The organism is Streptomyces yerevanensis (assembly GCF_000716805.1).
Lineage (GTDB): Bacteria > Actinomycetota > Actinomycetes > Streptomycetales > Streptomycetaceae > Streptomyces > Streptomyces flaveus.
This window is the reverse complement of the sequence record NZ_JNWJ01000042.1, coordinates 1-57,671: the sequence shown is the minus strand read 5'-3', so window position 1 is coordinate 57,671 and position 57,671 is coordinate 1. Positions and strand designations below refer to the sequence as shown.

At 69.6% G+C, this 57,671-nt stretch carries 47 protein-coding genes and 4 pseudogenes (1 of these 51 running past the window's edge); 30 read left to right on the top strand and 21 right to left on the bottom strand.

Annotated elements, in window-relative coordinates:
• The 6 genes from OP79_RS34230 to OP79_RS55485 form a co-directional block, all read left to right on the top strand.
• Positions 1 to 174: the 3' portion of a hypothetical protein gene (locus tag OP79_RS34230; RefSeq protein ID WP_033325763.1), read on the top strand. The gene continues 522 nt to the left of window position 1, outside the view; the window shows 174 of its 696 coding nt (coding positions 523-696); its start codon lies beyond the left edge, outside the window; the stop codon is at positions 172 to 174.
• 252 nt (positions 175 to 426) lie between these two features.
• Positions 427 to 690: a hypothetical protein gene (locus OP79_RS34225; RefSeq protein ID WP_033325762.1), complete on the top strand. Its 264-nt coding sequence runs from the start codon at positions 427 to 429 to the stop codon at positions 688 to 690.
• A gap of 35 nt (positions 691 to 725) precedes the next feature.
• Entirely contained in the window at positions 726 to 1,064 is a 339-nt protein-coding gene (locus OP79_RS34220) for a C2 domain-containing protein (RefSeq protein ID WP_033325761.1), read from the top strand.
• Between the two features lie 36 nt (positions 1,065 to 1,100).
• Positions 1,101 to 1,538 carry a hypothetical protein gene (locus tag OP79_RS34215; protein ID WP_033325759.1) on the top strand — a complete coding sequence of 146 codons (438 nt, stop codon included), beginning with the start codon at positions 1,101 to 1,103 and terminating at the stop codon, positions 1,536 to 1,538.
• Positions 1,539 to 1,722: 184 nt separating this feature from the next.
• Entirely contained in the window at positions 1,723 to 2,322 is a 600-nt protein-coding gene (locus tag OP79_RS34210) for a DUF2589 domain-containing protein (RefSeq protein WP_033325758.1), read from the top strand.
• Positions 2,319 to 2,642, top strand: coding sequence for a hypothetical protein (locus OP79_RS55485; protein ID WP_033325756.1), 324 nt, complete (start codon positions 2,319 to 2,321; stop codon positions 2,640 to 2,642). Before OP79_RS34210 ends, OP79_RS55485 begins: the two co-directional genes overlap by 4 nt.
• 141 nt (positions 2,643 to 2,783) lie before the next feature.
• Here the strand turns inward: OP79_RS55485 and OP79_RS52465 are convergent.
• Positions 2,784 to 2,918: pseudogene (locus tag OP79_RS52465) on the bottom strand (metallophosphoesterase family protein); the annotation flags it as partial.
• A gap of 99 nt (positions 2,919 to 3,017) precedes the next feature.
• On the opposite strand from OP79_RS52465, the gene OP79_RS34200 reads away from it, so the two are divergent.
• Both OP79_RS34200 and OP79_RS34195 read left to right on the top strand, forming a co-directional pair.
• Positions 3,018 to 3,650, top strand: a complete 633-nt coding sequence (locus OP79_RS34200) for an RNA polymerase sigma factor (RefSeq protein ID WP_033325755.1) — start codon at positions 3,018 to 3,020, stop codon at positions 3,648 to 3,650.
• On the top strand, positions 3,643 to 4,620 hold the full coding sequence (locus tag OP79_RS34195) for a CU044_5270 family protein (RefSeq protein WP_033325753.1): 978 nt from the start codon (positions 3,643 to 3,645) through the stop codon (positions 4,618 to 4,620). Before OP79_RS34200 ends, OP79_RS34195 begins: the two co-directional genes overlap by 8 nt.
• 4 nt (positions 4,621 to 4,624) lie before the next feature.
• Here OP79_RS34195 and OP79_RS57335 read toward each other — a convergent pair.
• Positions 4,625 to 4,767: pseudogene (locus OP79_RS57335) on the bottom strand (endonuclease/exonuclease/phosphatase family protein); the annotation flags it as partial.
• A 331-nt stretch (positions 4,768 to 5,098) separates the two neighbouring features.
• Between OP79_RS57335 and OP79_RS58105 the strand changes: the two are divergent.
• Positions 5,099 to 5,230, top strand: a complete 132-nt coding sequence (locus tag OP79_RS58105) for a hypothetical protein (RefSeq protein WP_281193286.1) — start codon at positions 5,099 to 5,101, stop codon at positions 5,228 to 5,230.
• A 231-nt stretch (positions 5,231 to 5,461) separates the two neighbouring features.
• Here OP79_RS58105 and OP79_RS52460 read toward each other — a convergent pair.
• Positions 5,462 to 5,626, bottom strand: a pseudogene (locus OP79_RS52460) (C40 family peptidase); the annotation flags it as partial.
• Between the two features lie 201 nt (positions 5,627 to 5,827).
• On the bottom strand, positions 5,828 to 6,514 hold the full coding sequence (locus OP79_RS34190; protein WP_033325751.1) for a hypothetical protein: 687 nt from the start codon (positions 6,512 to 6,514) through the stop codon (positions 5,828 to 5,830).
• Positions 6,515 to 6,802: 288 nt separating this feature from the next.
• On the opposite strand from OP79_RS34190, the gene OP79_RS34185 reads away from it, so the two are divergent.
• The gene (locus OP79_RS34185; RefSeq protein ID WP_033325750.1) at positions 6,803 to 8,659 is read left to right on the top strand and encodes a DUF4357 domain-containing protein; all 1,857 of its coding nucleotides are present in this window, start codon (positions 6,803 to 6,805) and stop codon (positions 8,657 to 8,659) included.
• Positions 8,656 to 9,852, top strand: a complete 1,197-nt coding sequence (locus OP79_RS34180; RefSeq protein WP_033325749.1) for an McrC family protein — start codon at positions 8,656 to 8,658, stop codon at positions 9,850 to 9,852. The genes OP79_RS34185 and OP79_RS34180 overlap by 4 nt, the downstream gene beginning before the upstream one ends.
• Before the next feature lie 487 nt (positions 9,853 to 10,339).
• Here the strand turns inward: OP79_RS34180 and OP79_RS34170 are convergent, their stop codons facing one another.
• Positions 10,340 to 11,635 carry a hypothetical protein gene (locus tag OP79_RS34170; protein ID WP_245685548.1) on the bottom strand — a complete coding sequence of 432 codons (1,296 nt, stop codon included), beginning with the start codon at positions 11,633 to 11,635 and terminating at the stop codon, positions 10,340 to 10,342.
• A gap of 1,426 nt (positions 11,636 to 13,061) precedes the next feature.
• On the opposite strand from OP79_RS34170, the gene OP79_RS55480 reads away from it, so the two are divergent.
• The 5 genes and pseudogenes from OP79_RS55480 to OP79_RS57330 all read left to right on the top strand — a co-directional run.
• Positions 13,062 to 13,199, top strand: coding sequence for a hypothetical protein (locus OP79_RS55480; protein ID WP_157857406.1), 138 nt, complete (start codon positions 13,062 to 13,064; stop codon positions 13,197 to 13,199).
• A gap of 1,008 nt (positions 13,200 to 14,207) precedes the next feature.
• A complete protein-coding gene (locus OP79_RS34165; RefSeq protein ID WP_033325745.1) occupies positions 14,208 to 14,516 on the top strand; it encodes a hypothetical protein in 309 nt (102 codons plus the stop codon).
• Positions 14,517 to 14,601: 85 nt separating this feature from the next.
• A complete protein-coding gene (locus OP79_RS34160; RefSeq protein ID WP_033325744.1) occupies positions 14,602 to 14,937 on the top strand; it encodes a hypothetical protein in 336 nt (111 codons plus the stop codon).
• A 128-nt stretch (positions 14,938 to 15,065) separates the two neighbouring features.
• Entirely contained in the window at positions 15,066 to 15,992 is a 927-nt protein-coding gene (locus tag OP79_RS58640; RefSeq protein WP_425428646.1) for a transposase, read from the top strand.
• A pseudogene (locus OP79_RS57330) lies at positions 15,910 to 16,226 on the top strand (LLM class flavin-dependent oxidoreductase); the annotation flags it as partial. The gene OP79_RS58640 and the pseudogene OP79_RS57330, both read left to right, overlap by 83 nt.
• 67 nt (positions 16,227 to 16,293) lie before the next feature.
• Here OP79_RS57330 and OP79_RS34150 read toward each other — a convergent pair.
• The 5 genes from OP79_RS34150 to OP79_RS56515 form a co-directional block, all read right to left on the bottom strand.
• Positions 16,294 to 19,239, bottom strand: coding sequence for a glycosyl hydrolase 115 family protein (locus tag OP79_RS34150; RefSeq protein WP_078492185.1), 2,946 nt, complete (start codon positions 19,237 to 19,239; stop codon positions 16,294 to 16,296).
• Positions 19,240 to 19,789: 550 nt separating this feature from the next.
• Positions 19,790 to 20,014 (bottom strand): hypothetical protein, encoded by a 225-nt coding sequence (locus tag OP79_RS57325; RefSeq protein WP_051745133.1) that lies wholly within the window; start codon positions 20,012 to 20,014, stop codon positions 19,790 to 19,792.
• A gap of 532 nt (positions 20,015 to 20,546) precedes the next feature.
• Positions 20,547 to 21,341, bottom strand: coding sequence for a class I SAM-dependent methyltransferase (locus tag OP79_RS50675; protein WP_051745132.1), 795 nt, complete (start codon positions 21,339 to 21,341; stop codon positions 20,547 to 20,549).
• 2 nt (positions 21,342 to 21,343) lie between these two features.
• The gene (locus OP79_RS34135; RefSeq protein WP_033325743.1) at positions 21,344 to 22,414 is read right to left on the bottom strand and encodes a hypothetical protein; all 1,071 of its coding nucleotides are present in this window, start codon (positions 22,412 to 22,414) and stop codon (positions 21,344 to 21,346) included.
• Positions 22,415 to 22,630: 216 nt separating this feature from the next.
• Entirely contained in the window at positions 22,631 to 22,762 is a 132-nt protein-coding gene (locus OP79_RS56515) for a BBE domain-containing protein (protein ID WP_211270915.1), read from the bottom strand.
• A 494-nt stretch (positions 22,763 to 23,256) separates the two neighbouring features.
• Between OP79_RS56515 and OP79_RS34130 the strand changes: the two genes are divergently transcribed.
• The gene (locus OP79_RS34130; protein ID WP_211270914.1) at positions 23,257 to 24,351 is read left to right on the top strand and encodes a cytochrome P450; all 1,095 of its coding nucleotides are present in this window, start codon (positions 23,257 to 23,259) and stop codon (positions 24,349 to 24,351) included.
• 518 nt (positions 24,352 to 24,869) lie between these two features.
• Positions 24,870 to 25,253: a helix-turn-helix domain-containing protein gene (locus tag OP79_RS34125; protein ID WP_245685547.1), complete on the top strand. Its 384-nt coding sequence runs from the start codon at positions 24,870 to 24,872 to the stop codon at positions 25,251 to 25,253.
• 130 nt (positions 25,254 to 25,383) lie between these two features.
• Here OP79_RS34125 and OP79_RS34120 read toward each other — a convergent pair whose 3' ends face one another.
• The 7 genes from OP79_RS34120 to OP79_RS55475 form a co-directional block, all read right to left on the bottom strand.
• Positions 25,384 to 26,781, bottom strand: a complete 1,398-nt coding sequence (locus OP79_RS34120) for a trehalose-6-phosphate synthase (protein WP_157857405.1) — start codon at positions 26,779 to 26,781, stop codon at positions 25,384 to 25,386.
• A complete protein-coding gene (locus OP79_RS34115; RefSeq protein WP_157857404.1) occupies positions 26,778 to 28,049 on the bottom strand; it encodes an MFS transporter in 1,272 nt (423 codons plus the stop codon). The genes OP79_RS34120 and OP79_RS34115 overlap by 4 nt, the downstream gene beginning before the upstream one ends.
• Before the next feature lie 26 nt (positions 28,050 to 28,075).
• Complete coding sequence (locus tag OP79_RS34110; RefSeq protein ID WP_033325736.1) at positions 28,076 to 28,849, bottom strand: beta/alpha barrel domain-containing protein; 774 nt, start codon at positions 28,847 to 28,849, stop codon at positions 28,076 to 28,078.
• Between the two features lie 246 nt (positions 28,850 to 29,095).
• Positions 29,096 to 29,590 (bottom strand): hypothetical protein, encoded by a 495-nt coding sequence (locus OP79_RS34105; protein WP_033325735.1) that lies wholly within the window; start codon positions 29,588 to 29,590, stop codon positions 29,096 to 29,098.
• A complete protein-coding gene (locus OP79_RS34100; RefSeq protein WP_051745131.1) occupies positions 29,587 to 30,084 on the bottom strand; it encodes a pyridoxamine 5'-phosphate oxidase family protein in 498 nt (165 codons plus the stop codon). Before OP79_RS34100 ends, OP79_RS34105 begins: the two co-directional genes overlap by 4 nt.
• On the bottom strand, positions 30,081 to 31,550 hold the full coding sequence (locus OP79_RS34095; protein WP_051745130.1) for an MFS transporter: 1,470 nt from the start codon (positions 31,548 to 31,550) through the stop codon (positions 30,081 to 30,083). The genes OP79_RS34100 and OP79_RS34095 overlap by 4 nt, the downstream gene beginning before the upstream one ends.
• A 117-nt stretch (positions 31,551 to 31,667) precedes the next feature.
• Entirely contained in the window at positions 31,668 to 31,841 is a 174-nt protein-coding gene (locus OP79_RS55475; RefSeq protein ID WP_157857403.1) for a hypothetical protein, read from the bottom strand.
• 297 nt (positions 31,842 to 32,138) lie between these two features.
• Between OP79_RS55475 and OP79_RS34090 the strand changes: the two genes are divergently transcribed.
• Together OP79_RS34090 and OP79_RS34085 are read left to right on the top strand one after the other, a co-directional pair.
• Entirely contained in the window at positions 32,139 to 32,777 is a 639-nt protein-coding gene (locus tag OP79_RS34090; protein WP_051745129.1) for a TetR family transcriptional regulator, read from the top strand.
• Positions 32,758 to 33,675: an SDR family oxidoreductase gene (locus tag OP79_RS34085; protein ID WP_033325734.1), complete on the top strand. Its 918-nt coding sequence runs from the start codon at positions 32,758 to 32,760 to the stop codon at positions 33,673 to 33,675. Before OP79_RS34090 ends, OP79_RS34085 begins: the two co-directional genes overlap by 20 nt.
• A 39-nt stretch (positions 33,676 to 33,714) precedes the next feature.
• On the opposite strand, the gene OP79_RS34080 is transcribed toward OP79_RS34085, so the two are convergent.
• Genes OP79_RS34080 through OP79_RS34065 form a run of 4 tightly spaced genes read right to left on the bottom strand, consistent with a single transcriptional unit; the run spans position 33,715 to position 39,389 of the window.
• The gene (locus OP79_RS34080) at positions 33,715 to 34,926 is read right to left on the bottom strand and encodes an acyltransferase family protein (RefSeq protein WP_033325733.1); all 1,212 of its coding nucleotides are present in this window, start codon (positions 34,924 to 34,926) and stop codon (positions 33,715 to 33,717) included.
• Between the two features lie 3 nt (positions 34,927 to 34,929).
• Positions 34,930 to 36,462 carry an FAD-binding oxidoreductase gene (locus OP79_RS34075; RefSeq protein WP_033325732.1) on the bottom strand — a complete coding sequence of 511 codons (1,533 nt, stop codon included), beginning with the start codon at positions 36,460 to 36,462 and terminating at the stop codon, positions 34,930 to 34,932.
• Between the two features lie 36 nt (positions 36,463 to 36,498).
• Positions 36,499 to 38,007 (bottom strand): FAD-dependent monooxygenase, encoded by a 1,509-nt coding sequence (locus tag OP79_RS34070; protein ID WP_157857402.1) that lies wholly within the window; start codon positions 38,005 to 38,007, stop codon positions 36,499 to 36,501.
• A gap of 56 nt (positions 38,008 to 38,063) precedes the next feature.
• Positions 38,064 to 39,389, bottom strand: a complete 1,326-nt coding sequence (locus tag OP79_RS34065; RefSeq protein WP_033325730.1) for a cytochrome P450 — start codon at positions 39,387 to 39,389, stop codon at positions 38,064 to 38,066.
• Between the two features lie 337 nt (positions 39,390 to 39,726).
• Here OP79_RS34065 and OP79_RS34060 point away from each other — a divergent pair, with 337 nt between their 5' ends.
• The 10 genes from OP79_RS34060 to OP79_RS34015 form a co-directional block, all read left to right on the top strand.
• Positions 39,727 to 42,969 (top strand): non-ribosomal peptide synthetase, encoded by a 3,243-nt coding sequence (locus tag OP79_RS34060; RefSeq protein WP_033325729.1) that lies wholly within the window; start codon positions 39,727 to 39,729, stop codon positions 42,967 to 42,969.
• Positions 42,966 to 46,157: a non-ribosomal peptide synthetase gene (locus tag OP79_RS34055; protein WP_033325727.1), complete on the top strand. Its 3,192-nt coding sequence runs from the start codon at positions 42,966 to 42,968 to the stop codon at positions 46,155 to 46,157. The genes OP79_RS34060 and OP79_RS34055 overlap by 4 nt, the downstream gene beginning before the upstream one ends.
• Entirely contained in the window at positions 46,154 to 50,539 is a 4,386-nt protein-coding gene (locus OP79_RS34050; RefSeq protein WP_051745128.1) for a non-ribosomal peptide synthetase, read from the top strand. Before OP79_RS34055 ends, OP79_RS34050 begins: the two co-directional genes overlap by 4 nt.
• Positions 50,539 to 51,615: a hypothetical protein gene (locus OP79_RS34045; protein ID WP_033325725.1), complete on the top strand. Its 1,077-nt coding sequence runs from the start codon at positions 50,539 to 50,541 to the stop codon at positions 51,613 to 51,615. Before OP79_RS34050 ends, OP79_RS34045 begins: the two co-directional genes overlap by 1 nt.
• A complete protein-coding gene (locus OP79_RS57320; RefSeq protein ID WP_033325724.1) occupies positions 51,612 to 53,933 on the top strand; it encodes a M20/M25/M40 family metallo-hydrolase in 2,322 nt (773 codons plus the stop codon). Before OP79_RS34045 ends, OP79_RS57320 begins: the two co-directional genes overlap by 4 nt.
• A gap of 110 nt (positions 53,934 to 54,043) precedes the next feature.
• Positions 54,044 to 54,238, top strand: coding sequence for an MbtH family protein (locus OP79_RS57315; protein ID WP_033325723.1), 195 nt, complete (start codon positions 54,044 to 54,046; stop codon positions 54,236 to 54,238).
• Positions 54,239 to 54,309: 71 nt separating this feature from the next.
• Positions 54,310 to 55,371, top strand: coding sequence for a methyltransferase (locus tag OP79_RS34030; RefSeq protein ID WP_033325721.1), 1,062 nt, complete (start codon positions 54,310 to 54,312; stop codon positions 55,369 to 55,371).
• Positions 55,372 to 55,482: 111 nt separating this feature from the next.
• Entirely contained in the window at positions 55,483 to 56,544 is a 1,062-nt protein-coding gene (locus tag OP79_RS34025; protein ID WP_245685546.1) for an acetylserotonin O-methyltransferase, read from the top strand.
• Between the two features lie 3 nt (positions 56,545 to 56,547).
• Positions 56,548 to 56,742: a ferredoxin gene (locus tag OP79_RS34020; RefSeq protein WP_033325720.1), complete on the top strand. Its 195-nt coding sequence runs from the start codon at positions 56,548 to 56,550 to the stop codon at positions 56,740 to 56,742.
• A gap of 218 nt (positions 56,743 to 56,960) precedes the next feature.
• The coding region (locus OP79_RS34015) for a fused MFS/spermidine synthase (protein WP_169786233.1) at positions 56,961 to 57,671 on the top strand (711 nt) is incomplete at its 3' end.

Here is a 57,671-nt window from a genome sequence, read left to right as displayed (position 1 = left end):
CGCGAACGCACGGTATCGCGCTGGATCGGCGTGCTGAGCCTGCTGCCGGTGGTGGCGGTGACGATCTTCGCGGGGGCGACCGGACTCCCCGGCTTCCAGGGCGTGGTCGGGCCGGTGTGGCTGCTGATCGCGTTCGCCGGCCTTGCGGCGGGACGCAGCACGATCGTCCGCTGACGGTCCGCAGAGCCTGAACCCTGCTTCGACAAACGACGAAAAACTCGGGGGAATAATGAGTACGACTGCCTATATTGGGGTTTTCGGTTTCCTGTTGGTTGCCGTTGTATTGATGCTCCTGATAGGGAAGATTCGAAATCCGTTCATTGGTTGGCTGCTTGGAGCCATCCTCTTCGGCCTGGTTGCCGCTTCTGTTGCGGAGATCAGGAGTGATGTGACCACTCCTGACGTCGTCAGGCCGTCATATCTCCCATGACTCATCCCGCCATCATCCTGCGGAACTCCGATGCGGTGAACGCGGACTTCCTTGATTTCCAGACTGCGGCTCAGGAACTGGCCCGGGTCGAGTCGCTCAGCGAGGACGAGCGACTGCTCCGGGAGGTCGTGCAGCGGTTCGGACGCAAAGCCTTCCTGCACCTGATGCTCCAGGACTCGCCGGATGACACGTCCCTCTCGGACCGAGGCTCTGCCCCGACGAGGGGGCTCGCAAGGACCCACCCACCAGCCAACCGGTGAAGCACCGGCCGGCCACCACACGAAGGGACACCACTATGCCCACCGCACGACTGCAGACTCTCACCTGCAACGCCACCGAGGACTGGACTGGGGACGACGAAGTACTCATCAAGGTCTTCGGCACCCGCTACGGCGAGGCCTACCGACCCATGAACAACGGACAGACCTGGGACATCAACCTCGACGCGCCCTTTGGCACCGACTCGCGGATGCGTATCGAGGTCTGGGACAAGGACCTCGGCTGGTGGCTGGACCCCGACGACCTGCTGGGCGTGCACTTCGTCAACGCCTCCCAGGCTGGTACCGGGCTGAAGTCGGCGGAATTCAACGCCGACGGGGCCAGCTACACCCTCGTCTACGAAGTGGTGGCCTGACCGGTCAACCGACCAACCAAAAAGGAGCACATGAGCATGGCCACTGCAACAGAGCACGACAACTGGCCCGTGGTGTCCCTCGAACTAGCCAAGCGGGTCCCGCTGAACGCCGGCGCGGTAGACGGCGCCCTCCTCACTACCCCGACGCCCCTCTTCGCGGGGGCGAACAGCATCGACATGGCGCTGGTCGGCGCCGGTGCGCCCGGCGTGACGGTGCGGGAATTCTGGTGGGGCTTCCACCTGCAGATTGACCACGCCACACTGCGGCAGATCCTCGACGCATTGGACACGGTCAACGAACTGGTGGTCTCCGTCGGCGGCAGCATTCCCAGCCCCGTACAGCCGTGGATCCTGCTGATCGGCCTGTTCGTCGCTGGTACGCACGAGATGCTGCGCGCCCTCGACCGAGGTGAGGGCATCTACATCAGCATGAGCTGGTTCGCTCCGGGCGTCTTCGTACCCACCTCAGTCTGAACAAACAAGCCACGCCTGCGGGATGAGGCAACGCAGCCCATTCCGCAGGCGTGGGCCAGCCCTCCACGGAACGCCTTCCTGAAGCAACTGACTTGGCAGAGCAGCCTCAGGGGGTACGGCGGCCTGTATTCCGCGCGTCAGCGCACGGGACGCTACGGCCTTTCAACGACAACAAGGAGGAACGATGCCTGATCCGGGTAGCGAGCTGTCCTCGCTGAATTTCGAAAGTCTCATCGGGGGGCCGATGGTGGCCGCCGTACACGCACAGGTGCAGTCCGCTCTGGCGACGGTGAACTTCGTCAAGCAGGTTGGATTCCGCCAATCGCCAGCGGGCGGCGGGGCCCCGGGCGACACGACGACCGGCGAACCCGCGACCGTGACCTTCAGCTACAAGAAGCAGGTGGCCACGGCGGACGGCAACGGTGTGGAGGAGAAACCCGCCTCGCTGACCGTGCCGCTGCTGGCGATCCTGCCCATTCCGTATCTGCGGATCGACGAGGTGAACATCGACTTCCTCGCGAAGATCGACTCCGTGCAGTTCCGGCAGGTGGACGAGCAGATCAAGGTGGGCGTCGACGCCGACGCTCAGGCGTCCTGGGGATGGGGGTCGGCCCGTATCAAGGCGAGCTTCGCCTATCAGCGCGACACCAAGGAAGGAAGCAAGGACACCCGCTCGTATTCCATGGGGGTCAAGGCCCGCGCCGTTCAGGAGGAACTGCCCGGAGGCATGGCGAAAGTGCTCGGCATCCTGGAGTCGATGATCCAGGAGAAGATCACGGAATGACCCGCCTGTCGGAATTCGTCGGAGGGCTCGGAGTCGGCCTGGTGCGCGGAAGGGCTCACAGCGATCTCGCCTCCGTGGAAGTCGCCCGTAAGTACGCGGCTGAACCGCTCCTGCGTGAGGCGCGGGTGCCCCGTATGACACTGCCCGAGGTCACGATCGAGGTGAAGTGCGCGATCATGGACGTCGGCGCGGACGACGTGGAGATCCGCGTGACCCCCAGAGAACTCATGGACGTACCCGCCGCACATCTGTCGACGATCGTCCTGAAGTGGAACGGAGAGGACATCGATCCTGTCCCTCCGAATGAAGGGCCGAGCTGAAGGGCGGTCGACTCGCACTCGCGAGGCGACCAGCACGCCGGAGCTGCCCCGCCCTGCCAGGGCCGAGGACTGATCACCGCCGTTTGCGGCTGGCGACGATCCTGTTGGCTTATTCCGTGCCCGGCGGGGCTGGCGGCTCGTTTCGACGCCCGGGCCCAGCAGGGCCCAGTGCGCTCCGGTCTGTCCGTAGGGCATGCCCATGCTGCCGGGGTTGATCACGAGCCGGCCGTGGGCGAGGCGGACGAACGGCATGTGGGTGTGGCCGCAGACCACGGTGTCGCCGAGGGGGGGGAGGGAACCGCTTCGGCGCGATGGGCGAAGGACAGGTGAAAGCCCAAGTATTCGAGCATCGTCCCTTGGACGAGAGGAGCCCCGATGGCCGTCGGACCAGGCGTCGGCATCGGCACCGCGCGTGCCGATGCGGAGAGCGACGCCTCAGTGATCGCGCGGTCCCGGGATGAGCCCGAGGCGTTCGCCGCGCTCTTCGACCGGCACGCCGACGCCGTGCACCGCTATGCGGCCCGCCGCCTCGGCGGCGAGGTTGCCGATGACCTCGTGGCGGAGACCTTCACCACCGCATTCCAACAGCGGCATCGCTACGACCCGGCCCGCGGCGCGGGCGCCGACGCCCGGCCCTGGCTGTTTGGCATAGCGACCAACTTGGTCGGCCGGCATCGGCGGGCTGAGGCCCGCCGGTTTAAGGCCATGGCCCGGGTCCCGGCCCTCGCCGACCACGACGAGCCGCTGGCCGACCGGGCCGCGGACCGGGTGGTGGCGCGGGCCGTACGCCGCGAGCTGGCGGCGGCACTGGCCGCGCTGCCCGCTCGGCACCGGGACGTGCTGCTGCTGGTGGCCTGGGGGGATCTCAGCTACGGGGAGGCGGCCCAGGCCCTCGATATCCCTGTGGGCACGGTCAGATCACGGCTGCACCGGGCTCGCAGCAAGCTGCGCGAAGCATTGGGCGGATCCAATCCGACGGCACTGCGAGAGGTATCCGACCATGAATGACGAACTCGAACTCTTGAGGGAGTGGGACGCGGACGCGGCCCCGCTCACCGGTCCGGCCCGGGACCGGGCCCGGCACCAGCTGCTCAACGCGATGGCCCACGCGGACCAGCGCACCGGCACCGGCCCCAGTCGCCGCCATGCACTGCGCCTCGCGGCGGCCGCGGTGGTCGCCACGGCGGTTACGGGGACGGCGGTGCTGATCGGCACGGACGGCTCCGGCGAGGGCGGCGCACCGGGCACGAGCACCCCGCGGGTGGAGAACGCCGCCGCGACGGTGCTGATCGGGGCGGCGGCGTGGGAGCGCGAGCAGGAGAAGGAGCCGGTGGCGCCGCGCGACGACCAGTTCATCTACTCGAAGCGGATCATCAAGGAGACGGAGCAGAAGACCGGCAAGGTCAAGACCTACACCGACGAGATGTGGGACTCGGTGGACGTCTCCAAGCCCTCCTTGTCCATGGAACTGGGCCGCGAGATGTGGGAGGAGCCCGCGGGGAAGGGCGGCGGGGTGTGGCCACCCCGGAAGTGGAGCGAGCTGAAGAAGCTGCCCCAAGACCCGGAGAAGCTCATCTCGGCCATCATCTCCCTCGGCTCCCGCGGCGGGTCCGACGACTGGTCGATCAGCGATCTCGACAAGCTCGATCGGTTCGAGGCCTACTGGCTGCTCGGCGAGCTCCTGAAGAACCCGGTGCTTCCCAAGGGATTGCGCCCCGCGGCGTACGAGGCGCTGGCCCTTGTGCCCGGCGTCAAGACGATCCCGGGAGTGAAGGACTCCGCCGGGCGGACCGGAGTGGGGATCGCCCATACCGAGCGCGGGTCCTACGAAGGCAAGTACCTGATCTTCGACCCGGCGTCGTATGAATTCCTGGGCTTCCGCGACGAGCGGATCTCGGCTTCCGGGAAGAAGAAGTACATCCAGCTGTCGCACGTAGTGGACTGGGGGATCGTCGACCGGGTGAAGCAGCGCCCGTAGGCCGCTATCCCGCGGCCGGGAGCCGCAGGGCCGCCGGCACCGGCAGATGGTCGCCGGCGGCCCTGCCTCCGGGAGGTCAGTGGGGATGCCGCAGCCGAGGACCTCGCCGCCCGGCGTCGCGAACGCCACGTCGATACGGCGGTCCGGGGCTGAAACGGCATGTCCCTGACGCAGTCAGGGACAAAGAGCCCCAGCTCAGCACGGCAAAAGAACGCGAGAGGTCCAGATAGCGGCCTGCTCGTCAGTCAGGAATTCCACCGGCACGCGGTGACCGCAGCCACGCCACGAGCCCGTCCAGCGGGCTTGCCTGAACTGCCCCACGACCGCCGATCGCTGTGCTGGCTGACCAAGATCAATCTCGCCGTTAGCCGCTGTACCGCTGCTACTCGCGACCGGACGAGCTGGCGGACGGCCGAGGTGCGGCCCTTCTCGGCCGGGACGCCGAGTTTCCGCAGCGCGTCTTGAGAACGTGATCAAGGTGGTCGCAGCCGTAGACGCGGCGGGCATCGTTGCCGCGAAGGCCACGCCGCACGTCAAGAAGAGGTTCAACGACCTCAAGTCGAAGCTGAACCGCAAGTCGGAGGACACCGTCGAGGCCACTGCGCAATAAGCCAGCAGGATCGGCGACAGCGTTCTTACGGTACCCCTGCGACCCGAGACTCAGGTACGCCGAGCTTGGGATATAGAGGTCAGAGCACCCGCTCAAGCGGTTCCGGCGCAGGCCAATCCCTGGGGCCTATTTTGAAGACCTCCAAGAGATACAGGATTTTCATCAACTGGGGCCGCTACAAGGCGTCTTGGCGGGCCGCTGAACAACGTCACAGCCACCTACAGCGACGTGTCAGGAGGGCCTGGTGGCGCCCGCGTAGTCGTCTCCTCGGTACCGGTACGGCTCGATCCTGATGGGCTTTCCGGGGCGGGGCGCATCGATCATCTGTCCGCCTCCGGTGTAGAGGCCGACGTGGTGGATGCCGCCGTCGGGGTTGCCGTAGAAGACCAGGTCTCCCGTATCGGCCATCGGTTCGGCACTTCCGGACTGGCGAGGCTACCTGGAGCAACAGGTCGCCGAGAACCCGCTGTTCTGGGCTGCATTCAAGATCACCGGAACTGCGTGAGCCACATTGCTCACCGTTGCTCTTTTCCGGCGTGCTATCCGGTTCAGCGTCTGTCCACGCCGGGACGGAAGGTTCTTGATCTGTCGGTACTCCTAGCTCAGGTCCCGTCGGCCCTCGGCCAGGCACCGCTGCCACAACTCGTACGAGCGCCGTGCTTCGCGAAGTGACTCACTGGCGAATCGCTTGTCCGCGAAGCCGACCGCGGCGACCTGTTCCACTACGTTCACCAGGTGTGAGGCCACGCGAGCGATCCGTTCCGCGTGCACCAGTTTCAGCTGGGGCCTCAGTTGCTCTTCGCGGCCGGCCACAGCGAGCAAGTCCGAAAAGTCGTCGGGCTCGGCGTAGGCGGACGGGAGCTTGGGGAGATCGGCAGCGGTGAGGCGGACGACAGCAGCAGGTGTGAACGCATCCCGGTCCTCCCTGCCCAGCACACGGTTCAGCAGCCGACGGGTTTCATCTGTGCTGCGCACCCGGGCAGCGACGGTCTCCAGCTCCTCCAACTCGGCGGGGATGTCCGCCGCGGACTCCGCCGAGAGGAGTACACGCAGGCGGTCCGCAACCTTCCCTCCGGCCTCCGAGGCCTTGTCGATCACGTCGTCGCACGTGTCGAGTTCGGAGAACGCACGCTCGGCTGTCCGTACCGAGGCCCGAACCATCTCGGCCGGGTCACACTCGAAGCCGCCCACCGCATGTACGAGCTCCGATACGGACATGCCCAGTGCCGCGGGCAGCGCCTCCGCGTGTGACTTCTTCGTCGCCGCCGTCGTTCCGCTTCTCACCGTTCCCCCTCATGACCGATCCCCATTTGAACAGATCATGGGCGCAGCATGCTTGGGAGGGCAATCCGGGCTCCGATCGCTGGCCGGAAATGCTCCTACGGCTGTGATCCCGGCACGCACCGCCCGGAGAATGCCCTAAGCCGTGTCCGAGGCTGGGACTTGGCGCTGCCCGGACCAGAGGCCGGCTTGCGCAGTTGCGCCCGAGGACCGTCCGGTTGCTTCCTGAGGGCGGCCAGGACCTCGTCTCGCGTAAGTTCTTGACACCGACCCAAGCAACTGGGGAAACGAATGACCGACGAGTACCCGGAGTTCCTGCTGCGCCTGCCGCACGGCGGGCCGTTGGCGCGTGGGCGGCTGCTCACGGAGAAGGGGACCAACGGCAGCCAGAAGATGGTGGTCCTGGCCGGTTCTCCGGCCCGCCCCGAGGTCGTACCCTCCTTCCCCTTGCGGATGCCGTCGTCCCACCGGCTGCGGGAGCAACTGCGGGAAGACGGCACGATCAAGGAGACGACGACCTGGCCCGGGTGGCTCGAGGTGGTCAGTGACGTCGAGTGCAACTCACCGTCCGCCGCGGCGGAGATCCTCCTCGGCCGTAGCGCCAACGGCTGGCTGGAGTGGAAGACAACCGACGGCCGGCCGCTCGCAGACTTCCTGGAACAGGCATCGGCGGGCCCCAGCCGCGCCTGGCTGGTCCGCGACCCCAACGTCACCGGCTTCGATGCGACCGACCAGGTGTGGCTGACAGAGGGTCGTGTGACGCTCGCCGCGGACCGGCTGAGGCCGGGGGTGACCCCGGGCATCAGCAAGGAACAGTTGCGCGCCATCGTGGACGAGGACTACGAATCGGCCGTCGCCTACAGCCAGAAGGCCCGGTTCGTCGACGAGTTCCACGCGTTCCTCTCCCGGATGAGACCGGGCGACACCGTCTGCGTGTTCCCCGGCGGCAAGCTGTATGTGGGTGAGATCACCGGGAACGCCGAGCAGGTCACGTCAGAAGACGGGCGGAGCGTTCTGCGGCGCCCGGTTGAGTGGGGTGAGGGCTACCCGTACGACAAGCTCCCGGAGGAGCTCCAGCAGAAGCTGAATGCCGGACATGACCTGGTCGACTTGACGGCGGTCAAGGGCATCCTCGACGGGCTCTGGGTCTCCGACGACGAACTGGCGAAGGCGGCCGTGGAACCCGCCGACACCTCCGGCGTCACGATTCAGGCCATTGCCGCCCGCCGAGAACTGGACTTCCCCCAGCCCGACGAGGCGCTGCGCGAGAAGCTCAACGTCCACAGCGTCGAATGGCTGCGCGAGGTACGCGACCTGCTCTGGGACGAACGTCAGCTGATCTTCTACGGGCCGCCCGGAACCGGCAAGACCTACCTCGCGCAGGAGCTCGCCGAATTCCTCGGCGGTGGCCCGGAGCAGGTCAAGCTCATCCAGTTCCACCCCAGTTACGCCTACGAGGACTTTTTCGAAGGGTTCCGGCCCCGAGAAGACCCGGACACACACGAGGTCGCGTTCCGGCTGACCCCCGGCCCGCTGCGTGAACTGGCCGACCTCGCCCACCTGGAGGGCAACCGGCACATCCCGCACTTTCTGATCATCGACGAGATCAACCGCGCCAATCTGGCCAAGGTCTTCGGTGAGTTGTACTTCCTGTTGGAGTACCGCAAGAAGTCGGTCCGGCTTACCTACTCGGGCGAGGACTTCGCCCTGCCCCGGAACCTGTTCGTCATCGGCACGATGAACACCGCCGACCGGTCCATCGCACTGGTGGACGCAGCGATGCGACGGCGGTTCGCCTTCGTGGAACTCTCGCCGAGGACCGAGCCGACCAGCGGACTGCTGCGGCGCTGGCTGGAGGACGAGGGGAAGGACGCCGAACCGGCCCGGCTGCTCGACGCCCTCAACGCCCGTATCGACGACGCCGACTTCCGGATCGGGCCGTCGTATCTGATGAAGCCCGGCGTCTACCGGGAGGGCGGGCTGGAACGCACATGGCGGACGAAGATCCTGCCGCTGCTGGAGGAATACCACTACGGGGAAGGCGTGGACATCGAGAAGCGGTACGGGCTGGCGGCGCTGAGGGAGGCCGTGGCCGCGCGCAGGGCCGCGGAAACGGATGCAGTCGCGGAAGGCACCGGCACGCCGTGACCGTCGTTCACGTCGTCGAACACGCCCCGGCGAGAGCTGTGTCCCTGCCGGACGCAGCAGGGCGGGCCCTGGCCGCCTCGAAGATCGTGGACGCCGCACCGGACCCGTACGAGCCGGGGCTGTGGCGGCTGCGGGCGGGAAGCAAGGTCGGGGCCGTAGCGCTCGACGTCCCAGGAGGCGAGACCGTCAGGCTGCGGATCACGCCCAAAATACCCATAGGGCGCCTGTTCTTCCTCCTTGGCTACAGCCTCGACCCACGCGGGTGGCGGGACGGAGAGGTGGATGTCGCCGAGCACGACGAACTGCTGCCCGCTCTCGCCCACGCCGTTGAGCGGCAGACGGACCGTGCGCTGCGGCAAGGGCTCCTGCAGGGCTACCGGCCCACCGAGCAGACCGCATTCGTCGTACGAGGCCGGATCCGCGAGGCGGAGCAGATCCGGCGCCGATTCGGTGCCCCGCTGCCCGTCGAAGTCGCCTACGACGAGTTCACCACGGACATCGCCGAGAACCGCATTCTGCGCGCCGCGGTGGAACGACTGTTGCGCCTGCCCGGCGTGCCCCGAGCCGTACGCACGCGCCTGATGCACCAGCGGGCCAGGCTCGCGGACGTCACCCCACTCGTGCGGGGGCAGGCGGTCCCCGGATGGCAGCCGAACCGTCTCAACGCCCGGTATCACCACGCCCTCCATCTGGCAGGCCTCGTACTGGACGGGGCGTCGGCCGAGCATCTGCCGGGCGAGCTGCGGATGAACGGCTTCCTCTTCGACATGAACAAGGTCTTCGAGGACTTCGTCTGCGTCGCGCTCCGTGAGGCCCTGACCCTGCACGGCGGGCACGGCACGCTTCAGGCCAGGAACGTCTACCTGGATGAAGACGACGCCATCCGGATGCGACCGGACCTCGTCTGGTACGAGGAATCGGGAGCTCCGCTGGCTGTGGCTGACGCCAAGTACAAGGCGGGCAAGCCGCACGGCTACCCCGACGCCGATCTCTACCAGATGCTGGCGTATTGCACCTCCCTCGGGCTGAATAACGGGCACCTTGTGTACGCGAAGGGCAATGCACCACACCCCGGCCACGTGGTGCGCCGCTCCGGGATTGTGCTGCACCAGCACGCTCTTGATCTCGGCCAGGCCCCGGCGTTACTTCTCAGAGCGGTGAGTGCTTTGGCCGAGCGCATGGTGCGACTGTGACCGCAATGATCCAGGAGGTGTCAGGTACGCAACCGTGTGCCGAGTCCAGGTGGTACAGCTCCGTCGGAGGATCCGTCTTCTTACGCGGTCGACAGAACATGACCTCCCTGTGGCGCTCGTCTGATGAGATGTCGGCCCAGGCGAGCGAGACCGCTCCTTCGCCCAGTGCAGTGAGGACCGCTGTCGCCTCGCGTGATGCGATCAGACGGCCATGACTTTGGAGCTGTACGAGCTCCTCGACTGTGTCGCGGGGCTGTTCTTTCGCTCGGGGACAACGTCTACGAGGACAGGGACCGTGAGTGGCTACGGCGACTGGGTGAACGGCATCGATGAAGACGCCATGGGAGCGGCTCTCGGAGTTGATCCCATGGCGTTGGGGGTCGGGTTCAGTCCGTTCCGTCGAGGGAGGTGCATCCACCCGTCTGCGGCCGACGAGCCCGACGAGGCAGCACGCTGGCGTCAGGCTTGTTGCCTCGCCGACCGGCTCTCAAAGCCGTAGCAAGCGCATCGCCAGGATGGTGCCGTCCTCGTGCACCGAGACGGGACCGCCCCACTTCGGGTCCCAGGTCCGGTCGGGCCACGATCCGCGGAGGGAATGGACGGTGCTGCGGTGCTGCTCGACCTTTCCCGGGGTCCGCCGCCCGTCGTCGTCCCTCGGCGAGAGCAGTTGGAAGAGATCGGCCGCGACGCCGGAGAATGCCTCGACACGCTTGTTGTTGAGCCGGAACACGTGATCTGTGCCGACGAAGGGGATGCCGAGCAGCTCATACTCCGCGTCCTGGACACTGCCGGCGGCCGCGTGCGCGAAGCCGGTCGTGAAGCGCTGGCTTCCTTGGCGCGTGGTCAGGTACTGGGCGGTGGTGTCGCCGTCACCGGCGAAGGCCGTCACTCCGGCTGTCGCGGTCCGCGCCAGGACGTGCTGGAACCACGCCTCGTACTGCGGTCCGACGTGGAAGCCAGGTTCGGGAGAGGGGACTTCGTCTCCTTCGGCGGGAGGCAGGATCCCCGGCATGATGTTCTCGTTCTCGGCGACGCCGTCCAGGTTCCGCAGGGGGTGCTTCGAGGTGCCGAGCAGTACGCCGCCGGTTCCGTCGGCGTGGAGGGCATGGACCGTGACGGGACCTTCCATCGGCAACTCCGTGCCGAAGACGAAGCACGGCGTCTCGTTCCACGTTCCGACGTGCATGGCCTCCACATGAGCCGAGGCCGAGGCGAGCTGGTCATAGGACCGCTTGGCTCCGCTGTGGTTACCCTTGCTCGCTATCAGGAAGACCCGGGACGGCTCGCCCGGCTTCCAGACCTCGGCGAAGAAGTCGGGGCGGTACTGGAAGCCTGACGGTCCTTTGGGCCACCCGGCACGTATGACGCTGTCGGCGCCGACGATCGACACGACATGGTCCGGGTACCGTCGGCCGAGGGTGTGCTTGGCCACGGCCAGGGCGAATCCCTGGCCCAGCTCCCGGGACTGGAGGCGTTTGTAGTCTCGGGCCGTACCCTTACCTTCCTCCGACAACTGCAGGAAGGTGCCCGAGACCGGATCCAGCGCTTGGCTGTACTTGAGGCTTCCCCAGTGTTCCGCCAGGCCGCGGCCCGCTCCTTGGCGAGACAGGGCCATGGCCTGGGCGAGATCGTGCAGCACGTGCCACGGGGTCAGCTGCAGCGACTGCCCGGCCTGCGCGCTCGGCAGGGCCCTCAAGTCGCCCTTCCGGCGCAGCCAGTCGCCCTTCCTCTCCCGCTTCTTGTCGTCCTTCGCCGCTGCCCTCTCTACGCTGCTGGCCAGCATCGAATTGGAGTGAACAGCTACGTTCGACAGCTGCACGAGATCCTGTAAGACCTCTTCGGTCGTCTTCCTTGCCGGTTTCAATGCGCCCCCTGCCGCTCGCGCGATCTGTACACGTCAATTCCGGAAGCTACGTGGCGTGGGCAGGGCGCACACAAGGTCGCACGCATGCCCAATTGGGCATGGGTGGTCGAATCCCGGCGCTGGCTCCATAGGAGTCGCGGTAGATCGAGGATCCCGATAGTCGGGCCGCATCTTGAACGGATGGCGTCCCGCGAACCGATATCCGCCCGCCGAACACGAAGCCGACTACTACGCCCAGCAGCCCTAACTCGGGGCTGGAGCCAAGGCGTAGAGAATCCACCAATCCAGGACCGCTTCACCGCGGAGTGGCGTCGAGGGCACACGGCGCTGGGAGGCCAGGGCGCTCGACGTATATGTTCCTTTCAGCGATTCGCACCGTCAGGTGGGTATCGACGGCACGTGGGCCAGAGTCGCCTCAGAGCGCAAGGACCGCATACATGTTCCGGCTTGCTGGCTCTTGGCCGAAGCGAGACGATGGAAACGTCAGAGTTCGTTGCGGTTCCCCTCGACGAGCGGAAGGCGGTGCGTGAGGCGACGAGGCGGTCCGGCGGAGGCCTGAGTACACAGACTCCTTTACTCGGCCGAGTACGCTGGACACTGACCTCGAAGAACGACCCGTCGCACGCCGCTCACGGACCACCCAACTGGGGGTCAAGGGGTCGCAGGTTCAAATCCTGTCGTCCCGACAGCGGAATTCCGCGTTGTCGCAGTTCAGGGGCCATCTTCGGGTGGCCCCTGTTGTGTGTCCGGGCGCGGATTGGGAGCCCTCGTCCGCTCCCCGTGCTCCCATCGCTCCCAAGCGACGCGGACGGCGTCAATCGGTGGTTGACCGCAGGTCGCCCGATCCGGTTGAGGTCCGGTTGCTCCCACCGCCGGGGCCTGGTGCTCCCGGCTTTTTCTGGTCAAGGGGGCGAGCTGCTCCCATCCGCTCAAGTGGGGTCGTGGGAAGCGTCCTCTTTGCCCTCCAGTAAATGTCCCCTTGGCTGCGAGGGCTCCCGGACCAGGTGGACAACGCATCGAGGTCTTGAACGCTCTCGTTGGTGTCTGTGCAGGTCGGAGGGGTGGTGTCGGGGGTGCGCCCCGTCGTATGTGTCCCCATGACTGAGGGCGAGGAGCGGTAGGCAGCCGTTGTGCGCCGTAGGTGGCTGGTTTTGGGGCGGGGCGAAGAGGCGAGGGGCTATGGTCTGGGGCTGGCTGGCTGGTCAGGCGGGCAACCTCAGTGAGGTGGAGGGCGGAGTCGGCTGGCGCTGCTCATGCGTGGTGCACGCGGGTCGCCGTGCATGGCTCCGTCGGGCGGTGGTTTAGCTCAAGAAGTAGGGCATTGACTGCAGGCTCGGGTCCCGGGATGAGCCGCGACCAAGGCCTGATCGAGCTGTACCCCTGCGAAACCGGAGATTCAGTGCAAGTGACGGTCGCCGTGCGTCTGTCGAAGACCGCTTCGATGGATGGCGATGACGTTGTGGAGTTCCGCTTCAATGTTTGACGGCTGCCTTGGCATCGAATTTTCGATCTGACAAACATGCAGGTCAGGTGGGGTCAGTCCTTTCGAGGGCTGGCCCCGTTGCCGTTCCCTGTGCTGGATCCGTGCTGGATCATCTGATACGTCGTCACCTGTTGTCATCTCTGGTTATCCGTACCGCTGCTGGATCGGTGCTGCATCTGCCTGACGGGTCGTCAGCGGGATGGGGTGCTGTCCGGCCGCGGAATCCGTAGCCGACGGGCCTGCTGCGGGGCGTCCGGGGCCGGTGGTGGGGCGGTGGTGCATCCGCCCCGGACTGTCGGTCCGGGGCGGCGTGCGGTCCGTCGTGGCGCGTGGGTCCGTGGCTCGGGGGCCGAGCGCCGGCCCTCGAGCGGGTGTTGGTCGCAGGTTCGAGCCCTTGGCGGGGGACCAGACAGATGGGAACGGGTGTGAGCTGCGGTTTTCCGGTGGGCGGGTGACCGTGGAGGCCGTGCTTCCCATTCAGGGACGGTGACTTCGATAGCGCGGGTGATGAGTACGCCGAGGCTCTGACGCGGCTCCGGGCCCCCGATTCTGAGCGGACGCTGTCACGTTGGGTGATCTCGGGTGGGTGTAGCTCGTGTTGAGGGAAGCTGTCCCCACGGCGGACGGCCTCAACACAAGATCTTCCGGAACCCCTCCTATGATGTGGGCGTTGGCGAGAGCGCGGGCCTCGTCGGCCCAGGCGGCGAGATGGTGCAGGACGGCGGCTCGTTCGGTGAAGAGGCGGCGGGTGGTGTCGGTGGCCGGGTCCCTGTAGATGCTGGTGTCGGTGACTCGGGCGACCATGTCCGGGACGAGTCAGCCTCCTTTGCTGCGTTCAGCACCATGCCCAATCGCACCAGGCGGCGTTCGACGCGGATGCCGGACTCGCGCAGCCCGGGTACGTATCCGTCGAACGCGGCGGCGTCCAGCCCGGGTAAGTCTGCCGCCGGGCGGAGCAGGTTCAGGGCGAGGTTGCCCATGTCGCTGCCGTAGGGGACGTGCCCGGCCATGGACCAGTCGATCGCGGTGACGGGTGCGGATGTGCCGGTGGTCTCCGGGACGCCGAAGAGGTTGTCGGACCACGCATCGTTGTGGCAGGCGGTATGCGGTGATGCCTCCCACCAGCCGACGAAGCGCGGTGCCGTGGAGTTCGGGCTCCTCGGCGAGCAGGTAGCGGGCTTCGGGGAAGAGCGGGCGGGTGGGGTTGAAGACGGCGCGGGTGACCCAGGCGTCGAAGTCGTCCGGTCCGGCGGGGTGTCGCCCTGGGTGGCCTGTTGCGGAACGACCGGGAGGGGTCCCGGCATGCTCAAGCCGTGATCATGCCGCCGGGACGGGTCCCGAGTCGCGGGGGTTAGCGTTCGGTCCGCATCGATCCTTCTCCACTCAGAAGAGATGTGGTGACATGAAGTTCATGCTCTTCGCCGGGGTGCTGGTCACTGGCGTCGGTGTCTTCATGACGAGATTCCTGGAGGGCGCGACAGCCCACACCAACGGCCTTGCGCTGATGGGGATCGGCGTGATCCTGGTCCTCCGCTACCTGATCGGGCGGAACGCGCCCGCGGCGCTGCTCCTGTGGGCCCTCGGAGGCACCAGCCTCTACTGCATGTTCAGGTACACCGACCTGCCGCACACGCTCACCGACGGTGGTGGGCAGTGGATCGTGGGGAACCTGCTGATCGTGATCGCCGTGGCGGTGTACCTGCGGTCACGCAAGAAGTCACCGCCTCCGCAGAAGTGAACCCGTGTCGGTGGCCAGTTGGTTTTCCCCACCCACGGCCACCTGATGGGGAGTTATTTGGCCGCGAGCATCACTACAGTCAGTGACGAAAATCAGCGCGGCCTCTCGGGCCGTAACCCACACTCGACGTGTGGGACACCCGGGACGCCGAGCCCCTGACCGCCTGGCTGCGCGCGCATCCGGGCATCGAGGTGGTCTGTCGCGATGGCTCCCAGACCTACCGCAACGCCATCACCGCCGGCGCTCCCGACGCCGTCCAGGTCTCCGACCGCTTCCACCCTGTGGCAGGGGCTCGGCCGCAAGGTCTACGAGGTGGTCGCGGCCCACCGCCCCTGCCTGCCCGAACCCGCCACCGGCACACCGGCGACCCCCGTACCGGGCGGGCTGAGCGCCGCCCACGCGCGCCGCCTCCACATCGCGGTGCACGAACTGCTGGAACAGGGGATGGCGCTACGCGCCATCGCCCGCCATCTCGAGCTGGACCGCAACGCGGTGCGACGCTACGCTCGCGCGCCGACCTGGCAGCAGGCCGCGCCGACCTGGCCCAAGCGCACCGGCATTATCGCCCCGTACCAGAGCTTCCTGCATCGCCGCTGGGCCGAGGGGCAGCACAACATCGCCGCCCTGCACCGCGAGATCGCCGGGCAGGGCTTCTCGGGCAGCGAGGGAACGGTCCGCCTCTACGCGACCGATCATCAAGAGGTCCTGGACCTGGGTCTTCCCCTGCCCGCTCTGGAGCGCAGCCCCTTCGAGGTCTCCCGACTGCTGATGACCCGTCCGGAACGTCTCGACGACGATCAACGCGTCTTCCTCAAGAGCCTGCACGGGCGCTGCCCGGAGCTGAAGACTGTGCACGAACGCATCGGCACCTTCGCCGACGTCTTCGCCTCGCAGAACACCAAACGCCTCGACAACTGGATCTCCCAGGTCCGCCGCGACGGCATTCCCCAACTGGTCAGCTACACGAACGGACTGCTCAACGACCTCGACACCGCCCTGGCCGGCCGCGGCATCAGCGCCGCCGACGCACTGTCCGGCAGCATCGCCCTGGCTGAACTCGCCGAGAAGCGCGGCTTCACCCGCTACTGGGTGACCGAGCACCACTCCATGCCCGGCGTCTCCTCCTCCAGCCCCGCCGTCCTGCTGGCCCGGCTGACCGCCCACACCACGCGGCTGCGGCTCGGGGCGGGCGGAGTGATGCTGCCCAACCACCCCCCCCACTGACCGTCGCCGAGCAGTACGGCCTGCTCCAGGCCCTCGCCCCGAACCGGATCCACCTCGGTCTGGGCCCCGACGAGGCCGCCTCCTACCCCTACACCGCCTCCGAGCAACACGGCCGACCTTCCGCCGGAGCGCCTAATCCTGGCCCTGCTTCCCGGGCCCAGGCAGGTGCTGACGACGAAGGGCCGGACCGGAACCAGGATCGGGGTTATGGAAGCGGTGGTAGCTCTCCGGCGGTGCGAGGTAACTGTCGGGCAGGCCACCGGTGTTGACGACGATCTGGTCTACGGTGATCGCGGCGTCGGCCATGAATACGCGCAGGACGTGCTCACCGGGCTCGGTGACGGTCACCGTTGCGGTCAGTTTCTCGATGCCCTCCTCCACGTTGCGGGCCCAGGCGTCGCCCCGGTTGCCGGTGGCGACGGCCTGGCCCGACAGCACGGTCACCGGGCCGTCGTCGAGGCCGACGGCCACCCGGCGGTGTCCTCGCTCGTCAAGGGACGGAAGACGGAAGACGGTCACCGGGAACGTGCCGGTCCCGTCGAACCGCACCCGGTACCGCAACTCCGGTGCCCGCGTGGCGTGATCCGCGGTGACCGGGGCCGCGGTCGACGGCACCGTCTCCACCGCGGCCGAGTGCCGGCCGAGCCCCCGCACGGTCTGCCAGCGCGCGCCGCCGCGCCCCACCCTGCTGTCGAAGTGGGCGGCGACGATCGAGACGTATCCGTGCGACTCGACGTATCCACGAGCCCGCTCGCGCGCCCGCTCCCCGTCGGCCCGCACCCGCAGCGGTACGTCGATGCTCCGGCCGGCACCGGTGAAGGTCACCGTCGCCTCGTGCGAGCCCTCGGGGACCCGCGCCCAGTCGATCTCCACCCACACCCGCGTCTGGTCGGTGACCGTGCCGCCCGACGCGCTCAGCCGAATCCATGGACTGCTCACCGCCGCGCTCCAGTCGAACGGCACGAAACCGGTGTTGAACACGTCGGCGAAGCGCCGGTCCCGGGTGTAGGAGGAGAAGGAGAGCGGCCGGTCGGCCCCGGTGTCGTTTCCCTCGGCCGCCACTCCCAGCCCCGACGTTTCCTGCGCCGCGACCCTGGACACGGTGGGGCGGCCCGGCGCCTTCGGTATCTGCGAGGGATACGGGTTGACGATGCCGTCCCATTTGCCGTCGGCGATCTCGGTGTTGTAGCGCTTGGTGATCGCCTGTTCCTCGGCGTGGGCGGCCTCGGCCAGGTCCGCGAAGCGGTTGGTGCCGGCTCCCCGGCCCTGCCGGACGGCGAGCGCGTTGCGGTCTGCCCAGTAGAACTTCAGGTTCATCAAGTACGCGCCGTGGACGGGGTATTCGACCAGCTCGTAGAAGGCGTCCCGGTAGGCATCGGGCAGCTTGGCGCCGAGCGCCCGGGTCCGCTCCAGCAGGCTCTCGTACGCGGCTGTCCGCCGGCCCGCCTCATCGCCGTGCTGGACCGTCGAGAAGATGCCCCGGTCGATGAACTCCGGACGCCGCTCCGCCGCGAGGCGGTAGTACTCCGTACGGATCGCGGCGATCTCCCTGCCGTGGCGCCGCCCGAACTGCCGCCCGGCCCACTCGACCAGGAACTCCTCGACGTTGTCGGGCCCCCAGCGGTCCACGTCCCAGGCCATGTCCAGGCAGAACGACAGCCCGTTCTCGATCGACTTGATGTCGCCGACGTTGAAGATCCACATCCGGTCGGCCCGATGGTCGTAGACCCGGCGCAGTTCTTGCCACACCTTGCTCAACTGCGTGGTGTCCAGCCAGAGATAGCTCCTGGGGCGGCCCCAGTAGGAGAGGTGGTAGTAGATCCCGTTGCCGCCCGGGCGCCGCCGCTCCGCCTCGTCTGGCAGCTGCCGCATGTTGCCGTGGTTGTCGTCCGGCCAGATCAACGTGACGTCGTCGGGGACCTGGACCCCCGCGTTGTACAGCTCCAGGACCTCCTTGTACGGGATGAAGATCTGCGGCCTGACCTCGGCGCCGACCTCCTCGGCCAGGATCCGGCGCTGGTCCGCGATGATGTCGTTCATCACCACGACCTTCTCCGGAATCGTGGTGGCGTGGCGGGTCTCCAGCGCACTGTCGTGCAGACCGCGCATGCCGAGCGTCCAACTGCTCTCGTACGCGGCGTTCTGCCGTGCCCGGGCCCGCCAGTAGTCGGAGATGACGCCGGGGTTCACCGTGTAGTCGTACACCGGCAGGCTCCCGTCGGCGCCCCGGTGCTCCTCCGCCCAGGATTCCCACTCGTGTACGCCGTTGCGCAGCACGGCCTCCGGGTGGCTGGAGCCGACCACGATGCCGTAGCGGTCGGCCAGCTCGGGGTTCTCGCGGTGCTTGTTGAAGAAGTCGGAGTAGGGGTGCATGGCCGGCCACAGATAGTTGGCCTTGAGGCGGAGGAGTAACTCGAAGACGCGCTTGTACGTCTCGGGGCCGATGTTCTTGTCCGGCTCCTGCGTGCGGTGGGACCAAGTGGTCAGGTTCTGCTCGTCGTTGATGAAGATGCCCCGGTAACGGACGGACGGCTCGTACCGCTTGAGAGGGCCTGCCGGGACCGTCACGGTGTCGCGGTGCTCGACGGGCACGTCGGCCCACCAGTACCAGGGCGAGACGCCGATCCGTTCCGAGGTGTCGTAGATGCCGTAGACGGTGCCGCGCCGGTCGCTCCCCGCGATCACCAGGGCGCGTTTCACCCCCGGCAGCGGGCGTTCCACGACCTGGGTCACCGACGCCTCCCAGCGGCCCTTCACTCGGGAGATGTCCAGGCGTCTCTCCTTGATGAGCCGGTCGATGACCGGGCTCGCACCGATGGTGCCCATGAGGACCACGTGCTCGGCCTTCTTCGGCACGGTGTGCAGCAGCCGTGGCTTCGCCCCGCTGACCCGTTCCACGTCCGTCTGCAGGTCACCGGCCGTGCGGACGACGGCGGGGTCGTCCGCCGGGTCCACGAACAGATCGACGGCGACACCGCCGCGCACCAGGGGGAAGCCGGACCGGTCCGAGGAGGGTGCGGCATGGGCGGCCGCGGGAAGCACGCCGGGGAGCAAGGGGGCCACTCCGGCGGCCGCCATGCCCCGGAGGAACGACTTGCGGGTCCACGACTGCGGCTGTCCGTGCTGTGGCTGGCTGTGCGGCTCGTTGTGGGACGGTCTGTGCGGCTCGTTGTGCGAGTCGTTGTGCGGCACGCGGCACTACCTTTCCGATGCGCTGGCATGGTCAGGACAGAAAGCGCTTACCTGCCGCACTCTAAAGTCAGGCCCGACCGGGCGTCCAGGTACCGGCGTCCTCCTCCGGTGCGTGTGCGGTCTCTCGTAGGGCTTGGCCCGGTTGGTATGTGGGTTGGTATGTCGCGGTGGCAGGTGGGGCAGGCGCCGGCCCAGGTGGCGAGGAGGGTCTGCAGTTCGCGGACCACTTCGGTCGCATGACGTCGGAATATCTGCTGCCCTCTGCGCCGTCTCGGCGGCGCAGCAGTCCACGCCGTTCCGTGCGGCTGAGGTGGTGGGACAAGCGGCTCTTCTCCCAGCCGGTTTCCCTGGTGAGGGCGGCCGAGCCGGCGCGTCCCCTTGGTGCTTTGGAGAGCGGGCAGCTCCAGCGAGACGGGCTCGCCCCCGGCAGTTCGGCTCAGGTGCGGCGGGCGGCTGTGTAGGCGCGCTCCAGCTCTGCCGCCGCGGTCATGAAGCCTTCCTGCCCGGTCTTCTGGATCGCTTCCACGGCGATCTGCTCAAGGGTCATCCACACATCGGTGGCTGGCTGGCGCATCGCTTCTCCCTTCTCGGAGAGGGAGACGATCATGGCCCTGCGGTCGTTGGAGGACGGCTCACGGGTGAGCAGGCCGGCATCCTCCATCCGCCTGATCGACCGGGACACCGTCGAGTGCTCCAGAGCTTCGCGTCCGGATGGGCAGTGCATCAAGACGTTGAACGCCGTGCACAGGCGCTGTGCACGCCGGAGGGGGTGCGGGCGGGCGCTGCCGGGTCCGGGCTCCCCCTTGTCGGCGCGATACATGGGAACGCGGAGAGCCGCTGGCCCATGGGGGTGAGCTGGTCATCGAGGCGGTGATTCAGCTCAAGGGGTAAGGCCGCTGGCCGCAGGTTCGAGTCCTAGGCAGGAGCCGCAATCATGGGCCGGCCGTGCTACACCCGCTTGACGTGCGGGAATTCGCTCGTCGTGACGATGTCGGCACATCTGCCGAAGACACGTGTCGGCTGACGCGGTGATCGAACGTCTGTGACGCGCAGATTGGAACCCTCTGTGGGGAACATGGAGCGTGGAAACAAGAGAAGCCACTGGTCAGGTCGCGTCCCGACAGAGTCCTATGGCATCGCCGACCCGTGTCCAGCCGGGGTCCGCAGATCATCGGCCGATCACTCCGCGCGGCCTACGACGCCTCTCCCGCCGGAACCGACGCGGTAACCGCGAACGCGACGCTGTAAGTGAGGGTGTCCGGACGGTCCAGGTGCTCCATGAACAGGGCGAAAAACTCCTCGGCCGCCTCGCTGCTGCCCAGGGCGGCGGTGGCTGTGGGCTTCGCAATGTCGAATTTCAGCTGCCACTGGCTGCGCTGCCGCGGGTCGATGGCGCCCGCGATCAGGTGGTAGGGCTCGACCGCGACGTCGATGTCGCGCAGCCCGCAGCGGACGGCAGCTGTATAGAGCTTGCGTCCTACCTGCCAGTCGAAGCCCTGCTCGCCGGTGCCTGCGAGGACCTTGGACAGCAGGGTCTGGAGCCGGTCGTCGATCGGATGGTTCCAGTTGAGCTGACCATCGAGTTCGTACAGAACGATCTTGCCGCCTGGTCGTGTGACCCGGGCGAGCTCGTGGATCGCCGCCGCCAGATCCGGCACGAACTGCAGCATCAGGCGGCAGTAGCTGAAATCGAAGGAGTCGTCGGGGAACGGCAGATGCCGGACGTCGGCCTCGACGGCAGTGCCTTTGTCGCCGAGGTTGCGCCGGGCTTCGGCGACCCGGTGGCTGCCGATGTCCGCGCCGGTGACGGTGATGCCCATGCCACGGTCGGCGACGGTGCGGGCGATGGTGCCCGGTCCGCAGCCGGCGTCGAGGACGTCCATCCCGGGTTTGAGATGTTCGTCGATCCAGTCGCCGACCCACCGGTCCGGGGTGACCTTCTCGCTGAGGCGGCGGGCTTCGCGCGGGTCTTCCATGAGATAACGCATCTTCAGGCATCCTGTCGTTGTTGCTGGTTCCGGTCGAGGTAGGAGTCGCAAACGGCTTGGCAGGCGTGCCGGAAGCCCGCTCGCGTGGTGATCATTTCGACGTATCCACGGGTGCGGTGCAGGCCGAGGCCGTCAAGGATGTGCCTGCTGCGGGGATGGGACATGACCGGAATGGGGGAGTCTGGGAAGTCCTGGTAGACCTCGCGTGCGCGGTGCAGCAGCGCCGCCGCCGTCCGGCGCTGCACTGCCTGGTCCGCAGTGTGGTCCAGGATGAGGTCACACTTGTTCTCCAGCAGCGAGGGGCTGACCCCGAACGCGCCGCGCTGACAGACGGCGATACCGACGAGCCGGGAACGGGCGTAGGCGACGAGCGGCACCTGGTAGCGGAACAGTCCGCAGCGGCCCCAGGTGCGGTTGAACTCATTGCACCGGGGGTCGGGTCCGGTGAGGTGTCCGGCGGCGGCGAACAGCGGTCCGTGCGAATCGGCGATGAGACGCAGTTGGTCATCGGTCAGCGTGCCGTGCACCGGCTCGATGTCGATCCCGGCGGAGGGGGTGTCACCGCTGGGCCGGTACGGGCAGTAGTCCAGGGGTACAGCAGCGGTGTTGTCGTGGTCCAGGGCCACCCGCCGTCCGAAGTCAGCCGCAACGGGGTGCTCGGGCCGGTACCAGCTCGAACGGTACTGCGCTCCGATGCCCCAAAGATGTCGGTACGCGGCGACGACCGCGGCACGAGTGGCGTAGGGGTTCTTGCCGTTGGAGACCAACGACTGCATGGCGTGGGTTTCTTCCGCAGCGCGCCACATGGAGATCGCCGCCCACGCTCCCCGGTCGTCGGAGCAGGTGACGACGGTGAACAGGTCATCGGGGCTGCGCAGCGCGCGGTCCCAATTGGAGCGGATGAGTTCCAGATGGTTCCCGAGCATTTTCAGCTTCTGCTCGTAGAGCAGACCTGCCTCCTTGTACATCTCGAGCAGCTCGGTCCCGTCGATCTCGTTCACGGCGATCCGGTAGCCGGTCAACAGATGCGCGAATTCCGGGAGCGCGGTCTTGGGGTCGTCGTGGCGAATCATGTGGTCGGACCTCCGTTTTCCCGTACGTGAGGGCAGCTACGTTCCTTCAGGGCGTGGAAGATGAGTCCGCCGAGAGGTAGTCGGGTGGGGAGCCGTCGGCGGCCCGCACCCGGGAATGCGCTCGGACAGCACCTCCGGCGCGCCCCGCTCCGGCAGCCGGGCCAATGGTGCGCTGAGCTGGAAGTGGGCGCTCTGCCCGAACCGGAGCGGGGTGTGTCAGGGGATCGCCTGGGCGAAACGGCAGAAGTGGTGGGGGTCGTAAGCGCGGCGGACCGCACGCAGGCGTGGCAGGTTCTCGGCGTAGTAGGCCGGCTCCCACGAGGCCGTGCCTGCCTCAGCCGCTCCCACGGCACCCGGCTCTCTGTGGCAGTCACGGCGCGCCACTCCTCGCGGCCGCTGTCCCGAGGACCGCGGTACCCGTTCCCAAGCGCAGTACCGAGCGCCGATCGAGCATGGACACCCCCAGGACGCGGTTCGCCGGATTACGGACAGTTCTAGTGGCCAGCCCGTCCAATGGCATCTCTTTCTGTCAGGGAGCGGAAAGAATTCCAGCGCTGCTTATAAGATCTTGAGAGCTTCGTACGAGTTGGGAAGAAAGAGTCCCCGCAAAGGCCGGCTGTGCCTGCCATGTACCAGCTTTCGTGACGCACGCGTGCTGATGAACCGGACGCGGGCGCGCGGCCGGCCGTGACGGAGCAGGGGCGGTGGCCTCGGGCGCCGATGGCTGAGGAGTATGTTCCGTGGATACGTTCAAAGCGCCGTCTTATCCGTTCACTTCTTGTCCCGCGCTTGATATAGCGCCGGAGTATGAGCCGTTGCGGCGCGACCATCCTGTTCAGCGCGTGACGCTGCCATTCGGCGGTCAGGCGTGGCTGGTGACGCGGCATGATGACGTGCGGTCGATTCTTTCGGACGGCCGGTTCAGCCGAGCCTCCTCGATCGGGCCGGACTCACCGCGCTTTTTCGCGCAGCCGGTCGCCGAGGGGCTCGGTTATCTCGACCCACCGGAACACACCAGGCTGCGCGCCCTGCTGAACCGTTCGTTCACCCCGCATCGCGTGGAGAAGTTCCGCCCCCGAATCCAGGAGCTCGTGGACGAGCTGCTGGAACGCGCGCCGGCCGGTGCGGGAGCCGTGGTCGACCTCACGACCGAGTTCGCCCAGCCGCTCGCCGGTCAGGTGGTGTGCGAGTTCACCGGCGTGCCGTACACCGACAGGGGCAGGTTCGAGCCCTTGTTCGCCGCGGTCGTCTCCACTACCGCGTACCCCCCTGAGGAGATCGCCGCCGCGGTCGAGGGGGTCAAGAGTTATTTCATCGAGCTGGTCGCCCGGGAGCGCGAGGCGCCGACGGAGTCGTTCTTCGGCGCCCTGGTGCGGCAGAACGACGCAGCGGGCAGCCTGTCCGACGAAGCCCTCGCCAACCTCGGGTTCGGGGTGGTCATCGCGGGTTACGAGACGACCTCCTCCCAGCTGTGCAACTTCGTCTATCTCCTGCTGACCCACCCGGATCAACTGGCCGGCCTGCGGGCGGACCCCGAGGGAGTGCCGAGGGCAGTGGAGGAACTGCTCCGGTTCACCCCCCTGCTGTCGTACGGCGGAAACCCCGTGGTGGCGACGGAGGATGTCGAGATCGCCGGTCAGCTGATCCGGGCGGGCGAGACGGTCGTGCCCTCCAACAACGCCGCCAACCGGGACGAGCGGGTCTTCACCGCTCCCGATCAGCTGGACCTGTCGCGTGACCACAACCCCCATCTCACCTTTCACCACGGTCCGCACTACTGCCTGGGGGCCCAGTTGGCCAGGGCCGAGTTGCAGATCGCACTGGAGGCGTTGATCACCCGGCGCCCTCGGATGGAGCTCGCGGTACCAGCAGACGAGATGGCCTGGGCTACCGGCTCCGTCATGCGCAAGGCGGCGACGCTGCCGGTGCGCTGGTAGGCGGGGCGCCCGGCGCGGGCCCGGGCAAGACATGCGTCAGAGCCCCTTGGCAACTGGCAACGAAGAGTGCTTCACTACCGAACGGCGGTTATTGATTGGACGTTCAGAAACCCGCGGATGTCAACGTGCCGACGCATGCGACATGCGGGGGCTGCGGCCGCGGGTCGTGTGCCGTCCGACGGGGCACACGTGCTCTGCGCGGCCGCCGGTACCGCGGGAGTCGGCGATCACCTACGGGAAGACCATGAAGTTACCGGCGCGTTTGAGGGCGTCACGCCCGGAGTTGGCCATTACTGCTCTTTCCTCACCTTATCGACAAGCGTGGAATGACACGGAATCCCAGCAAGGGTACTTGGAGAAAGGGAGATTGATTCGTGCGGCAGGGTCAAACAGAAATGGCGGAGGTCCAGTTTGTGCGGTGGCCAGTCGATTCTGCGAAGAGAAGCAGGTGTGAGCGGCAAGGGCTGTTACGGCTGTTAATCATCGAGGGAGGAGCGCCCGCACCGGTATGCCGTGATGTGCGCGAGGACTGGGTTCGAGCACCCATAAGCCGCGAGGACCTGCGCGCCCGAGTCGCGGCCCTGCGTGCCAGGTCATTTCCGTACACCAGGCCTCGCGTCGACCTCAACGGCTCGCTGAAATATCGGGACCGGCTGATTTCCGTGTCGCCTGTGGAGTCGGCGTTACTGGAAATTCTCACCGCCGGGTTCCGCAAGCTCTCCACCAGAAATGAGCTCGTCGAATGTCTGGTCGAGCAGCGGGCGTGTAGCAGCCGGAATGCACTCGACCTTCACATCATGCGGATACGGCGACGTATTCGCCCGCTGGGGCTGGTGATACGCACCGCGTGGGGGCGGGGATACATCCTGGAGCCGAACGATGGGCCGGCCGGGGAGGACTGAGGTCCTCCCGGTTGGCGGATGGGTCGGGGCGGTGTGTCATGGGGCGTCGCCGAGGCCCTACCCGTGTGATTCCCAACGGCCCCGAGCTCCGCTGGGAATCACATGGCCCGGGAGCCCAGATCAGCACAGGTCACAGAAGGAAGACGGCCCGGAGCCAGTCCTCCGGGGACTCCGACCGCAGCAGCATGCGCCGCGCGTGAGCCGTCCCGGCACCGGGGCCGCCGCCGACGCTCAGGGACTCCTCCATGGCCCGGCTCGTCTGGTCCAGGTCGAACGGGTCGATGGTGCGGGCGAGCGGGCCGAGTTGTTCGTGCACGCCGGCATTGGCGGAAAGGAGCAATTCAGCGCTGTCGTCGAGCAGGTATGCCGCCTCCTTCGCGAACAAGTTCAGGCCGTCGTAGGTCGAGTTGACGACTGCGGCGCTGCTCATGCGCAAGGCGGCGACGACACAGTTGCGCGAATCCCGGCCCTTGCCCGGGTGGATGAGCGTGACCGCCTCCTTTTCCGGCCGCCCGAAGCGCTCGTTGATGCGGCGGACCGCCGCCTCGCTCGCCTGTTGGTAGGCGAGGTGCCGCTCGGCGGCGCGGCTGGGTGGGGTGGCCACCGCCGCGAACCAGCATTCCTCCGCCATCCGTGGGTTGCGCTCAAGAGCGGCCGCGTAGGCGGCGAACCCCCGGGGGATGTTCTTCCACAGGTCGATCCGGTCGGCCCTGACCATCGTGCGCCGGCCGGCCGCCATGCCCTCCAGACGCTCCGTCCAGCGGCGGGTCGCCGACTCGTCGGCCATCGTGTCCAGGACGCCGACGTCCAGAGGAAACGGCGCGGACACCACGTGGGTGACGTGCTCCCGGTAGGTGACGGTGTCGGCGTCCACCCGGGCGTGCGGCAGAAACCGCTCACAGCAGGCGAGGAAGGCATCCGACCAGCGTCGGGCGTGGAACCCCACGACGTCGCAGTTCAGGAGGGACTCCAGGAGCCGGGTGCGGATGCGCTCCGGGAGGACGGTGAAGTAGTCCGGTTCGCACCAAGGGGTGCCCAGGAAATAGGTGAGCCTGCTGCGCCGGGTCAGCTGCTGCGAGGCGAAGAACTCGGGCACCAGCATGAGGTGCGGGTCATTGAGGAGGACGAGCTCGTCCGCGGTGTTCGCGGACCGCTCGGCGAGCTGCTTCGCGTACAACCGGTTCACGGCCTCGTATCCGGCCCAGCCCTCCCACAGTGAGTTGTCGAAGAGGGGCTCGACCGAGGTGTCGTGCAGGTAATGCAGCAGCCCGAGCAGCAGGTTGATGGAGATCGTGTCGTAGTGCCGGTGCCGCAGCTCCTCGTCCAGTTGCACCGGATGCAGGACGATGCCGCCGTCCAGGGTCACTGGCCCGGCTGTCTCCACACCCGGGGGAGCGGTGAAGATCCATTCGCCGCCGTATGTGTTGAGCAGGTCGATGAGCATGGGCACGAGGCCACCAGGGGAGCGCGGGCTGAGCCGCCTGCCTTCCCACTGCGGACAACTGTTGCTGCAGGTCAGTATCTTCACATCGACGTCCTTTGTATGGGGTCTCTCCGGTCGGCCGGGACCCGGCGTAGCTCGGCTGTGGCAAGCAGCGTCAGGGCCCCGGCGCACACGCCCAGCAGGGGCAGGGCCCACACGGCGGGAACCGCGGCCACGAGCGGGGCGGCGACAACGGCGGCGGCCCCCATCGTCGCTTCGCCGATGCCTTCGGCATGAGTGCGCACGGACTCCGGGGCCGATTCGGTGAGCAGTGCGCTGGCACCCACCACGCCGGCGTTCCAGCCCAGGCCGGCCAGCACGAGATAGACGGTGGTCATAGGCGTCGCCCCGCCGTCGCCGAAGGCCCCCAGCACACAGGCGCCCAGCGAAACGACGGCGCCGGCGAGCACAACGGGTACGGGACCGTGCTGATCGGCCAGTCGGCCGGTGACCGGAGCGACCGCGAACATCCCGACGACGTGCAGCGCCACCAGGAACCCGACGATCCCGTGGCCGGCGCCGTGCCGGTCGAGGTGGACCGGCACGATCGTCATGATGCCCACCATGACGAAGTTCGCCCCTGCCAGCGCGCACAGGGCGACCGCCGTGGCCCGGGTGCGCAGTGCCTCCTGGAGCCGGAGCCCGCCGGGGGTGCCTCGGGTGCCGGCGGTGAGTACACGCGCGGCCCGCCCGAGGAGCGGAACGCGTGGTGTGGTGCCGGCGGCGAGCAGCAGGGCGGAGAGGCTGAACGCGGCCAGGGCGACGAGGTACGGGCCGGCAAGCGCGGGGAATCCGGCGGCGCGCGCTACCGAGCTGCTGGGTCCGAACAGCAGTGGGCTCAGCACCGCGCCGAACGCGGTCGCGAAGAACACCGTGCCCAGGGCCTGCCCGCGGCTGCCGTCCGGCACCGCCTGCGCGGCGGCGTAACGGACCAGGAAAATGGAGGAGTTGGCCGTGCCCAGGAGCGTGCTGCCGGCGAGCATCAGCGGCAGACTGCCCCGCGCCGCCGCGAGGACGACGATCGCGGCGCCGACGGCGCCGATGAGCAGGCCGAGCGCCAGCCCGCGCCCCCGGTGACCGAGGCTCCCCTGATGCGATACCAGGAGAGCGCCGACAGCGGAGCCGCTGAGGTGCAGCGCCACCGGCAGCCCCGCTACGGCAGGGGTGTCGGCCAGATCCGTGGCCAGGAGCGTTCCGGCGGTCCCGCCGGCCGCCAGCCCGAGGGCGGCCAGGGCGGTGGCGCCGGCGAGGAACCCCGGAACGCCCCGCCACGGGCGGCTTCGCTCGGGCACGAGCGCGGCACTGTCCGGCATGGACGCGACGTCCCCCGGGGCGGCCATCAAACGGCCACGGCCTCGGGCATCGGCCCCGACTCGTAGGCGAGCCTTCCCGCCGTCGCCGCGTACCTCATGCTGAGCGCCATCTTCATGGGATCTTTGGCCTGCACCAAAGCGGTGTTGACGAGCGTGGCGGCGGCACCCATCTCCATCGCGAGGGCCACATGCTTGGCGCTGCCGAGGCCGCCTTCCACGATGACCGGGATGCTCGCCGCATCGATGATCTCCTGGATGGGGCCGGGATCGGCGATGCCGCGGCCCGAGCCCACGGGCGACGCCATGACCCGCAGGGCCTCGCAGCCAGCCGCCTGCAGGGCCATGGCCATCTCCACGTCGGGCAGGATGAACGGCATCAGTGCCCAGCCGTCCGCGCGGAGTTCGTGGGCCGCTTCCAGGGTCTGCCGGTTGTCCGGCACGTTGTTCTCTCCCCGCACATCCAGCTTCAGGATGCGGATGCCCAGAGAGTCGCGCAGGATCGCCGCTGTACGCAGCGCGCTGTCCTTGGAACGGGAGAACGAGGTGGTTCCTATCCAGACGAACCGGTCCAGGTCGATCGCGTTGTCGAGATCGGACAGCAAAAGGCTGCTGCGCCGGTTGTCGGGGTCGACGGTGGTGATGAAGACGTCAGCTCCGGTGATCGTGAGTACGTCGCGCACTACCGAGACCGAGTCGTACTGCTCAATGCCGACGATGAGCCGTGACCGGAAGGTGTGTTCGCCGATCGTCAGCCAAGGGTCGCCGGGGGGTGGGGAGAAGCTGGAGCGATGAGTGGTCAAGGGATATTCCCATCAGTCCGTGAGAAGTGTGAAGATGCGAGACTGCTGCCCCGTCACGTGGTTGCAACATTGCACAGCGGAATACAGGGCATGTCATCGAATCTTTCCGTCTCCTTTCCGGCTTTCTTTCTCGGTCGCGGCGGAGTGGTGGATTCCATGCCGGCAGACGAAAACGCTAACGGCCCGCCCCGGAGGATTCCGGGGCGGGCCGTTGAGGCTGCGGCGTGAATGCGCGGGGCGGCGCGCTCAGCGTGTTCGCGGCTCAGCCCTGACTTTGGCGATGATCCGTTCAAGGGCTTCCCAGTCGACCTGCGGGGGCTGAAGGGAGTGCCGCTCGAGGTAGGCGTCGGAGCGCCGGTTGAACGTGCGGAACAGGGCCTCCACATCGACGGGCTCGAGCCCGACGACCACGGGCGGAGCAGTCGGCCTGAAGACCGCCCCGGGCTCGTGCCGGCCCTCCTTCTGCTCCAGCGTGCCGTGCAGCATCACCGACCGTTGGTCCTCCAGGGATTCGTCGTGGTGATGCCACAGCAGCGACGCGGGCACCCGGCCCGGCGGGGCTCCGGGCCCGGACGGGAGCGTCTTGAGGAGGAAGGACTCTCCCGTCCAGCGCGCACCGCACCGGATGCTGAAGGGCAGGCCCTCGGCGTCCAGGAAACTGAGCACGGGGTTCGCGGACTGCCCACCGAAATGGGCGAGCAGGTCAGCGATCCGGTCATCTCCGTCGGCATTGAGGGTCACAGCACACGCTCCACTTCTTGTTCTCCCGGTTTGCCCCATAAGGCCCATATCTTCTGCGGTCGGACAGTGATCCGGGCCCGCCAGTACGTCCGCACCCGGGTGTCGACCAGCCGCTCGTCCGGGTCGAAGACCAGGTCCTGGGACGACGGCTTCTTGCGGAAGAGCTCTTCCCAGAAGTCCTCCATGCCCGCAGCTCCGTAGACCTTGTCGTCGACCGTCGCGGCTCCTTGCACCAGCACGGCGGGCGGATCGGTCAGCCCGGTCCCAACGAATTCCGTGAAGGACAGGGAGATGCGCGGATCACGCTGAATTCGATACAGCTTGCTGGGAATGATGATGCCGCTGCTGAGGATGAAATCGCCGTGGTCGGGCCGCCACAGATGCAGCAAGGGGATGGTGATCGGCCGTTTCTCCTTACGGGTCAGCGTAGTGGCCTCACAAGTGAGGGTCCGCGCGAATACCTCACGCACGTGGTCCGGCAGGGGTTGTTTCACGAATCCTCCGTGGTCCGGCCCTTTCGGGCGGTCAGCGGTTCGGATATTCCGTCCGTCTCGTCAGTGCCGTCGTCGGACTGGTCGTTCTTTTCTGGTGGAGGCGCCGCGCAGGCGAGCAGCGCGGCCACCAGAGCTGCACCCGCCCCAGCGAGGTAGCCGAGGGAGAAGTCGCCGAGACCCCCCAGCGCACCGAGGGTCGCGATGGAGGCGAGCACGGCGAGGCCGGACGCCGAGCCGAGCTCCTGAGCGGTGTTGATCAGGCCCGAGGCGCGGCCGCTCTCCTCCTCGGGCACGGCGGTGGCGAGGGAGAACGACGGCGCGTAGGCGAGGCCGTTGCCGGCCGCGACCAGGACCAGCCCCGGCAGGATTCCGGTCCAGTAGTCGCCACTGCCGCTCGCGGTGAAGACCAGGATGAGGAGCCCAACCGCGGAGACAAGAGATCCGGCGCCCAGGAGCCGACGCGCTCCGACCCGTTCGACGAGCGCGCCCGCCTTCGGTGACAGTGCCAATACGACGAGGGTGATCGGCGCGAAGCCGAAGCCGGTCTGCAGTGGCCCGTACCCCATCTCGGTCTGCATCGTCAGCGTCGTGAAGTACAGCGCCGACGTGGTGGCGCTCGCGTTGAGCATCAGCACCAGATTGGCGACGGCGACGTTGCGCCGCATGAGCAGCCCGCCGGGCAGCACCGGTTCGGTGGCGCGCCGCTCGGTCATCACCAGAGCGACCGCCAGCAGCCCCAGGACGAGCACGCCGGACACCGTCATCCAGCTCTCGCCGCCGGAGACATCCGCGAGCAGCACGCTGGCGCCGCCGAGCGTGACGGCCAGCAGGATCGCGCCCCGTACGTCGAGACCTTCGGCCGACCGCCCGGGTTCCCGGCGGCGGCCGGGCGGGGCCGGCAGCATCATCACGGCGGCGGTGACGACGGCGATGCCGATCGGGCCGTTGATCAGGAAAACCCCGCGCCATCCGACGTACTCGGTCACCACGCCGCCGAGGAGTTGGCCGGCGATCGCTCCCGCGGAGCCCACGGCGGCCCAGATTCCCAGCGCGCGGTTGCGCAGCTCACCCTCGCGGAAGCTGCTGACCAGCAGGGCCATGGCATTGGGCGAGACCATGGCGGCGCCGACGCCCTGGCCGGCCCTGGCGGCGAAGAGCTGCCAACCTTCCTGGGCGAGCCCGCAGCACAGCGACATCAAGGTGAAGACCACGAGCCCGGTGATGAGCATCGGCCGCCGGCCGAAGAGGTCGCCGGCCCGCCCGGCGACGATCAGCAGGCTGCCGAAGGCGACGGTGTAGGCGACGCTGGTCAGCTGCAGAAAGCTGTCCGGCACGTCGAGTGCGCTGCGTATCGACGGCACGGCGACGTTCACGACGACGACGTCGACGATCAGGATGAACTGGGCTGAGCACAGTAACCACAGCAGTGCCAGCTCCTTGCGCTGCCAGGTGGCCTTGGAGGTCATGGCCGCTCCCTTGTTTCTGAATGCTCATTCAGAATAGGTGGTATGGCGGTCGGCCGGAACCGTGCAAGGCGATACGCCGTGCGAACCGCCGCTGCCCGCACCGCTGTTGGGCTGGGCTCAGTCCGGCAGCGTGCGCGTATCCGGCACGGGAGTCCATAGGCCGGCCATGCGCTCGTAGTGCCACCGCGGGCCGCTGCGGACCAGCGCGTCCACGGCGGCCACCAACCGGTCGACCTCCTCACCCGTGGTACCGATGCCGAAGCCGGCGCGCACGGCACCCGTCGCGGGCATGCCGAGCCCGCACCCGTGTCGGTCCAGTGCTTTTCGAGCAGCACGTCGTCCTGAAGGGCCAAGTGGTGGGTGGCTAGGCGTTCGGGGTGTGCCATCAGGGTCCCGCTGACGTACGGGGCAACGCCCATGGCGCATCCCATCGCTCGACTCCGGCTCGGACTCGTGCGTTCGAAAGGGTAGGGAGCGAGAAGCGGAGACGGTGGTTCCCTGTCAGGGATCTTGCAGGTTTGCCGAAAGAGCCTGGGAAGCTTGCCGGACACTGGCCCTGCGGTTTCTGAATCGTGATTCAATGACGTCATGGCACGCCCAAAGAAGATCACCGATGGCCAGTTGCTCGCTTCGTGCGGGCAGGCCATCGGCCGGTACGGGCCCGGCTTCACCCTGGCGCAGGTGGCTGTGGCGGCCGGCGTGGCCACTGGCACCGTCGCCGGGCGGTTCGGTTCGAAGCACGGGCTGCTCGTGGCGCTGATGGACAGCGGCACCGCTGTGCTGGCCCAGCGAATGCAGGACGTCGTCCGAGCTCATGACGACCCGGTTGCCGCCCTTCGGGCAGCGGTGCTCGTCATGGGCGAGGGCGTCGGTGACCCGGCGACGGCCCGCAACCACCTGGCCCAACTCGGCACGGACCTGGCCGATCCTGTGCTCCAGCAGCGCTTCGCGCTGCAGCGGGCGCTGGTCAGAAACGTGCTGTGTGAACTCGTGGAGGCCGCCGCCCTGCCGCTCGCCCCGCCCGCTCCGCAGGCCGCAGCGATCCTGGCCGCTCTGGCGAACGGTCTCGTGCAGGACTGGGCACTCCTGATGGACGGACAGCTCGAAGAGCGGCTGCGTAGCGACCTGGATGCCGTGTTGCGCTCTTGGCAGGGAGGTCCGGGTGCGGACCCGGAGCCCCGGGAGCACGGAAGGGAGATGGCACACCATGACGTTGCCGCTGAGTGAGAATGTGGCCGTGGTGGCCGGGGCGACCCGGGGCTGCGGCCGGGGCATCGCGGTGGAACTCGGCGCGTTGGGCGCGCGGGTGCTGGTGGCGGGTCGCAGCACGCGCGGGCGGCCCAGCGAGATGGGGCGCGCGGAGACGATCGAGGAGACGGCCGAGCTGGTCACCGAGGCCGGCGGGGACGGCATCCCGGTCCGCTGCGACTTCCTGCTCCAGGACGACGTGGACGCCCTGCGGGACCGAGTCGTCGACGAGTGCGGCGGCCGCCTCGACATCCTGATCGACGACGTGTGGGGCGGTGACTCGCTGGTCGAGTTCGACGGTGCGTTCTGGCAGCAGGATCTGGAGCGGTCCCTGCGTCTGTGGCGGAACGGCCTGGAGACCCATCTGCGGGCCCTGCACACGCTGCTGCCGCTGCTGACCGCCTCGCCGGGAGGCCTGGTCGTGGAGGTGACCGACGGGGTGGCGGACGGGAACTCCGGATCGCTCGTCTACGACCAGGTGAAGGCGGGGGTCCGCCGACTCGCCTGCGGGCTCGCGGAGCAGCTGCCCGAGTACGGGGCCACCGCGCTCGCGGTGACTCCGGGCTTCCTGCGCTCCGAGGCCATGCTCGACCACTTCGGCGTGACGGAACAGACGTGGAGGGACGGTATCGGCAAGGACACTCACTTCCGGCTCTCCGAGACGCCGCGCTACCTCGGCCGCGGTGTCGCGAGGCTCGCGGCTGACCCGGACCGCGAGCGGTGGAACGGCCAGGTGCTCACCTCTCGCGCGCTGTCGGACGCCTATCAGACGACCGACACTGACGGCTCCCGGCCCGACTGGCCGCGCTGGATGAAGGAGGTCGTCGCCGGGGGCGTCGACCCGGACATGGTGGACGTAGCCCGATACCGCGGGTGACTGGCCGACCGGCCGCACGGCGGTCAACAGGCCCTGTCCTCAGGCCCGGGTGACCGCCGTCCGCCCGAGCCGGCGCCGCAGCCGCATGGCGGGCCGTTCGATGACGTAGTGGCAGACCGTGGCCGCGAGGATCGCGCTGCTGAGCACGAGGGTCAGCAGTGGCCAGAACCCGGCCGTGGCGAAGGGCGTGCCGCTCCACGCGTCATAGGCGTCGAGCACGAACAGGTGCGCCAGGAACACCCCGAAGGAGACGCGCCCCAGGAACCGAGTCACCGGGTGGGTCAGCACGCCGAGCAGCGTCGACTTCGTGGGCCGCGTCGTCGTGAACGGGACGATCAGGAGCATGCTCGTGGCCAGATAGCACCCCTTGATCGCCAAGGCGTGCGCCACGGATGGGTAGTCGACAGTCCGGCTGCCGGTCAGCGGCGAGCAGGCCACGGCGTAGGCGGTGGCGGCCAGCCCCCAGGACGCCGCCGGGTGCTCCACAAGCCAGTCGTACGGCCGCCACACCCGCAACTCCCCCTGACGGCAGGCCGAGAGCATCGCGGCCGCCATCCCCGCCGCGAAGTACACGAGGTATTCGGGCAGCCACAGAGACTCCATCGGGTACGCGCCCAGGGCCGGCCCGTGCGAGTACACCGTGTACGCGACGCTGAGCCCCGCCACCACAGCCAGGTTCCACAGCACCCGCCGGGCCCGTGCGACCGGGTCGTGCCGGCGGCGCGCGCTACGGGCGAGCAGGGCGGCGGCAAGCGGCAGCAGGAGATAGAAGGAGATCTCCACGGCCAGGCTCCAGGTGTGTCCCATGCCAGCGGGTAGCACGTCCTGCTGGTAGATGTGCAGCAGCAGCACCGGACGGACGACATCCCACACTCCGTGCAGCGCCTCACGGTTGAGTAGCGGCAGGGACAGCCCGACGAGCACCCAGTAGGCGGGCAGCACGCGCAGAGCGCGCCGCCACAGATACGGACCTGTGGCGGGCGGCGCGGCGTTCGCGCGGGTGGCCAGGGCGAAGGGGCGGTACAGCAGCGCGCCAGAGAGCACGAAGAACACCGGCAGCCCGACTTCGGCCCGGGCCAGCACCGGCCCGAAGAAGGGGTTGCCGCGCTGCTGCCACTGGGACGAGCCAACCTGCCCGGAGTACACCCCCACGTGGTAGATGAGTACGAGCAGCGCCGCGACGCCGCGGAGCCCCTCGATGCCGGGCAGGTGGTGGCCCTGCGGGCGCTGGCCCGCTGTTGGCGGCGCCATGGCTCATCTGCCGACGCTCTGACCGAAGCGGAAGAACCCATGCGGGTCGTACGCCTGTTTCACCTGGGTGAGGCGGGCGTAGTTCTCGCCGTAATAGGCGGTGCGCCAGTCAGCGAGGTGTGGGTCAGGGAAGTTGATGTAGTTCTCCGGGATGGCGTACCGGTCGCAGACCTCGAACCCCTTGTCGCCCCAGGCCTGCGCGGCCGCGCGCTGGTCGGAGCCCGGCTCGTTCTCGTTGAGGCCGACGGTGTAGCCGATGTAGTACTGCGCGGTGCGGTGCGCGTACGCAGTCGCGGTGCGCGGCACCTCGTTCGCCGCCCCGCCCAGGGCGAAGAAGGTGAGGTAGCGGAACTGCTCGGCGCGGCGGTCCGCGTCAAAGGCGGCGATGAGCTCCTCGATCGCGGTGCGGGACAGCGGCCCGTCGGCGAACCTGCCGCGGTCGACGGCGAAGTGGAAGCGGGGCAGCTTGGCCTCGGGGCTGTACCCGACGAGGTGGCATTCCTCCACGGTGCTGTCCTCGCAGCCGTAGTACTGCATCGACGCCTCCCGGTAGGGCCGTTCGGAGACGTCCTCGGTCGCGGGCTTGATGCCGACCGCGGACAACAGCCCCTCGCGCGCCTTCCGGAACTCCTGCTCCGTTCCCAGGTACGCGCCCTGGACATGCACCTGGGGAACGGCTCCCGGTTCGGCCTTCTCCAGGAACATCACCAGCGTCGAGCCCCAGGCGTTGGGCGCTTCCGGAAGCCAGCGCAGATAGGCCTCGGTGAGGTCCAAGACGTACTCCCATTTCCAGGCCAGGGTGAAGTTGACCAGGGTGGGGATCGACACGGGCGCGACGCGGAACTCTGTGACGACGCCGAAGTTGCCGCCGCCGCCACCGCGCAGCGCCCAGAACAGGTCCGGCTCCGACTCGGGCGAGGCCGTGACGATCCGGCCATCGGCGAGCACCACCTGTGCGGCGCGCAGGTGGTCCGCGCCCAGCCCGTACTTCCGTGTGGCCCAGCCGATCCCGCCGCCGAGGATGTAGCCGCCGGGGCAGACACTGGGGCACAGACCCGAGATCGTCTGGAGGCCGTGCGGGGCGAGCTTGTCGACCACGTCCACGGCCTGGGCGCCGGGCCCGAGCCGGACCGAGCCGTGATCGGGACGCACCCCGTTCATCCGCGACAGGTCCACGATCAGGCCGGGCGTGGTGGACCAGCCGGCGAAGTTGTGGCCGCCGCTGCGCGGGGCGAACGGCAGCTCGTTGTCCTGGGCGAATCGCAGGCAGGTGGCCACGTCAGCGGGGGAGGTGCAGTAGGCCACGCCCTGCGGGTTCACGGAGTTGAACTGGCCGAGGACCATTTCCTTGGCGCCCTCGTAGCCGCGTTCCCCGGACAGGATCAGCGACCCGCGCAACTCGCGGCGCAGTTTCTCCCACGCCGGGGGCCTGGTGCGCGGCTGGTGGCCCGGGAAGGGCGCGGCCGCGACGGTGCCGAGGGCCGCCGTCGCGGCGGCACCGGTTCCAAGACGGAGGAGTGAGCGTCGATCCAGCACTGGGCCTTCCTTACGTCGTAGGGCGCACCTGCTCGGTCACGCCAAGGGGTTGTCGGCCGGCCCGCACCATCGGGTCGCGGCCGCGTGCAGGAGCGGGATGTCGCCGCCTGCTCCCGCCCAGGCCACATAGCCGTCGGGGCGTGCCAGCACGAGCTCAGGCAGCCGCCTGCGAGCGGGGGCGTTGCCGTGGGCCGCGCGCACCCGGTCGGGCCACAGCTGCCGCACCAGCTCCGCGCCGCGCCCCTCGGCGGTCTGGTCGAGGAGCACGAAACGCTGATCGCGGAAGAGCTCGAAGAGTCGGGCGTCCCGCAGGTCAGGGCCGTGCAGGGTGGTGTCGGGAAGTCGGGTGCCGGTGAGCCGGTGCGTGGGTCCGGCCTCCCGGGGCGGCCGGTAGCGCAGCGTGAAGTTGGCGAACTCTTTCAGCACGGGTATCTGCAGCGGCTTGATCCGCACGGACTTCATGAAAAGGCGGCGCGCGAGGCGGGAGGGCAGGTTGTCGGCGATCTCGAAGCGGAAGGCCACGTCGGTCTTGCGCAAGGTGGCCTCGGCGATGGGCCGCCGCTCCTTCTCGTAGCTGTCCAGGAGCCATTCGGGCGCCCGGCCCCGCATCTCGGAGATCAGCTTCCACGCCAGGTTCATCGCGTCCTGGATGCCGACCTGGAGCCCTTGGCCGCCGGACGGGATGTGGGTGTGGGCCGCGTCGCCTGCGAGCAGCACCCGGCCCGCCCGGTAGCGGTCGGCGTGCCGCTGTGAGCTGCGGAAACGGGACATCCAGACGGGGTCGTACGGCTGCGGGTCGAGGCCGAGGATGCCCTGGATGCTCTCCGTCGCCTCCGCGAGGGTCACGGGCTGCTCGACCGGGATGTCCATCCGTTGCCGGTCGAGGATGATGAGCCGGAATGTGCCGTCGCCGAAGGGGTAGACGGCCACCATGCCGCGGCGGGTGATCCGCGCGTGCACCTCGGACTTCGGCGGCTTGCGCAGCGGGGCGTCGACGATGACGAGGGATTTGTCGTAGACGCGTCCGGGGAAGCCGATGCCGACGCTGTCCCGCACGGTGCTGCGCACGCCGTCGCAGCCCACCACCCAGTCCGCCGCCTCCTCCCAGTCGCGGTCCGGGCCGCGCACCTGCACGTGGACCGTCTCCGGGTCCTGGCGCACTCCGGTGATCTCCGCGTTGCGCACGATCTCGGCACCTGCCTCCACGGCGCGCTTCTCCAGCAGTTCCTCGGTCTTCGACTGCGGCAGGATGAGGATGTACGGGAACGGGGTGTCGAGCAGGCCGTAGTCCAGGTGGCCGCGCAGGTCGCCCAGAGGTGGGTGCATGCACGGCAGCCCCGCCTCCAGGAATGGGTCCATGGCGCCGCGCATGTCGAGCAGTTCCATGGTGCGGGGCATGAGTCCGAAGGCCCGGGACCAGGGCACGCGCTCGCGGCGCCTCTCCAGCACGCGGCACCGGATGCCGGCGTGGGCGAGCTCGGCTGCGAGCGTGAGCCCGGTGGGGCCGGCTCCCGAGACGATGACCATCGGGGTTGTCTTGTGCACGGTGTGCCTCCAGCCTCGTGGACGGTCGGGCGAAACCGGCCCCCCGGGGGGATGCGTCAGGGCAGCCGCACGCTGTCGCGGATGTTGCCCTGCAGTGATGCCGCGGGGGCGCTGCTGCCGCTCGGGAGCAGTCGCATGGGCAGGCCGTGGCTGGGAACGAGGGAGACGCGCATGGCCCGGTTCACGGTGGTGCCGTCAGCCAGGCTCGGCCGGAACCGTTGCAGCAGCACCGCCAGGATCGACTTCATCTCCAGCATCGCGAAGTGCCGTCCCACGCAGTTGTGGCTGCCGGCGCCGAAGGGCAGGTACTCGTACGCGGAAGGGTTCGCCTTCTCCCAGCGGGACGGGTCGAAGCGCAGCGGGTCAGGGAAAACGTCCGGCATGCGGTGGGTGACGTACGGGCTGAAGAAGACCATGGCCCCGGTGGGGAGCCGGTAGTCGCCGAGGCGGGTGGGGCTCGCGGTGTAGCGCATCAGCATGGGGGCCGGGGGCAGCAGTCGCAGCGACTCCTTGAGCACGGCGTCCAAGAGGGGCAGCCGGCCCAGCTGGTCCGCGTCGGGCGCGTCGCCCCCGAGCACGGCCTTCAGCTCGTCGACGACATCCATGTAGACGGCCGGGTGCTGGTCCAGAAGGAGCAGGGTCCACAACAAGCTCGCGGTGCTGCTGTCGTGGCAGAAGGCCGTGTAGGCCTCGCCGACCAATTCCTCCTCGGTGAGCCTGGTCCCGTCCTCGTCCTCCGCGGCGACGAGCCGGGACAGGACGTCACGACCGCTCGCGCCGTCCGCCTTCCGCTGCCGGATCATCGCGAGCAGGATCGCCTCGATCTCGTCGCTGGTACGCAGCGCGTTGCGGAAGGAACTTCGGGGGAGGTCGTACGGGAGCAGCAGTGTCATGGGCGAGGCGGCCGACTTCAGCAGCCTGGCGATCAGGCCCTGTAGCCGGCCGACGTCGTCGGGGGCGTCGAGGTCGAAGACCGTGCGCATCGCGATCAGCATGATCAGGTGGGCGAGCTCGTCGTGCAACGGCACGGTCTCGCCGGCCCGGTGCCGGCCGAGGACGCTCTCGACGGCCTCCGTGACCGTCTCCCGGTAGACCTGCACTCGCCGCGCGGTGAACGTCGGCTGCATGAGGCGGCGGTGGCTGCGGTGCGGCTCGCCGTTGCGGCGCAGCAGGCCGTTGGTGAGCCGGTAGAACGAGGTGTCCGTAGGAATGCGCACTTCGCGAAAGGAATCGGCCACGAAGATTTCTGGCTCGGCGAATATCTGGCGTAAGTACTCCGGCCCGAATGCGAAGACGTGACGCGGCCTGCGGGGGTTCCACGCGCTGATGGGGCCGTACCGGGATTGCTGTCCCATCAGATACTCGGCGGGATCGCGGAGCATCCAAAGACCGCGTGTCCGCCAGCCCACGAGTGGGATTTGGGCCGGCCCTGGAAGCTGGGCTCGCGCTGGTGACGCGGCTGTCGAAGTCAAGGATTCTCCCATGGTCGATCCAGGCGAACGACGAACTGCGGTCGCGTTACAGGGCATTGGTCCGGCAGTGTAACGGCGCCGGAAGAACACCGCGTGTGTCATGAAAGAAAGAGAAAAGATCCTCGTCGGCGGCCGCTGCGATTTCTTTTGATGCCCTGACAGATTTCTCGGCGGCGGCTCCGCGCCTGTTTAGCATGACGGTTGGCGAGTGCATGAACACGCTTTTATTCGGCGGAGGAGTGTACGCATGGACATCTGGCAGGCCCTGCCCCACGAACTTGCCCTGTGCCTCGCCGCCGAGCTCGACGCGGAACGCCCTGGCCTCACCCTGGCCATGGTCTTCGCCCTGGAGGGGGACGTCGACCCCGGCAGGCTGCGCAGGGCGTTGCTGGTCCTGGCCGAGCGGCACGAGGCGCTGCGGACACGCTTCGTCCGCGACGGCGAACACTGGCTGCGGACCGTCGATCCGGCGGCGCGGGTGAGCGAGGCGGAGTCCGGCTACTGCACGATCAACAAACTGCCCCAGTGCGCATCGGAGGCGGAGCTGACGTCCGAGCTCGAACGCCGCTGCCGGGAGTCCCAGGACCTCTCCGCCGGGCCGCTGTTCCAGGCCAGGGTGCTGGTCTCGGCTGACGCCCCCACCCACCTGCTGGTCCGCGTCCACCACGCCGTGATCGACCTGTGGTCCGTGGCCCTGCTCCTGCGCGAGTTGCCCGACCTGTACGCCCGAACCGGCAGCCCGGGCACCGAGGGGACGACCGCCGCGCCCGACGCCGCCCAGGGCAGGCCCCGGGAGCGGAGCGGGCGGGCAAAGGAACACTCCCTGGCCTTCTGGCGCCGACTGTGGGCCGACGGCTGCGACCGGCTCGACCTGCCCCGGGCCCGTCGGCCCGCGCCCACCGAGCCCGGCGAGGCACGGGCCACCGCACGCGCCGAGCTCGCCCTCGGGGTGGAACGAAGCCGACGGCTGCGGGAGTTCGCCACCGAGTGCGGCGTCACCCGCTATGCGGTTCTGTTCGCCGCGCAGGCCCTCGCTCTCGGCCGGCTCGGCCGCAGCGCGTGCCCGCCGCTCGCAGTGTCACTGCACGGACGCGGGTCGGCCAACCTGCGCTCGGTCGGCTACGAGCTGTCCACGGTTGTCCTGCCCGTCGCCATGAACACGGGCACGGCCCGGGAATACGTAGCCTTCGTGGGCTCGCTGCTGCGCGACGCCCTGGCACACCGGAGCGTCGGCTACCCCGACCTCGTCGACCACGCACGGGAGCACCACGGCCTCGACGTGCCGCCCCCGGAGACCACCCTGGCCATGTTCCAGGACCCACCCGGAATGACCGGCCTGGGAGCCGCGCTGCTCACCGGCGGGGAGTTCCGCACGGGGGAGTTGCGGCTGCGCACAGTGGTGCCGCCGGTCAGCGTCGGGCCCTGGCGCCTGGCCACCGCTCTGGCCGACCGCGGCGACCAGATCATGGGATTCGTCGAGACCGACCCGGCCCACCATCCGCCCGAGCTCGCCGCGGAACTGGCCAGGACCCTCCCGGCCGCCCTCGACGCGCTGATGGCGAACCCCGATGCCCAGGTCGTCGACTTGGAAGTGGTTTCCGCCACCGACCGCCGACTGCTCTCGGCATGGGGCCGGGCCCCGGAGATGCCCAACATCGGGCCGGACACCGTGCACGGCCTGCTGCTGCACGCCGCCCAGCAGTACCCGGACCGTACCGCTGTCCTGGCCGACGACGGCGAGTTGACCTACCGGGACCTGGCCCGTCAATCGGCGGCGGTCGCGGGGGAGTTGCGCCGCCGCGGCGTGCCGACGGGCGGCACCGTCGGCATTCTGCTGCGCCGCGGGCGGCACCTGCTGCCCGCCCTGCTCGGCGTGCTCCGCGCGGGCTGCGCCTACGTGGGCATCGACGCGTCCGCGCCGGCCGCCCGCCGGGCCGACGTCCTCAGCCGGGCGGGCGCGAGCCTCGTGCTGACGGACGGAAGTGTGCCGGACCACGGCACATCCGAAACGGCGAGCCGCCTCTCCTGCGCCTCGCTCCCTGTGGAGGAGGCGGTGGCGTCCCAGGCGCCGGCTCCCGCCGACACCGCCACCGCCTCCTCCCCGGCGTACGCCATGTTCACCTCCGGCTCCACCGGTCGCCCCAAGGGCGTGCTGATCTCCCACGCCGCCGCGGTCAACCTCATCCGGTTCGGCAGCTACCACTTCACGCCGGAGCAGCTCACGGAGTGCCTGGCCGTCAGCGGCACGCACTTCGACCTGTCGGTCTGGGAGCTCTTCCTGCCCCTGGCCAACGGACACCGCGTACGGCTGGTGGAGAACGCGCTGACGCTCCTGGAGCAGGACGAACCCGCGCCGTCGACCTTCCTCAGCAGCGTCCCCTCGGCGGTCGCCACTTGTGCACACCATGGCGCCCTGCCGCCCGGCCTGCGACTGGTCACCATGGGCGGGGACGTGATCACCGGGGACCTGGTCCGGCGCATCGCCGCGGACTGCCCGCAGGCCGAGATCGTCGCCATGTACGGGCCCACTGAGACCACCACCTACATGACCTTCACCCAGGTCCATGCCGACGTCGAGGACCCGGTACCGATCGGCAGGCCGTTCGGCGGCACCACGGTGCGGGTCGTCGACGAGAATCTGTGGGACGTCCCCATCGGCGCCGTCGGCGAGGCGCTGATCGCGGGGCCGTGCGTGGCGCTGGGCTACCTCGGCGAACCCGGCCCGACGGCGGCCCGTTTCCTGCCCGACGCCGACGGCTCGGGGGGCCGCGCGTACCGCTCCGGGGATCTGGTGCGTTGGCGCCCCGACGGCCAGCTGGAATTCGTCGGACGGGTGGACCACCAGGTCAAGGTGCGTGGATTCCGCATCGAAACCGGCGAGGTCGAGAGCCGGTTGCGCCGCGTCGCGGCACTGCGCGAGGCCCTGGTGCACGCCGTCGGCAGCGGGCTCGATCGGCGCCTGGTCGCCTGCCTGGTGCCCGCGGCGCCGGTGCCGGACGATCCGTCCGACTGGCTGCGGAACCTGCGCAGCCGGCTCGCCGAGCACCTGCCCTCGTACATGGTGCCCGCCGAGTACGCGATCGTCGACGAACTGCCCAAGAACCGCAACGGCAAGCCGGATCGCGCCCGGATCGCCCAACTGCCCGCCACGCGCGTCGGGAACACCGAGGGCTCCCCGCCGGCGAACTCCGTGCAGCGCCGGCTCGCCGGGATCTGGCAGCAGCTGCTGGGCCTTGAGGCGGTGAGCACCGCGGACGACTTCTTCGAGGTCGGCGGGCACTCACTGCTCCTCGCCCGGCTCGCCGGCTCCATCCGCGAGGAGTTCCGCGCGGACGTCTCCGTGACGCGTCTGTGGAACGCGCGGACCATCACGGAGCAGGAGGCGGTGATCGCCTCCAGCGCGGCGGCCACGGGCGACCCCCGCCGCATCCAGCGAGTGGACCGATCACACCGGACCGTGCGCGCACGAAGCGAACCGGAGATGCGATGACAGTCCTCATGAACAGCGACGACCTGGTCTTCCCCGGCTCGCCGGGACAGCAACGCCTGTGGTTCCTGCACCAGATGATCCCGCAGTCCGCGCCCGCGTACTGCCTGGCCGTCCGCGCCACGCTGACCGGACAGGTCGACCCCCGGTATGTCCAGCAGGCCATCAACGAGGTGGTGGAGCGGCATGAGGCCCTGCGCACCGCACTGCGCGACGAGGAAGGTCGGTTGGTGCAGATCGTCCGGCAGGGTGTGTCCGTCACCCTGCAAGACGTGGACCTCACGGCGCTCGACGCCGACGAGGCCGAGGCGGAGCTGACACTCGTTCTGCAGCACGTCGCCCGCCGCGGCTGGGACTTGCGCACCGCGCCGCTGATGCGCGCCGCCCTGGTGCGGGTAGACGCCGAACGCTCCGTGCTCGCGCTGTGCGTGCACCACGCGGTGTGCGACGGGGTGTCGCTGCGGATCGTCCTGGACGAGATCTTCGGCAGCTATCAGCGGCTCCGCTCCGGCGCCCCGCACCGGGGCGAAGAAGAGGGACTCCTCCTGCAGTTCGGCGACTTCGTCGTGTGGAGCACGGGCGGCGAGGAACCCGACGACGAGTGGGCCGCGGAGCGGCGCGCCCTCACCGACCGCTGGCGCGACCGCCTGGCGGGGCTGCCCGCGGGCCTCGACCTCGGCACCGACCGCCGCCGCCCGGCCCGGCAGAGCGTCGACGGGGCACGGCTGCCCGTCGTCGTGCCGGCCGACGAGGCGCAGCTGCTGCGCCAGCGCGCGGCCGACTACGACATCAGCGTCTCCTCGCTGCTGCTGACCGCCTTCCTGGTGGTGCTGCACCGCTCCAGCGGCGCCCCCGACCTGGCCGTCGGTATTCCCGTCTCCAACCGTTGCCGCGCCGAACTCGCCGGCACCGTCGGCTATCTCGCCAACACCTGCGTGCTGCGCTCCGAGGTCGGCAGCCGGTCGCTGCTGGAGCTGGCCCGGCAGACCCACTCCCGGATCGGCGAGCTGATGGCGGACTCCGACCTGCCCTTCAGCGACCTGGTCGAGGCGCTGAGCCCACCCAGGCTCCTGGACCGCAACCCGCTGTTCTCTGTGCTGTTCAGCTTCCAGCCCGACGCGCAGACCGTGTACGAGCTCCCGGGCCTGCGCGCCGAGATCGCCGACATTGACACCGCGACCGCCCGCCTCGATCTGTCGTTGTTCCTCTTCGAGCAGCGCAGGGGGGAGATCCGCGGATTCCTCGAATACGCGACGGCCCTGTTCGACGCAGCCACCGTGCAGCTCATCGCCGACCGCATGCGCATCGTCTTGGAGCGGCTGGTCCACTCCCCGCACGAGCGGGTCGCCACCGTATCCCTCAGCGACGACCAGGCCCCGCCCTGGCCGATGGCGGGGCCCCCGCCCGCCGGGCAGCAGCTGCTGCGGCGCGTCAGGGAACACGCCGAGCGCAGCCCACAAGCGCCGGCCCTGCGCGGCGACGACCTCGCCCTGACCTACCAGGAGCTCGACGCGCGGGTCACCGCCGCCGCCGGCGAGCTCGCGCGCTCCGGGGTGCGGCCCGGGTCGCGGGTCGCGGTGCACGTGGAGCGCGGCGCCGCCGTGGTCGTGGCGCTGCTGGCGATCTGGCAGTGCGGCGCCGTGTACGTGCCGTTGGACCCCACCCTGCCCGAGCACCGCCGCCGCCTCATCGTCGAACGTGCCGCGCCCTCACTGATCATCCACTCGGCCGGAACGGACCTGCCCGTGTCCGGCACAGCGGTGCAGGCGGTCCCGGCTGAAGAACTGATGGCTGCGCCGGGCGACTCTTCAGCGCTCACGGACCCGGACCCGGACTCCCTCGCGTACCTGATGTTCACCTCCGGCTCGACCGGGACCCCCAAGGGGATCGCGGTATCGCACCGCAATCTCGCGTACTTCCTCAGTGCGCTGACCGAAGAAGTCGGGCTGTGCCGGGACGATCGGCTCCTTGCGCTGACCACGACCGCCTTCGACATCTCGCTGTTCGAGCTGCTCGGCCCGCTCACGGCGGGCGGCGTCGTCGTCATCCCTCCCCAGGAGGCGCTGCGTGACGGCGCACAGCTGCGCCGTCGGCTCGCTGCCACCGACGTCACCCTCGCCCAGGCCACCCCCGCCACCTGGCGGCTGGCCCTGGACGCCGAGTGGCGTCCGGGACCGGGCTTCCGGGTCTTGTGCGGCGGCGAGGCGCTTCCCGCGGACCTGGCCGACACCCTGTCCCCGCACGCGGGCGCGGCCTGGAACCTCTACGGCCCCACCGAGACCACGATCTGGTCCTGCGCCGCGAGGCTCCGGCCGGGCGAGGTGGTCCATGTGGGCATGCCGCTGTCCGGCACAACGGCCGTGGTGGTCGACGCGCAGCTGAACCCGGTGCCCACGGGCGTCTGCGGCGAGCTGCTCATCGGTGGGCCGGGCGTGGCCACCGGCTACCTCGGCAACGCCGCGCTGACCGCGGCCAGGTTCCTGCCGGACCCGGTCGGCAAGGGGCGGCGGTTGTACCGCACCGGCGACCTGGCGCGCCGGCGCACCGACGGCACCCTGGAGTACGCCGGACGCATCGACGACCAGGTCAAGGTGCGTGGATTCCGGATCGAACTGGGCGAGGTGGAGCACGCGCTGCGGTCCGCCGGCGGCGTGCGTGACGCCGTGGCGGCGGTCGTCGGCACGGGCGCGGACGCCGCGGTGTGGGCCGGGCTCGTCCCGGAGCAGGGCACCGAGCCCACGCCCGAGTGGGCGGCCGCGGCCCGCCGACAGGCAGCCGCCTTGCTGCCCGAGGCGGCTCTGCCCGCCCGGTTCCGTGCCCTCACCGAGATCCCGCTGACGCCGAACGGCAAGGTCAACCGGCTGGCGCTGCCGAGGTCCGGGACCGAACTTGCCGCCATGTCCGAGCGGTTGTCGCCCCGCAACGACACCGAACGAGCCGTCGCCGACCTGTGGCGGGAGGTCCTCGACGTGCCGGATCTCGGTGTCACCGACGACTTCTTCGCGCTGGGCGGGCACTCCTTGCTGGCCAGCCGAGCGATACAGCTCACCGAGGAGCGACTCGGCGTGACCGTACCGGTGTCGGTGATGTTCGTGGAGCCGACCGTGGCCCACATCGCGCAGTACGTGGCAACGCGCCGCGGCGAACCCGTGGCGGCAGCTTTCGTCCAGGCCGAGGTGATTGACCAGTGAACGCAGCGGACAACGACGCCCGCTTCGCCCAGGAGGTGGACCGTACCCTGCGGGCGACCGGGGGGGCCCAGGCGGTCGGCCCGCTCTCCGCGGAACAGCGCCGCTGGTGGCTCCTGCGGCAACTGTCGGGCGACGCACCGTGCACGCTGGTCGCTCGCCACCGGATCAAAGGCCCCGTCGACGTGGCCGACGTCCAGTTACGCCTGGCGCAGCTGGGCCGGCGCCAGGAGGCGCTGCGGAGCGTCTTTACGGAGGTGGCCGGCCGGCCCGTACGTCTGACGCTGCCGCTGGCCGAACTCGCCTTGCGCACCATGAACGTGGGCGAGGCGCCGGACCCGGAGCAAGTGATCACTGACCTGTGCACCCGGATGGCCGCCGAGCCCCCCGATGTGCAGCACGGCCCGCTCCTCCGCGTCGTGCTCTTCCGGCTGGCCACCGACCGGTGGGAGCTCTTCAGCGTGGCGCACCGGCTGATCGCCGACCCGAGTTCTCTCGACCTCCTGGCAGCGGAGCTGAGCGGCGCACGCTCGGGCTCCGCCGGCGACCTGGCCGCGCTGGTCGAGGCCGAGGAGCAGCGGCACCAGGACGGCGAGGACCGGGCACGTGAGCTCGGCAAACTGCTCTCCGTGCCCAACGCGCGGGAGATCCCCACCCCGCGGCCACGCCCGGAGGTCAAGGGGCAGAAGCGGGCAGTGGAGTTCCTGGAGCTGCCCCCGGCGTCCACCGCGGGCCGGCTCGGTGCCCTGAGGTGCACCGACCGGGCCGTCGCCGCCTGGCTGGCTGTCCTGATGCGTTACCAGGGGAGCGATTCGGCCCAGTGCGGCGTGCACCTGCCTCGGCCCGCCGCATCCGCCTCGGTGTTCGGCCCGCTGGACGACGTCCGCCCGGTCCGCGTCGACCTGCCCGTCGACGCCCCGCTCACGGAACTGGTGCGCGCCACCGCCGACGAGCTGAAGCAGGCCCGCACCGACGGGGTCCCCTTCGCACGGCTGCTGGAGGTCTGCCCGCCCGAGCGGGACGTCAGCCGCACACCGTACGTACAGACGGCGCTGCGGGTCGTGGACCGGCGGGCCGATGACTCGGCGGCCGCGGCCGTGCCCTGCGAGATCGGCTGTGGACAGCACGACATCGACCTGACCGTGTGGCTGCTGCCCCAGCGGGTGACGCTGCAAGTGGACTACGACGCCACGCTGTACTCGGCGGACGACGTGTGGGGCGTGGCCGCGTCCCTGGCCGCCGTGCTGCGGCCGCTGTTGACGGATGCGGAGCCGGCAGCCGTGGGCGTGCCCGAACTGCCGCTGCTCGAAGGCCCGAATGCCGAGGTGCCGTGCGGACGCGGAGAGCGGCACGAGCTCCCCGGCGCCTCGCTCGTGGACCTGGTCGCGAAGCGCGCGACCGACGCCGAGCACGCGGATCTCGTCGCCGTGCGCTGCCACGGCGCGGACGTGTCCTACGGCAGGCTCTGGCACCGCTCCGGCGTCATCGCCGGCGGCCTGCAGGACCGCGGGGTGACGCCCGGCGACCGCGTGGCCCTGTGGCTGAGCCGGGGCCCGGACGCCATCGCCACTCAGCTCGCGGTGGTCCGCTGCGGGGCCGTGTTCGTCCCCATCGACCCGCACCACCCCGCCGAGCGTGCCCGCTACTTGCTGCACGACTCCGGCGCGGTGCTCGTCGTCTCGGACTCCTCGACGGCGCCGCCGGACGACCTCCCCGTGCCCGTGCTGCTGCTGGAGTCCCTGGGCGCCGCGCGTGACGAGCCGGCACCGGTGGACGTACGGCCCGAGGACCCGGCCTACATGATCTACACCTCCGGCAGCACCGGCCTGCCCAAGGGCGTGGTGGTACGGCACCGCAACGCCGTCAACAACCTCCTGTGGCGGCAGCGCACCTGGGAGCTGCGCCCCGGCGACCGCGTGCTGCACAACCACGCGTTCAGCTTCGACCCGTCGGTGTGGGCCGGATTCTGGCCGCTGATCGCCGGGGCGACGATCGTGCTCGCACGGGAGAATGAGCTCGACGACCCGACCGCGCTTTTGCGGCTGATCCGCGACGAGCGCCTCAGTGTGGTCGGCGGCGTGCCATCGCTGCTCCGGCTGCTGCTCGCCCACCCGGAAGCCGGCGAGTCGACCGGCGTACGGCTGCTGCTGAGCGGGGCGGAGCCGCTGGAGCCCGACCTGGTACGGCGGGCGCGGGACACCTGGTCCGCGGAGGTGGCCAACCTGTACGGGCCCACCGAGACCACCATCGACGCCACCGCGTACGCCGTGCCCGCCGGAGCTCGGGGCACAGTGCCGATCGGCCGCGCGATCCACAACGTCGACGCGCACGTCGTCGACGGCGAGCTGCGCCCCGTGCCCGACATGGTGCCGGGCGAGATCGTCATCGGGGGCGCGGGCGTGGCCCTCGGCTACCAGGGACGCCCGGGGCTGACCGCCGCGCGCTTCCTGCCCGATCCGTACGGGGAGCCCGGCGCCCGCATCTACCGCACCGGGGACCTCGGGCGGCAACGGCCTTCCGGCGAGATCGAGTTCCTCGGCCGGATCGACGACCAGGTCAAGATCCGCGGACACCGGGTCGAGCCCCGCGAGACCGAGGCGGCCCTGCTCGCCTGCCCGCACGTCGCGGCCGCTGCGGTCGTGCCCATCGCGGCGGGGACCGGCCAGGCCCGCCTGGCGGCCGCGATCGTCCGTACAGAAGCCGGCGGTGACGCCGCGGTGGTGCAGGAGCTCCGCGCCGAGCTCCTCAAACAGTTGCCGCGCTACCTCGTCCCCGACACCATCACCGTCGTCGACGACCTGCCGCGCACGGCCACCGGCAAGCTGGACCTTGCCGCGTTGCGGGAGAACTTCAGCGCACCGCCCCGCCCCGCGGCCGCAGGCGGCGCGCCCCGTACCCCGCTCGAACGTGCCGTGGCCGAGGACTTCCAGCGTGTGCTGGGCGTCGAGGAACTAGCGGTCGACGCCGACTTCTTCGAGGCCGGCGGTACGTCGGTGATGCTGGCCCGGCTCGCCACGCTGCTCCAGGCTCGTCACCAAACGGACATCCCGCTGCACGAGTTCTTCCGGGTCCCCACCGCGGCGGGCGTCGCGGAGACCATCGACACCTACCGGCGCGGTGGGCTCGCCGCCGTTCTCGGCAAGCAGCACGCTTTCACCCTCGAACGCGACGGCAGCCTGGACGAGGCCATCCGCCCGGACGGGCTGCCGCACGCCGACTGGGCGGTCCCGCGGCGGGTGCTGCTCACCGGCGCCACCGGCTATCTGGGACTGCACCTGCTGGAGGAACTGCTCAACCGCACCGACGCGGAGATCGTCTGCCTGTGCCGGGCGGAGGACGAGGAGCACGCCCTGCAGCGGCTGCGCGAGGGCTTTGTCCAGTACGAGATCGACGCGGCGGACCGCTGGCACCGGGTCCAGTGCGTCGTGGGCGACCTGGGCAAAGACCGCTTCGGCCTCGACGAGGAGCAGTGGGCGGAGCTGGCCGCGACGGTTGATGTGATCTATCACAACGGGGCCCTCGTCAACTTCGTCTATCCGTACTCCGCGCTCAAGGAGCCCAATGTGGCGGGCACCCAGCGGGTCCTCGACCTCGCCTGCACCACGCGGCTCAAAGCGGTGCACCACATCTCCACCATCGACACTCTCCTCGCCACGCACACCCCCCGCCCGTTCCTGGAGGACGCCTCACCCCTGCGCTCCGCGGTGCACGTGCCCGCCGGTTACACCGGCAGCAAGTGGGTGGCCGAGAAGGTCGTGGACGTCGCACGACGGCGCGGCATACCCGTCACCGTGTTCCGCCCCGGCCTGATCCTCGGCCACACCCGCACCGGGGCGACCCAGGCCACCGACTACCTGCTCATGGCCTTCCGCGGCTACCTGCCGATGCGCGTCCTGCCCGACTACCCGCGGATCTTCGACACGGTGCCCGTCGACTACGTCGCCTCCGCGGTGGTGCACATCTCCCGGCGCCCCGAGGCACTCGGCGGCTTCTACCACCTGTTCAACCCCGCGCCGGTCGCGCTGGACACCTTCTGCGGCTGGCTCGCCGACTACGGCTACCGCTTCGACATCGTGCCCTTCGAAGAGGGGCGGCGCCGGGCCCTGGCCGTCGGCCCCGGCCACCCGCTGTACTCGATCCTGCCGCTGATCCGGGACGCGGAGCCCGAACCACACCGGGCCCTGGACCCCGCGTACCTGTCCGAGCTCACGCCGGCGGAGGAGTGCGCCGCCACCCTGCGCCTGCTCGAGGGCAGCGGCATCAGCTGCCCGCCGTCCAGCCGCGAACAGGCCTTCGCGGTCATGGACTACCTGGTGCGTACGAAATTCCTGCCGCGCCCGGAGGATGTCGTGCCCGACACCGCGACCGGCCCGGGGGGTGCGTGATGACGGACTATCTGGAACACGTCGCCACTGTCCCGTTCCGCATCGCACGGCCCGCGGACCTGCCCACGACCATCCCGGACCTCGCCGTCGTCGGCGGAGCCGCCGCGGCGCGGGTCAGCGAGCTGCTGCTCGCCCCCGCCGCCCGGGCCGGACTGCCCGCCCTGTGCGACGCCGTACGCCGGGCCGGCGACGAACTGGGGCCGGTCCCCAGCACGTTGGTGACCGACGATCCCGACGAGTCGCGCCCCAATCGGGACAACGACGCGGCGTTCGGCATCGAGCGGCACAGCGGCGATCCGGCGCAGCTGCTGCGGCTGGCCCTGCTCCACGCGTTGGAGGAAGTGCTCGACCTCACCGCCGCCTCCGGCACCGGTCTGGACGAGGAGACCTGGCGGGAACTGGTCGACGGCTTCGACGTGCTGCTGCACTGGCTCGCCCACCCGGACCGGGTGCTGCCCGCGGATGCCGCCGCGCGCGTGCCCGCCGCGCCCGCCCAACGCGTGTCCACTCCGATGGAGGGGCTCAAGCGCTGGGTGCGCGGCCACCACGTGTTCATGCCGTTCTCCCAGGGCTGCGGGCTGGCCCTGGCGTCGATGTCGGACGCGGCGCAGCGGGGCGACGAGGACGCGGCCGTCGTCGGTGCGCGCGTCGCCATCCGGACGATGCGGGCCGCACGCGCGGCCCTGTGCTTCGCCGGGGACGCCACCGCAACGCAATACCAGGACGAGATCCGCCCCACGCTGATGCCGCCCGTCGCACCTCCGCAGATGAGCGGCCTGCGGTGGCGGGACCACGAGTACCTCGTGGAGAGGCTCACCGCGGCCGGTCCGGCCTGGCACTGGCTGGCCGCGCGCGGCTTTGAAGCACTGCTGCGCGACTTCCTGGCCGCCCTCGACGGCGCCTACGAGGCCCACAAGGAGGTCTGCGCCCACTTCGTCGGCACCGCATCCCCCAGCCTGCTGGCCACCGCGCGATCGCACCGCCCGGCCGTCGGCGTGATCGAGCAGTTCCGCCAGATACGCCGCAGCGCCGTGTCCGCCCCGGGCGAGCAGCCCGCTGCCAAGGAGAAGCCGTGAACAACCGTGCCCGCAAGGCGGCGCGCGCCGCTGCCCGCGCCCTCGCCTTCGCCGCCCCCCTGGGAGCCGCCTGCTGGACGAGCGCCAAGCTGCGGCCGCCCCGGCCTGACCGGCGCGACGCCGCGGCCGGTGCCGGAGCGTTCTCGGCCGCCGGAGCCGAGCAGCATTTGCGCACCATCGCCGGTGGGCCGCGGCCGAGCGGCTCCGAGGCCGCCGCCGAGACCCGCGCCTATCTCGTGGAGCAGCTCACCGCATGCGGCTTCGAGGTGGACGTGCAGACCTCGGTGGGCGTGGGCACCAGCACGCCGACCCCGTACGGGCCCCGCTACCTGGGAGCGGGCCGGGTGCACAACGTGCTCGCCCGTCGGCACGGCACCGAACGGGGCCGGGCCCTGGCCCTGATGACGCACTATGACTCGGTGGCCCAGGGGCCCGGCGCGGGCGATGCGGGCGCCCCGGTCGCGGCCCTGCTTGAAGCGGCCCGAGCCCTGGGCGAGCGCGAGCCCCTGCGTAACGACCTGCTGGTGGTCTTCACCGACGGCGAGGAGTGCGGCCTGCTCGGCGCCCGCGCCTTCTTCGCCGAGCACCCCTGGGCAGCCGATGTCCGCGTGGTGCTCAACTTCGAGGCCCGGGGAACGTCCGGACCGGTCCTGATGTTCGAGACAGGGCCGGGCAACGGCCCGCTGATCAAGGAGCTCGGGCGCAGCGGAGTGCCGGTGTTCGCCAGCTCCCTCTTCTACGAGGTGTACCGGCGGCTGCCCAATGCCACCGACTTCGCCCTCGCCAAGGCGCGGAGCCTGCCCGGCCTGAACTTCGCCAACATCGGCGGATTCGTGAACTACCACAGCCCGCTGGACGACCTGGACCGGCTCGACCGGAACACCCTGTGGCACCACGGCCGCCTCGCTCTGGAGGTCGGCGAACGCCTGGGCCGCGGCGATTTGACGGAGCTGAGGGGCGACGACGCGACCTTCTTCACCGTGGGGGAGGGCAGGCTGGTGCGCTACAGCACCAGGGTGTCCCGGATCCTGGCGGGGGCAGCCACCGGCCTGTACGTGCTCGGTCGGTGCCGTGCCGGTGGCGGACGCGCCGCGGTGCGGGAGGCCGGGGTCGGCGCGGCCACCGCGGCGGCCTGCCTGGTGTGCGGCGGCGCCGTCGCGACCGCGGCCGTGCAGGCGGTCGGCCGGCGCAGCCCGGAGTTCCGCAGGGGCGGGGACCTTTACGACTCCGACCGGGTGCGCTGGGCGCTGGCCGGGCTGGCCGCCGCCGGCACCCTGTCGGCACCGGGCAGCCCGGAGAGCCGGCGGCTCGGCGCCGAGACGCTGCTGACCGGTGCGAACGCGTGGCTGACCGTGGCGTTGCCGGGCGCCGGTTACCTCACCACCTGGCCGCTTCTCGGCAGTTGCCTGGGCGCGGTCCTGCTGCGCGGCCGCTCGCCCGTGGTGCGCGCGTGGGGCAGCGCGGTCGGCGCGTTGCCTGCGGCGGTGGTACTCGCGCCCCTGGGGCGGCTGCTGTACCAGGGCCTGACCCCGCGGGCCGCGGCGACGGCGGTGGTGGCCTGGCAGTTCCTCGGCGAACTCGCGGTACCCGCCCTGGACGGTATGCCCCGCGGCATCCGACGCGGCCTGGCGCTCGCGCTGACCGGGGCCGGCGTCGGCACCCTCCTGCATCGCGCGGCCGGCGGCCCACCCGACGACGCCCGGCCCGCACCCGAGACCCTCAGTTACCTCACCGACGCGGACTCCGGGCAGTCCTGGTGGCTCAGCAGTGACCCAGAGCCCAACGCCTGGACCGGCCGCGCCCTGGGCACGGCCCCGGAGCGCGGCGAGCGGCCGGAGTGGTTCCCGGGCTGGGCGCGGGAGTTCCTGGCGGCGCCCGGGCCCGCGGACACGATGGCCGCGCCGGTGGTGGATGTGCTGTCCGAGAGCGCAACGGACGGCCGCAGGCGCCTCCGGCTGCGCGTCCGCTCGCCCCGCGGCGCCCGGCAGATCTCCCTGTCCGTCCCCGGCGGCGACGTGGCCCGCTGGAGCGTCGAGGGCCGCGCCATGACGCGTGGGGAAGCCGAGATCGGCGAGCCCGGCACCGTATGGGAGCTGTGGCTGCACGCGGTGGATCCGGAGGGCTTCGTCGTCGAACTGGACCTGCCGTCCTCCCCGGTGCCGCTGCGTGTCCTGGACCGCGGCGATGGCCTGCCGGAAGAGCTCCGCAAGCAGTTGCTGCAGGACGGGCCGGAGCCCGCCGGACGCGTGCAGGCCGCCGCGCTCGACGTCGAGTCCTGGGGCAACGCGACGTTCAGCTCCCGCTGGGTGCGGCTGTGACCCCGCGCCGCCCGGACTCCAGGGCGCCACCCGGCGGCAGCTCAGGGCCAAGCCGCACGCCCGGCGCGGAGCCCCACCGCGCCGATCAATCGACGACAGGAGAGAACACCGTGGCGACATTCCTCGGCGACGACGACTCTGTGCCGTGCGTCGTCGTCGTCAACGACGCGCAGCAGTACTCGATCTGGCCCGACGGACGCGACATCCCGGACGGCTGGAAGGCAGCCGGGTTCGCCGGGACCCGGGCGGAATGCCTGGAGCACATAGACGCGACCTGGGCCGATCCGGTCGCCGTGGTCCAGTGAGCGCCGCCCGCTCCGCCCGTACCGGCACACATTCCACTTCCATCCCCCGCGTGCTCCAAGGAGATGCATCCATGACCACTGCAGACGACGTCGACCGGATTCAGCAGCCGCTGGACATGGACGGGCTGTCCCGGATCCTTTTCGGGCATGCCGCCTTCCAGTACTTGAACGCCGCATGCGAGCTCGGCCTGCCCGACCTGCTCGCCGAACGCGACGGGCTGACCAAGCCGGAGATCCGCGGCGAACTCGGGCTGGCCGAGCGGGCCTGCGACATCCTTCTCCTGGGCTGCACCTCGCTGGGACTTTTGTGCAAGAGCGGCGAGCGCTACCACCTCGCGCAGGTCATCAGGGACTTGACGGCAGACGGCGACTGGGAGCGGTTCAAGGACACGGTCGCCTTCGAGCAGTACATCGTCTACGAGGGTCAGGCGGACTTCACCGAATCCCTCCGGCAGAACCGGAACGTGGGCCTGCGCCGGGTGCGCGGTTCCGGCCGCGACCTGTACCACCGGCTGTCCGAGAACCCGCACATGGAGCAGGTCTTCTACCGGTACATGCGGTCCTGGTCGGAGCTGGCCAACCGGCACCTCGTGGAGCAGCTTGACCTGACCGGAGCCAAGCGACTCCTGGACTGCGGCGGCGGGGACGCGGTCAACGCGATCGCCCTCGCGCAGGCCAACCCCGGCCTCGATGTGACCGTGTTCGAGATCCCGGCCTCCCGCACGCTCGCCGAGAAGAAGATCGCCGAGGCCGGCGTCGGCGATCAGGTCTCCGTGATCACCGGTGACATGTTCAGCGACCCGCTGCCCACGGACTGCGACGTGGTGATGTACGCGCACCAGCTCGTCATCTGGACACCGGAGCAGAACACTGCGCTCATGCGCCGGGCGTACGAGGCGCTGCCCGAGGGCGGCCGGCTCGTGATCTTCAACTCGATGTCCAACGACGAGGGCGACGGGCCGGTCGTCGCCGCCCTGGACAGCGTCTACTTCGCGTCCTTGCCGGCGGAGGGCGGAATGATCTACCCGTGGTCCGTGCATGAGGAGTGCCTGCGGGAGGCCGGTTTCCGCAGCGCCGAGCGGATACCGTTCCCCGGCTGGACACCCCACGGCCTGATCGTGGCGACGAAGTAGTGCGGTGCGGACACCCCTCGCTGCGGTGGCCCGCTCGTACCCGGCGGGCCACCGCGGCGCTCAGGTCGGCTGCCCGGGCCGGCAATCCCGAGGAAGCAGGGAGGTGACAGCGTGACGGACGAGGCCCGGCTGGAGAACGCGGCCCGGATGCGGATGCTGCTCTACGGGCAGCTCATCTCGCGCGCGCTGTGCGTCGCGGTGCGTCTCGGCGTGCCCGGCATACTGGCGGAACGGCGCAGAACCGCCGAGGACGTCGCCCGGACCGTCTCGGCACATCCGGTCGCGATGCGGCGGCTGCTGCGAGCCTTGACCGCGTTCGAGGTGTTCACCCAGGACGACGCGGGCCGGTACGCGCTCACCCCGCTGGGCGGCGCGCTCTGCCCGGACGAGCCGGGGTCGGCGGAGCCGACAGCGCTCCTCGTGGGGCATGAGGTCGGCGCTACGTGGACGGAACTGGCGCACACCATCCGCACCGGCGAGTCGGCATTCGTGAAGGTGCACGGTTCCAGCCTGTTCGACTATCTGGAAGGGCAGCCGGATACCCGGGAAGCCTTCGACCGGTCGCAGGCGACCGGGCTGTCCCTGGAGCTCGACGAGGTCTTCGACGCGGTGGACTTCAGCGGTTTCCCGCTCGTCGTGGACGTGGGCGGCGGGGACGGCGCGTTGCTGACCCGCCTGTTGCGCTCGACTCCCGGGAGCACTGGCGTGCTCGTCGACCTGCCGGGCACCGTGCCGCTGGCCGACAAGCGCATCGCGGAGGAGGGCGTCGAGGACCGGTGTACCGCGGTGACCGGCGACTTCTTCGACGAACTCCCGCCGGGCGGCGACCTTTATCTCCTCAGCCATGTGCTGCACGACTGGGACGACGACCGTGCGTCGGCGATCCTGCGCACCGTCCGCGCGGCGATGCCCCCGGGCAGTCGGCTGAAGGTGATCGACCTGGTGACCGACGCGGACGGCGCCGCGGACTCCGCCGCGGTCCGGATGCCGGCGCTCATGGATCTTTACATGCTCTCCCTGTTTGGCGCGTCCGGTGGCAAGGAGCGCACGAAGGATGAGTTCGCCGCTCTCCTCACCGGCGCCGGGCTGCGGTGCGAGGAGATCAAGGTGTTGCCGAGCGGCATGGCGGTGATCACGGCAAGTGACTCCGCCCACAACGAGAGTGGAAGGTGACGGATGCGCATCGTGGGCGACCGTGACAGGTGTGCGGGCAGCGGGTTATGTGCGGACCGGCTGCCCGAGATCTTCGATCAGGACGACGACGCGGTGGTGGTGACACTGGTGACGCACGTATCGGCGGAGCTGCGCGACGACGTCGTCGAGGTCGTACGGATGTGTCCCACCGAAGCACTTTCCGTGATGCCGGACTGACGGGCTGACCACAGCCGCGACGGCCGGACTGTCCATTTCCGCTCTTCGGAACTGACCGTTCCCGCCCTTCCGGACTGGCCATGTGCGTCATTCCGGCGTTCGCCCTTCCGACTGCCCGGAACCCCAGCAGCAACCAGCGATCCGGAGGTCTCATGTCCACTGGACAACAAGAGAAGCAAACCGCACCGCCCACAGCCATTACCCCCCACAGCTCCCCGATGCCGCCACTTGCGGCCGCGATACTGGTCTTCGCCTCATCGGGTGCGGTGCTCATCCTCGAAACCCTCGCCATCCGCCTCCTCGCCCCGTACATCGGCATCAATCTGCAGGTGAATTCCGCGGTCATCGGAACGGCCCTCGCGTCGATCGCGCTCGGCACCTGGCTCGGCGGCCGCATCGCCGACCGGATCTCTCCCCGCTCGGTGATCGGCTGGCTGCTCCTGACGGGCGGGGTGACCGTGCTGCTGGTGCTGCCGACGGTGCGCCTGGCCGGCCGGACCCTGAACGGCACTCACCCGATCGCGGTGATCGCGCTGGCGTCAGTGGCCGTGTTCCTGCCGGCGGCGTTGCTGTCCGCGGTCAGCCCACTGGTCGTCAAACTCCAGCTGAACGACCTGCACCGCACCGGGAGCATAGTCGGCAGGCTGTCCAGTCTGGGCACCCTCGGCGGCATCGTCGCCACGTTCCTGACCGGCTTCGTGCTCGTGGCCACGATGGCCACGAGCCTGATCCTGATGCTGCTCGGCAGCCTGTTGGTCGCGGGCGGTGTCGTCTGCGTCTTCGCGCTGCGCCGCATACGCTCGTATCGGACCGTGGCTGTCGCGGCGGCGCTAGGTCTCGGCGCGACCGGGCTGACGGCAACGGCACCCAAGGTCTGCGACGCGGAGACTGAGTACAACTGCGCCAACATCGAGCCGCTGGCCGGAGCA

Excerpts from the sequence above, each read along its gene's own strand:
- OP79_RS34225 (WP_033325762.1), top strand. The coding sequence starts at position 427 with ATGACTCATCCCGCCATCATCCTGCGGAACTCCGATGCGGTGAACGCG.
- OP79_RS34220 (WP_033325761.1), top strand. The coding sequence starts at position 726 with ATGCCCACCGCACGACTGCAGACTCTCACCTGCAACGCCACCGAGGAC.
- OP79_RS34215 (WP_033325759.1), top strand. The coding sequence starts at position 1,101 with ATGGCCACTGCAACAGAGCACGACAACTGGCCCGTGGTGTCCCTCGAA.
- OP79_RS34210 (WP_033325758.1), top strand. The coding sequence starts at position 1,723 with ATGCCTGATCCGGGTAGCGAGCTGTCCTCGCTGAATTTCGAAAGTCTC.
- OP79_RS55485 (WP_033325756.1), top strand. The coding sequence starts at position 2,319 with ATGACCCGCCTGTCGGAATTCGTCGGAGGGCTCGGAGTCGGCCTGGTG.
- OP79_RS34200 (WP_033325755.1), top strand. The coding sequence starts at position 3,018 with ATGGCCGTCGGACCAGGCGTCGGCATCGGCACCGCGCGTGCCGATGCG.
- OP79_RS34195 (WP_033325753.1), top strand. The coding sequence starts at position 3,643 with ATGAATGACGAACTCGAACTCTTGAGGGAGTGGGACGCGGACGCGGCC.
- OP79_RS34185 (WP_033325750.1), top strand. The coding sequence starts at position 6,803 with ATGACCGACGAGTACCCGGAGTTCCTGCTGCGCCTGCCGCACGGCGGG.
- OP79_RS34170 (WP_245685548.1), bottom strand. The coding sequence starts at position 11,635 with ATGCTGGCCAGCAGCGTAGAGAGGGCAGCGGCGAAGGACGACAAGAAG.
- OP79_RS55480 (WP_157857406.1), top strand. The coding sequence starts at position 13,062 with ATGAGCCGCGACCAAGGCCTGATCGAGCTGTACCCCTGCGAAACCGGA.
- OP79_RS34165 (WP_033325745.1), top strand. The coding sequence starts at position 14,208 with ATGGACCAGTCGATCGCGGTGACGGGTGCGGATGTGCCGGTGGTCTCC.
- OP79_RS34160 (WP_033325744.1), top strand. The coding sequence starts at position 14,602 with ATGAAGTTCATGCTCTTCGCCGGGGTGCTGGTCACTGGCGTCGGTGTC.
- OP79_RS34150 (WP_078492185.1), bottom strand. The coding sequence starts at position 19,239 with ATGGCGGCCGCCGGAGTGGCCCCCTTGCTCCCCGGCGTGCTTCCCGCG.
- OP79_RS57325 (WP_051745133.1), bottom strand. The coding sequence starts at position 20,014 with ATGGAGGATGCCGGCCTGCTCACCCGTGAGCCGTCCTCCAACGACCGC.
- OP79_RS50675 (WP_051745132.1), bottom strand. The coding sequence starts at position 21,341 with ATGCGTTATCTCATGGAAGACCCGCGCGAAGCCCGCCGCCTCAGCGAG.
- OP79_RS34135 (WP_033325743.1), bottom strand. The coding sequence starts at position 22,414 with ATGATTCGCCACGACGACCCCAAGACCGCGCTCCCGGAATTCGCGCAT.
- OP79_RS34115 (WP_157857404.1), bottom strand. The coding sequence starts at position 28,049 with ATGCCGGACAGTGCCGCGCTCGTGCCCGAGCGAAGCCGCCCGTGGCGG.
- OP79_RS34095 (WP_051745130.1), bottom strand. The coding sequence starts at position 31,550 with ATGACCTCCAAGGCCACCTGGCAGCGCAAGGAGCTGGCACTGCTGTGG.
- OP79_RS55475 (WP_157857403.1), bottom strand. The coding sequence starts at position 31,841 with ATGCCCGCGACGGGTGCCGTGCGCGCCGGCTTCGGCATCGGTACCACG.
- OP79_RS34090 (WP_051745129.1), top strand. The coding sequence starts at position 32,139 with ATGGCACGCCCAAAGAAGATCACCGATGGCCAGTTGCTCGCTTCGTGC.
- OP79_RS34085 (WP_033325734.1), top strand. The coding sequence starts at position 32,758 with ATGACGTTGCCGCTGAGTGAGAATGTGGCCGTGGTGGCCGGGGCGACC.
- OP79_RS34080 (WP_033325733.1), bottom strand. The coding sequence starts at position 34,926 with ATGGCGCCGCCAACAGCGGGCCAGCGCCCGCAGGGCCACCACCTGCCC.
- OP79_RS34065 (WP_033325730.1), bottom strand. The coding sequence starts at position 39,389 with ATGCTCCGCGATCCCGCCGAGTATCTGATGGGACAGCAATCCCGGTAC.
- OP79_RS34060 (WP_033325729.1), top strand. The coding sequence starts at position 39,727 with ATGGACATCTGGCAGGCCCTGCCCCACGAACTTGCCCTGTGCCTCGCC.
- OP79_RS34055 (WP_033325727.1), top strand. The coding sequence starts at position 42,966 with ATGACAGTCCTCATGAACAGCGACGACCTGGTCTTCCCCGGCTCGCCG.
- OP79_RS34045 (WP_033325725.1), top strand. The coding sequence starts at position 50,539 with ATGACGGACTATCTGGAACACGTCGCCACTGTCCCGTTCCGCATCGCA.
- OP79_RS34030 (WP_033325721.1), top strand. The coding sequence starts at position 54,310 with ATGACCACTGCAGACGACGTCGACCGGATTCAGCAGCCGCTGGACATG.
- OP79_RS34020 (WP_033325720.1), top strand. The coding sequence starts at position 56,548 with ATGCGCATCGTGGGCGACCGTGACAGGTGTGCGGGCAGCGGGTTATGT.